The following is a 57671-nucleotide window of genomic DNA, read 5'->3' on the forward strand; positions in this document are numbered from 1 at the left end:
ATCGCTCCGACGAGTTCGAGGCCAAACTGCGCGGGAAGACCTACCAGGAGATTCTGGCCGAGGGCGGCGGTATCCTTCGGTCGGTCGAGGCCGTCAGGAAGGCCGACGAGGACACCCTGCTCGCGAACCTCATGTCCCACCTCGACGTGATGCTCGAACACGGCACCACGACGGTCGAGGTGAAGTCGGGTTACGGCCTCGACACCGAGACCGAACTCCGGATGCTCCGGGTCATCGGCCGCGCCGACGAACAGCACCCCGTCGACGTGATTCCGACGTTCATGGGAGCCCACGCCGTCCCGCAGGGGATGGACACCGACGAGTACGTCGATGAGGTCTGTGAGGAACAGATTCCCGCGGTCGCCGAGCAGGGCATCGCGACGTTCTGTGACGTGTTCTGCGAGGAGGGCGTGTTCTCGGTCGAGCAGTCCCGCCGGATTCTCAAGGTGGGCCGCGACCACGGCCTGACGCCGAAGGTCCACGCCGAGGAACTCGCCCACATCGGCGGCACGAAACTCGCCGCCGAGATCGGCGCGACCAGCGCCGACCACCTCCTCTATTCGACCGAGGAGGACGTGGACGCGCTGATCGACGCGAGCGTCGTTCCGGTCCTCCTGCCGGGGACCGCCTTCGGTCTCGGCGAGGAGTACGCCGACGCCCGGATGATGCTCGACCGGGACGCCCCGGTTGCCATCGCGACCGACTTCAACCCGAACTGTCACAGCCACAGCATGGGCTTCGCCCAGTCACTCGCCTGCGTCGGCATGCGCATGACGCCCGCGGAGGCCCTTCGGGCGAGTACGACGAACGCCGCCGCCGCCCTCGACCTGCCCGCCAGACATGGGACGCTCCGGCAGGGCGCACCCGCCGACATCGCGATTCTCGACGCGCCGTCATTCCGGCACGTCTCCTACCAGTACGGGACGAACGTGGTCGAGACCGTGTTCAAGGCTGGCGAGCGGGTCCACGGCTGATCCGGTCCCGGCGCTGGCACCGGAACGCCTTTCATTCTCGAACGAGGCCGACAGATTATGAACACGTCCGAAAAGCGACTGGTACTCCCCAGCGTCGCCATCGCTGGCCTGGTGCTGCTCGTCGGCTCTCTCGGCGTGCGGGTCGGCCAGAGTCTCGTCGTGGGCCGGGGCCTGTCCACGTTCACCGGCTTCGGCTCGAACACGGTACTGACACTCGCTCTCCTGTGCCTCGTCGGCGGGCTCCTCAGCAGGACGACCGCCTCCGGGGGCTTCGCCACCCCGGCGAAACGTCTGTTCCTCGTCGGAGGCTGTCTCGCCGTCCTGGCTGCCGTCATCGCCGTCACACTGGAATCGCTGCCGTCCGACGACCCGGCGGCACTGGTCCCGTTCTACGGGCCGACGGTGGTCACGTCGCTGGGTGTCTTCCTCGTCCTGCGTCTTTGCCTCGCGGCGCGTCCCGCCCTCGCCAGCGACACCCACGTCGACGAGCGCTCTCTCCCGTTTGATGCTGGCCCGCTCGTGACCGCCGCCGTCGTGGCCCTCGCGATGGTGGTGCTCCAGTTGCTCCTGGGCGTCTTCGGCTGGCCGTCGCTGGCGGTTGTGGGAGGTGACCTCTGGAAAGTCGTCTGGATTTCGTTCGCCTTCGTCGCCGCGCCGACCGGGGCCTTCCTCTTTGCACTCGGCGTGGTCTTCCGACGCGAGTTTTCGCTAGCGACCGCCATCGGCGCTGCCGGACTGCTCACTGTCGTCGTGTGTCTGCTCGGCGTCTCGCTGTTCGTGGTCGAACCCGGTGAGACACAGGTGGTGCTGGCCAACGTCGTCGGCCAGCTGCAGTGGGTGGTTCAGTTCGTCGCCGCGGTGCTACTGTTCAGGCCCGTGTTGGCGTTTCGCGCTGGAGCGGGGCAGACGGGCCGTACAAAACAGTCCCGTCACACGGTGGATTCCTGGTGACCGCCGGGGTCAGTACGTGATGACCTCGTAGCCGTCGTCGACCAGTTCCTTGACGCTCGGATGGCCGTCGAACTCGTCCACGCGCTCGACAGCTGCGTCCTCGACGGCATCGTCCTGCTCGAAGGCACCCGCACAGTAGTCACACACCTGCACGTGCTCCTCGAGCGAGTTGTACAGCGCGTGTGCGTCGTGGTCTTCGTCCGACAGCTCGGCGATCCACTGGGTCCCGGCACCGTCGAAGATGAGTTCGACCTCGTCGCCCGCGTCGGCGAACTCCTTGGCTGCCTGCATTCCGTTGACGACACGACCGAGGTCGGCGTGCGATTCTGTACCAGCGAGCACGATGATGGCTGCTTTGGACATCGTGGCTGCCCCTCGGCCCGCCGCCACCTTCAAGCCTGAGCCGTCGTGCGCTTCCGACGCGATTCCGGTGTGAACAACCGTGATGGTTGGCGGTGGGCTCTTGGGTGTCCGACACCTTCTCCCGAGCAGGATGAACGAGGACGACACCGCGGCGCGGCTGCGGGAACTCTACGAGCACCTTCGGGCGACCGAGGAACTCCCGGTCGAGCGGACCGCGAACCGCTGGATCGGTGAGGCAGAGGCGGTCGCTGGAGACCTCGCAGACTCCGACCTGCCCCCCGAGGTGGTCCGCGAGCGCGTGGGCCACGTCGAACACCTGCTGTCACAGGTGGACGGGACCGGCAGCGACGCGGCAGACGAGCACGTCCAGCAGGCGAAAGCACTCGTGTCGACCGTTCTCTCGGAGTGACTGTCGTCGTCCTGCTCGGTCACTCTCGGGTGTTGACCTCTTCGGAGAGACGCTCGTGTGGCCGGCGGAGCGCGCCACTCTCGACCTCGTAGATGTAGCCTCGAACCTCGACGTCGTCGGGGATGAACGGGTGGTTCTGCAATAGTGCGACCTGTTCCTCGCAGGCGTCGTCGATGTCGTCGGTCATACGGACCCAGTCCGCCAGGGAGGCGTCGCCGATGTTCAGAGACGGGAGCGAGGGGTCCAGCGAGACGCTGTCGAGGTCGCCACCGCAGGCGTGTTCGAGGCCCTCGACGACCGCGTCGTCGGGCGCGCTCATCATCCCGCAGTCGGTGTGCTTGACCACGAGTATCTCCTCGGTGTCGAAGAAGTTCGTCGTCAGCGCGGCGCTTCGAATCACGTCGTCGGTCACCTTCCCACCGGCGTTCCGGAAGACGTGTGCGTCGCCGAGTTCGATGCCGAGGACGTCTTCGAGTGGAATCCGCTCGTCCATGCAGGCGACGACCATCAGTTGCCTGTCGTTCGGAATCCCCTTCTGCCGTCGCCGGGCCCAGTCGTCGCGGTCGTCGATGCGCTGTTCGACCCACTCGTGTGCAAGTCCGGGCGTCGGTGGCGTGGTTTCGTCCGTCATCGTACACGACTTCGGCACGAAGGCAGGCACCTCTTTGCCATGAAGTGTCATGGGGGCTGGGGAGGTTTCTCGCTCCCGGGACCGCCCATCAGTTCCACTACCAAACTAGTTCCAGTACCGGGACAGGCCGCGCCATGCCGGCCGACCTGCCGAACTCGGTCCTCTACAAGGTATCGAAGTCTCGGACAGCCGTCTCCGGGCTGTCCGTCTCTGCAGCACGAACGGTCGCGACCGTGGTCACTCTCTTACCTGGTGTATCCAGTCCTCTTCGAGGTAGGAATCGAGACACGGCTCGCAGAGGACGATCTGGAGCGTCCGGTCGGCTTCGCAGACGAGGTCTCGTTCGTGGCCGACCATGCGGTTACAGTTGCTACACTCCTCTTTGGCTGCCTGTGTCCGTTCGTCCCGCCGTTTGAAACTGGGCATCGTGGTAGTAACGCCGGTCCTCCTGGTCGTCAGCCGCGCGAGATGAATCTAGACCAGTGGTTGTCGACCTTGTACCTTGATGTACGGTACCGTCTGGCATATACTGTCCCTTCGGTCGTGAAGCCAACCTCAGGTCAGAGAGGATTTCGAGTGTCCCTAGAGTGGCTCGTCACCCTCGATAATCCGCTCGGCGCGGGCCGCGAGGGCGGGCACGCGGTCCTCCATCAGGGGGTACATCGGGTCGTCGCTGTTGCCCTCCAGATAGCGCCGGAAGAACATCTCGCCCAGCCCGGCGAGCTTGTAGACGGCCAGCGCCCGGTAGAACCGGTCGTGTTCGAAGTCGAAGCCCGTCTGGGCCTCGTACCGGTCGACCAGTTCCCGCCGGGTCGGGTACTCCTCGTTCTCCATGAACGTCGCCGTCAGCTCCGGCACCGCGGGCTCGGGGTCCTTCGCGTCGCGCCAGTACGAGAGCATCCAGCCGAAGTCCGCGAGCGGGTCGCCCAGCGTGCTCATCTCCCAGTCGAACACTGCGACCAGCTCCGGCGGCGTGTCGGGGCCGAACATGACGTTGTCCAGTTTGTAGTCACCATGGACCAGCGTCTCCGGGTGGTCCTCGGGGACGTTCTCCTGCAGCCACTCGCCGACCCGCCGGAGCGTCGGGACGGTCCGCTCCTCGGCGGTTACCTGGAACGCCCAGTCGAGTTGCTTCTGCCAGCGGTCGACCTGTCGCTGGGTGTAGCCGGCGGCACGCCCGAACTCGTCGAGCCCGACCGATTCGAGGTCGACCGAATGGATGCTCGCGAGGGTGTCCACGAGCTCCTCGCCGATTCGCTGGCGGTGCTCGGGCGTGGCGAACGCCTCGGGCTCCGTGTCCCTGAGTACGTGTCCCTCGACGCGGTCCATGACGTAGAAGTCGGCCCCGAGAACCTCGTGGTCGTCGCAGGCGAGGACGGTCGTCGGGACTGGGACCGCCGTCTCCTGCAGCGCGTCCATCACCCGGTACTCCCGGAGCACGTCGTGGGCCGTGTCCGCGGTCTCGCCCGGCGGCGGCCGCCGGATGACGAGCTCCCGGTCGCCCCAGGTCACGAACAGCGTCTCGTTCGAGTGGCCCTCCTGGTGGTGTTCGACCGAGAAGGCCGATGCGTCGCCGAGTTCACGGCGCAGGTACGACTCCAGGGCGTCCTCGTCGACGAGTCGCTCGAAGTAGGACTCGTCGGTGTGTGGGTCGGTCACAGGTTTCCCTCCATTCCTACATACCTTTGCAACTTTCCGCCTGTTATAGATTTACACACCTCGAGTGTGTTGCCGGTGGTATGGAGTACACCGATTCCGAGACCGCACGAGACCTCGCGGCCCGGGCGCGAGCGTTCGTCGAAGAGTACGTCATCCCCGTCGAGCGCGAGCACCTCGGCGGCCCGGCGGTCGACGAGGAGACCATCGCGGCCCTGCGCGAGAAGGCCCGCGAGCACGACGTCTACGCCCCACAGATGCCCGAGGAGTACGGCGGGCTCGGGCTGGACTTCCGCGACGTCCTCCCGCTGTTCGAGGAGGCCGGCCGGAGCCTGCTCGGCCCGAGCGCGATGCGCGTCGCCGCCCCCGACGAGGGGAACATGCATACGCTCGAACTGGTCGGGACCGAGGAGCAGAAGGAGGAGTGGCTTCGCCCCCTCGTGGCCGGCGAGATCCGCTCGGCGTTCTCGATGACCGAACCCCACGATGGCGGCGGCTCGGACCCGAAGATGATCCGCACCACAGCAGAGAAAGACGGCGACGAGTGGGTCATCAACGGCCACAAGTGGTGGACGACACAGGGCTCGGAGGCGGACGTGCTCATCGTGATGGCCCGGACCGACCTCGACGCCCACCCGTACGAGGGAACCTCCCTGTTCCTCGTGCCGGCCGACACCGAGGGCGTGAACATCGTCCGTGACATCCCCCACGTCGGCGGGGGCGTCACCGGCGGCAGCCACGCAGAGATACTGTACGAGGACGTGCGAATCCCGGAGGAGAACCTACTCGGAACCGAGGACGCGGGCTTCAAACACGCCCAGCAGCGCCTCGGGCCGGCCCGCCTCACCCACTGCATGCGCTTCTCCGGGATGGCCCAACGCGCCCTCGACGTGACCACTGCGTACACCAGCGAGCGCGAGGCGTTCGGCTCACCGCTCGCGGAGAAGCAGGCGCTGCGGTACGACATCGCCGAGGCAGAGATTCAGCTCCACGCCGCCCGAACCATGATTCGCGACGCAGCCGACCGCATCTCCGCCGGCGACGAAGCCCGCATTCCGGTCGCGATGGCGAAGGTGTTCACCGCGAACACGGTCCAGGACATCATCGACCAGTGCGTCCAGTTCTGTGGCGGCAACGGCATCGGGAAGGACCTTCCCCTTGCAGACTTCTACGAGGACGTCCGCGCGTTCCGCATCATCGACGGGGCCGACGAGGTCCACAAGCGGGTCATCGCGCGCGAGGCGTTCTCGGACGTGGACGAGTCCGAACTCGACGTGCTGACGCGCTTCGGCGAACCGAACCGGTGAGTCGTCGGCTAGCCGCGTCGCCCCCAGCCCGTCCCCGGCTCAGAACGGGAGCGGGAAGCTGCCGGCGCTGAGCCACACCATCACGGCGATGAGACAGAGCTGGAAGAACCCCTGTACGCCGGACAGTTTGGCGTTTCGCATCCCGATGCGGTTCACGACGGCGTGGTCGGGGTTCGACGAGCGCATCTCGGTGTAGATGCGAACCTCCCCGGGGAGTAACAGGCCGAACCCCTGGACGGAGAGGATGGTGACGATGGCGAGGGCGAGTGCGATGGGAACGGGAATCGTTCCGAGGTTCTGGTAGGAGGTCGCGACCCAGGCGAGACTCCCGACGGTGACGACGGCCTGCCAGCCCTGCCAGCGCCAGTCCCGGAGCGCGTCGAAGTTCCAGCCGATGAGCGCGACAGCGGGAACGAGATTGACCGCGGTGAAGACGGCCAACCACGCGTTCGAGTGCGGGAACCACCCCTCCCGGATGGCCAGGGTGATTCCTCCGAAGATGGTGGTCATGGCGAGGACGGGCAACAGGAAACTCGTCTTCGGTGTGAGTCGCTTGAAGACGTTGGCCTTCTCCGTCTCGGAGAGCCCCCCGATGACCGGCCCGAGGACCAGCCCGAAGAACAGGTCGATGCCGGTCCACATCACGCCCGCCATCACGTGGACGTAGATGTGGTGCTGGAGCGGCCCCACCTCGACGGCGTAGGCCAGCGCCAGCAGCGGGACGACAACCACCCCGATTGCGAACGCCGGGTTGGCCTGCTCGGCCATTCCGGCCACAGTCCCCCGAATGCCCTCTCGGGTGTCCGATTCCGTTCCCCCTGCAGTCTCCTGCACTTCCCCAGTTGACATGTCTGTCAGTGGATTTGTGGTTCCCCCTCTTAGGCGTTTTCGCCACCTCGGCCGGAAACCCGTCGCTGACCGCGGTCCCGGACCGGGGACACGGCCCGCAACCGCCGGCAATTCGACCGGTAATCGCTGGATTCTTCCTCGCCTTCGCGCAAGGCTCAACGAGATGGTGCTCTTCGGTCTCCTGCCCGACTCGACGGTACTGAACGTCGTCGCCATCCTCGTGGCGACGGGCTTCATCTGGCTGGGTAGCGGGTGGCTCGAAGAGTCCGCCGAACACCTCTCTGCGTACTACGGGCTCCCGGCCGTCGTACAGGGCTCCATCGTCGTCGCCGTCGGGTCGAGCTTCCCCGAACTCGCCAGCGTGGTGTTCGCCTCCCTCGGTGGCGCGTTCAACATGGGCGTCGGTGCCATCGTCGGGTCGGCGATCTTCAACGTCCTCGTGATACCTGCCCTGTCGGGCATCGTGACCGACGACGAGCTCGAGACGAGTCGTACCATCGTCTACAAAGAGGCGCAGTTCTACATGCTGGCTGTCTCGGTACTGGTCGTCACGTTCGCCCTGGCGGTCATCTACGCACCGGTGCCAGGCGCGCCGGAACTCACGGGCAGTATCACGCGGCCACTCGCGGTGATTCCGCTCCTGCTGTACGGGCTCTACCTGTTCATCCAGTGGCAGGACGTCAGCGACCACGAGGCCGAGGTCGCCCCGCCGGGCATCCGGGTCGGTCGCGAGTGGGGACGGCTGGCCGTCGGTCTGTTGGTCATCCTCGTCGCGGTCGAACAGCTCGTCCACGGCGTCGAGTACCTCGGGGCCACGTTCGGTATTCCGGAGTTCCTCGCGGGCGTCACCATCCTCGCAGCGGCCACGAGCCTCCCCGACATGCTGGTGAGCGTCCGGTCGGCACGAGCAGGCAACGGGGTGACGAGCCTCGGAAACGTCCTCGGGTCGAACACGTTCGACCTCCTGGTGGCGCTTCCTATCGGCGTGCTCATCGTCGGCAGCGTCCCCATCGACTTCGCCGTGGCAATCCCGATGATGGGTGTGCTCACGCTCGCGACGGTCCTCCTGTTCGCCATCATGCGGACCGGGCTATCGCTCAGCACCCCGGAATCTTACGCGCTCCTGGTTGCGTACCTCGCGTTCGTGGTCTGGGTCGTCGCCGAGACCGCCGGGGTGACGGATCTCATCCGGGGTGCGTGACCGCCCCATTGCACAGCGGACCGGGTCGCGGTGCGCCCGGTCCGCGAGAGAGGAAACTGACGCCCGAGTTATATTATGTTGCCCGTCGAACCGGGCTGTATGGCCCTGTCAGACAGCTGTGGCGGTGACGACGGGACGAGGGCGGCATGAGCCACGCCGGGGACCGCTCTCCGACCGCCAGCCTCACGCTGCTCGACGCGACGATGGTCGGCATCGGCGCGATGATCGGCGCGGGCATCTTCGTGCTGACCGGCCTCGCAGCCAGGGGTGCTGGCCCCGCGGCCCTCGTCGTGTTCGCGCTCAACGGCGGGGTCACGACGTTCACCGCGCTCTCGTACGCCGAACTGGCGGCGGCCATCCCCCGGAACGGCGGCGGGTACGCCTACGTCAGGGAGGTGTTCTCCGCGCCGGTCTCGTTCGTCATGGGCTGGACGCGCTGGTTCACCTACATGATTGCCGGCGCTCTCTACGCGCTCGGGTTCTCCTCGAACTTCGTCGAGTTCTTCCACATCTACGGCATCACGCTCCCAGGACCACCAGTCGCGTACGCGCTGGCGGCCGTCGTCGCCTTCGTGACGCTCAATGCGGTCTCGACCGAGGCGAGCGGGAGTGCGGAGACGCTCATCACCCTTGTCAAAATCGTCATCCTGCTCGTGTTCGTCGCGTTCGGCCTCTCCTTTGTCGACCTGGGTAATTTCGAGCCGCTGTTCCCGAACGGCCCCATCTCGGTGCTGCCCGCGATGGGCCTGACGTTCATCGCGTTCCAGGGGTACGACCTCATCGCGACGGTCACCGAGGAGGTCGAGAATCCCCAGAAGAACATCCCGCGAGCCATCCTGCTCTCGGTCGTCGTCACCATCGTCGTCTACCTGCTCGTCGTGTTCGTCGCCATCGGCACGCTCGGCGCGGAGGGCCTCGGTGGGGCTGGCGAGACGGCCATCGCGCAGGCCGCGGAGAGCTTCATGCCGGCGCTCCCCATCATCGGGACCGGGGCGGCCATCATCGCCTTTGGTGCCGTGTTCTCGACCATCAGCGCGCTGAACGCGGTCGTCATCGGCTCCAGCCGCGTCGCGTTCGCGATGGGGCGCGAGAGCCAGCTCCCGAAGCGCCTCGGCCGGCTCCACGTCAAGTACGGGACGCCGTTCGTCGCCATCGTGGCCAGCGCCGCCGTGATGTTGCTCGCCGTCGTCGTGGTCCCCATCCGCATCGTCGGCAACCTCGCGAGTCTGTTCTCCCTGCTCGGGTTCGTCATCGTGAACCTCAGCGTCATCCGGCTCCGTCGTCAGCAGCCCGACCTCCGCCGTCCCTTCGAGATTCCGTACTACCCGATTCCGCCCATCCTCGGTATCGTCCTCAACCTGCTGCTCGGGCTGTTCATCGACCCCGTCACGTGGGTGCTGGCGCTCGCGTGGCTCGCCATCGGCGTCGGCGTGTACTGGCTGCTCTCACGCCGCGGTGCCGTCGAGGAGGTCGAGGACATCGAGGACGTCGTCGGAGAGCCCGAACCGGAGATCGCCGAACCGGAACAGGACATCACCCTCCCACCAGCGGACGAAACCCAGGACTGACCCATGTCACAGAGTACTCAAGAAGACCTTCGCGTCATCGTCGCCGGCGGCGGAACCGTCGGCCTCCGAACCGCCGAACTGCTCGCCGACCGCGGCCACAGCGTCGTCATCGTCGAACCGGATGCACGGAGAGCCGACCGTCTCAGCGACGAGTACATCGGCACCGTCATCGAGGGCGACGCGGCTCGACCCTCGATTCTCAGACAGGCCCAGCCCGACCGCTCGGACGTGGTCGCCGCACTCACCGACGACGAGGCGACCAACTTCGCCATCTGCATGGCCGCCCAGCGCATGGCCGACATCCGCGCCGTGATGCGCATCTCCGAGGGCGAGGACGACCTCTACAGCGAGTACGTCGACGGCGTCGTCTTCCCCGAGTCGCTCGGGGCTCGCGCCGCGGTCAACGAGATAATCGTCGAGGGCGTCCGGACCCTCGAGGACATCGGCGGGAACGTCGAGGTGGTGGAAGTGGAGATCGCCGACGACGCGCCCGCGGCCGGGAAGACCTTGGAGGAGGTCCGGCTGCCGCGTGGGAGCCTCATCGTCGTGGATGCAGAGGGGAACCAGCTTGGTGGCCCCGAGACGGTGCTGGAGCCCGGCAATCGCTACGTGGTCGCGGTGGAGTCGGACGTGATGGACGAAGTGATGAACCTGTTGCGGGGCTAGCTTCCTGCTTCGGAATTCGAGCTGCGAACTGACTCGGTGTTTCTCGTCGTTTGAGACCTCGCCTCGGCTGTAAGCATCTGATTTGAGTGAGAATAACCATCGCCCACAGGCATGTCAAATGGCCAAAACCTATTAGTGATGGTCTGCTGAACTTTAACTTGTTGAACGGATGTTAAATTCAACAAACCAACTTGAATTTGGACGGACTCGCCGGGCGGTGCTTCGGAGCCTCTCGGCTGCTGGTCTGACGACCGCAGTCTCGCCGGTTGCGGCGGGTTCGTCGGGTGGGGAACAGACGGTCTGGTCGTTCGAGGACGATCTCGACGGCTGGCAGACGAACGGGAGCAACTCGCTGGTCCGCGTGTCGAACGAAGAGTTCTCGGGCATCGTAACGGGTTCTCACGGTCTCGGTGTCACGACCGACGGCGACCCGTATCCAATGATCGAGAACAAGACGCGACTGAGCGAGGTTGACCTCGTCGAATCGTCCTACCTGAGCGTCGATGTCCTGCCGATAGTTTTCGGCAGTGACAGCGATGTCGTCTTCCAGTTCGTCCTCCACGCAACGCCGGAAGAGACGGGCGAGAACGGACGTTCCAGAAACGGTGACTCGACTGAGAAGGGTAAGAACGGTTCGCAAGGCAAGCGCTCCGACGGGTCGAGCGATTCCGCTGGCAGGCCGCGCTCGGTCTCGTCTCCTGAACTTCGAGTCGAGCAATACTCTGCCAGCACGCTCGGTTGGGACCTCGAGTCGTACCCAACGTGGGTGCGACGCAATGCGACTCGACTGGAGATTCGCTGGCACCCGGCAGACTACGAACCACGAGGGACTCCCCGCGGCAACGGTCCCGCGACGTCCGACTACGACGGGTTCACGGTCTTCGACAGGGTCCAGGTCACCGACGACGTTGCTACTGTGGAACAGTCACAGGCGGCGAATGACCTCACGCGACTTCGGGCCGACCGAGGACGGGTGACGGCGGTCGAGACGAGTGAGCGAACTGAGGATTACGAGGCCGGTGAATTCAATTTCGCTGATGGAACGACCGTCCCGTACGAGTTCGAGCGCCTCGACCGTAGCAAGTACCGTCTCACGGTCGATGGGACGGCCTACAGGCTCGGAGGTGGGTGGAAATGAGCAGTCGCTCACCTGAACGACAGGTCGACGAAGGGCCAACCATCCAGTCTCAGCAGGCGGCCCAACCCGAGAGCGTAGACGGCGAAGGATTCCTGGTTATCAAAGACTGTAACTCGTGGGGCGGGACCGCGAACGTGGACGCACTCGAAGCCGGCGGCTACTCGTATGGCGTCGCCACATCGGAGCAGTTCACCCAGATGAGCCTCGAAGGGTGTCACACTCTGATCATCCCATCCACACAGGACTACCTGTACTATCGGAACCTCGCCGATGCCCGCGAGAAGATAGCCTCGTTTGTCGAAACCGGCGGTACCCTTATCGGTCATGTGACCGACTCTGGGTATCCGTGTTCGACCATCTGGAAGGAGCGATTCCTTCCAGGGTCCATCGAGAAGACGACCGATTACGTCGATAACCTCAGCGTGACGGACGACGAGATATTCGAGGGGCTCGACGACGGTAGCATCGACAACTGGAACTACTCGGCACACGGGTTCTTTACGGAGATACCCGATGACGCCGAGGTGTTGGCCAAGACCGCATACCGTGGTGAGCCGACCTACGTTCGCTACTCCTACGGTGACGGGGTCGTGTTGGCGACGATGCAGACCGTTGAGTGGCCCTGGACGTACAATGCTCGTTTCAACGTCCCGGACGTAGACGCGGCAAAAGGTCTTCTGGAGAACGAACTCGCGTTCGCAGCCGGCCGGCGCGGCCAGACGTCCGAATCGGTGTCTATGGACGTCGACATATTGAGCTTCATTCCCGGTGAGAGCGAGAACTCGAGTCGTGGCGGGAACCCGTTCAATGGGGCGGTGTCACAGTTCCTGCCACCGGATTACACCATCGAGGTGCCACTGAACCCATACTATCTCGCGGCGGAGTTCGCCATCGACGTTCCTGAGTTCATCAGTCCGAAACTGACGGTAGATACCACTCCCCTGTTCGACAACTGGGGGACTGGCGACATGATACTCTCTGATAACTACCCAGAGGCACTCTCGGAGGCGACCAACCCTATCCCCAACAAGTACGAGGAACCGGGACCGAGCAGTGCGCCGCGGTACCGGACCCTCAACGGCGTTGAGATCGACTTCGAGACGGACGGTGACGGGGGTATCGAGGAGTCGACGGTAGAGGTGACATTCACAGGGGAGAACACGGAGAGCGTCCTCGAACAGGAGGACGTGAATACGCTAAAGGATGACGTGGCATCTGACAACGGGAACGCACTGGACGGTGGCTACCGCGACAGGCACTTCGCCGTGGAGACCACGACCGTCGACGGGACGGAAGCGGTCCGAGTCGGAACGATCTTCGGTGGCTTCACCAGGGTCGGCTCCCAGGCACTGGAGTTACTCGCTGACCGTGGCCAGTACGATTTCCTGAACGACGTACTGGAGTGGGACTTCACCGTCGATTACGGTCTCATTGAGATCAGTCCCGATCTCGTACTCTCGCACCTGAGCGGACTCGTAGACGGCATCACAACCGCCCTGGCCGCCGTGCCGAACATCTACACCCACCTAGAACTCACCGTCACTGCTGACGGCCGGCGGTTCGTCCGCGTCTGGGACCATAGCCCCTTCCCGGAGCACAGGCTGTACGTGGAAGGGACTGAAGCGTTCTCCTACGATTTCCCGGACGAGGAGGGGACGTTACGCGAATTGATGGGACCGGAGTTCGTCGCGTTCCTCGCCGGTGCGACGGTCGGTCGGGGTCCGTACTACGGGTCGAAGAACCAGTACCTCGCTTGCGTGAGCGAAGGGGATTGCCCGTTCGATGCCGAGGAGATAATCGGCGACGTCGTCGCCGCGAACCCGGCTGTCGCGAACACGCCCTACGCCGACGAGCTGGTCGAGATCGCACTCGAACTGCTCAACGGCAGCCGTGACCCGGTGTGGAGCTACGGCTACGACGACTCCGGCACTATCGACGAGTCGGAGGTGGAATCGGTACTGCCCGACGAATTGCTAGACCCCTTCGACGAGCGAGTGTCCCACCTCGGGCAGCGGCAGTTCACGGAGAACCTATAAAACCTCGCCGTTGGTATCCACCGTTGGAGACATTCAACGTTCTATGAACCCGACACGACGCTCTATCCTCGGTGCGGTTGCTGGCACTGGCCTGGCAGGCTGTCTCCGCCTCGGGCAGTCCTCGGAGGAATCAATCGGGAGTATCGCCTGCGGGGAGGAGACGCACCAGCCGTCCACCGGCGAGCGTCTCACGGGAATCGGGACGGACTGGCCCGCACCGCAGCACGATATCGCCAACACCGGCTTCAACCCGGCGGTCTCGACCACCGAGACGAGGTGTGGGCAGACCAGATGGATTCGTGAACTCGCCGACGAACAGGACGGCGTGGTCGGTGCACCCACGCTCCGCGACGAGACGGTCTTCGTGTCCCGCCGAGATTCGGTCGTCGCAGTCGATGCCCGGTCCGGGACCGAGTCGTGGTCGGTGCCGGTCCCCCACGAGATATGGACGACACCGGTCGTCGGGACCGACCGGGTCTTCGTCGGGACCAGAAACGGAGTCGTCGCGATCTCGATAGCCGACCGGCAGGTCGACTGGCAAGCGCCACTCCAACAGAGCGCCTTCGACGACATCGATGGACGAGGCTGGGTGTCTGGCGCGCCGACGGTCGGTGACGAGTACGTCTTTGCCGGAACGAAAGCTGGCCAGTTCGCCGCCCTCGATGCCGTCACCGGCGAGACCGTCTGGTCTACCACGACCGATCTGCTCCCGGATGGGAGCGCCTCGCCCGAGAACGCGAACCTCCCGGTGTTCGACGGGCCGGCAGCCGTCGCCGACGGGACCGTCGTCATCGGGAACTGGAACGGCCAGTTGTACGCCTTCGACGCCAGCTCCGGTGAGGAGTTGTGGACACGAACGGGCGACACAGACTACGAGCCTGCACCGACGGTCGTGGGCGAGACGGTGCTCGCGACGACGGAGACGACGATGGCCGCGGTGCGCCTCACCGATGGCACCGTCGAGTGGACCTACAGCGGCGACCCGGGTTCGGTCACGCTGTCGGCCACCGTCGTCGACGGCACAGCGCACGTCGCAGCCGGCGACTCGTACTCCTCGCTGTCGGTCATCTCGCTCGACCTGACCGACCGGTCGGTCGCCTGGCGGACCGACGGGCGACCACAGACGAGTGCGGGTACCGACGGTGCCACGCTGTACCTCGGTCTCTACGGGAACCTGGTTGCGATAGACCGGCAATCGGGTGAGGTTGCCTGGGAGATGCGCACGGAATCGGTCCTCAGTGGGCCACCCATCGTCACGGCGGGAGCGGTGATCGCGCTCGACGAACGCGGTTTCCTGTACGGTGTCGATACGACTGGTGGCTGAATCTTCGGGTTCATCCCACGGATGCTGCTGTTGGGTTCCCCGGTGAATCCCTGTGGGAGAGAACGCTGGCGTATCTGACTGGAGATGGTACGCTCGGGTGCTACAGTACTGCTCCAGTGCGACGTGATGGACGAAGTGATGAACTTGCTCAGGGGCTAGAAGGAGTCCTGTGTCACCCGAGGTCCTCGTCGATGTCCCCGAACCCGGAGAACGGCCGGTTTCGCTCGCTCCGGACGAGTTCCTCGTCGAGGATGGTCAACCCGATATCGCTGAGGTCGGTCGCGATGCGGGTCAGGTCGTCGCCGTCCTCGCCGACGACGGTCACGAGCACGTTGCGCTCGCCGGTGGCCAGTTCCCGCACGCCGATGACGCCCGGGACCGACATCGCCTCATCGCTCATCGTCTCGCGCTCTGGAATCGGGGCCGTGCAGGTGATCTGGACGTGGAGCTGGTAGCCCGCGTTGTCGTAATTGACGTCGGCGTGGTAGCCGTCGATGATACCCTGCTCTTCGAGGCGCTGGATGCGTTTTCGAACCGTGCTCGGCGAGGCCGAGATGGACTCGGCGATGTTGCGCGAGGAGACGTGTCTCGCGTCCCGTTGCAGGTTGCGGAGGATGCGGCGGTCAAGCTCGTCGAGGCCATCGAGCGTCATTGGTTACTCTCGGCAGGGCCGACGGAATCAGTGTTGTCATCCCACACGGACCAGTGCGCCTGGCCGAGGTGGGCGAGCCCCGGCTGGCAGCCGTGGCCGGTCACGGGCTGAGTTCCCCGACGAGCTGTGCGAGACAATCGTCTGCGAACGTCGGGATGCTGATGGCATTACCGGCTTTCACCTTGATAATGACCCCCTCGGTGTCCGAGAGGTACAGGTGGACGGCAGTCGCCCGTTCGTGCTCGACGACCATGGTCCGGGCCGGGCCGAGGTGCGTGTACACGGACTCGACGTACGGCCGGCGGAACAGGCCGATGGAGCGGTGGACGACGGTGTCGAACTCGTGCGTCGACAACTCCGTCTGCAGGTCCGGTCGGACGTACTGGACGGTGTAGTCGTAGCGCTCGGTGTCGAACGAGGCGACCCAGCGCAGGTCGTCGTCGAAGCGGTCGCGCAGGTACGCGACGAGGCGGTCGTAGTTCGGGCTTGCGTTTCCGTTGAGTCTGGTCGTCATGATGTGTTGGATGTGTCTGTCACGCCACGATGGCGACGAGCAGGGCGAGGGCGGTCGTGAGTGCGAGCGCGGTCAGCGCGGCGTGGATGGACGAGTCGGCGGCCGCGGGGTCACGTCCGATGTGGGCCGCGAGGCTCCGGCCGAGTGCAGCGCGTCCCCGCGAGGCCGCACCACCGATACCGATTGCGGCGGCGGCGGTCGCGTTCGCGAGGCCCGCAGCGAACGGGTGCAGCACCTGGTCGACATCGACCGGGTGGATGCGCCCGAGCGGGCGCTTCAGGACGGCGAAGGCGAGGATACCGACCGCGGTGGCGGCCAGGGCCTTAGTGAGTTCGGTGGTCGCGTACGGTGCGAACTTCCCGGGGTCGCCCGGGTGGGCCGCGAGGAACGCCTCGGGGACCACGCCGAACACCACCGAGGGAATCGCGGCGATTACCAGCGCGACCGACAGCGCCAGCGGCGCGCGCGACACCGCGATGGGCTCGGGCGACTGCCGGACGAACGCGTAGTAGCCGAACTTCGCGAACGAGAGCGCCGTCCCGACGCTCCCCAGCACGAGGACCCACCAGAGCAGTTCTCCCCCGGCGCTCTGGGCGGCCTTCGTCACGAGCCCCTTGCTGACGAACCCGGAGAACCCGGGCACGCCGGTGATGGCGAGTGCCGCGACGAGGAACGTCACGAACGTCACCGGCATCCGGCGACCCAGGCCACCGAGGTGTTTCAGCGAGGCCCGGCCGGTCCGCACGATGATGACGCCGGCCACCATGAACAGCAGGCCCTTGTACAGGACGTGTGCCGTCAGGTGGGCGAACGCGCCGGTGAGACCGGCGGCGGTGCCGATGCCCACGGCGACCACCATGTACCCCACCTGCGAGATGATGTGGTACGACAGCAGTCGGCGCATGTCGGTCTGGAGGATGGCCTGGGTGACCCCGTAGAGGACCATCAGCGCACCCAGCCAGACGACGATGGCGTCGCCGTCGGGCGCGACGCGAGCCAGCACGTACACCGCGACCTTCGTCGTGAACCCGGCGAGCACGACGCTCGCGGCGACGTGGGGGCGCGGGTAGGTGTCCGGCAGCCAGGCGTGCAGGCCGATGAACCCCAGGTTGACGCCCACGCCGACGATGGCGAGCGTGGTCGGGAGCCCGGCCGCGAGGCCGCCGCCGATTCCATCCGCGTAGAGGAACGTGCCGGCGTCGAGGTAGTGCAGCGCCACGGCTGCGACGAGCAGCGTTCCACCGAGGAGGTGGTACACCGCGTACCGGAACGCGGGGCGGACGGCGTCGCCGCCGTGGTGCCAGACGAGGACCGTCGCGGTCACCGCGAGCAGCTCCCAGGCGACCAGCAGGGTCAGCCAGTCGCCCGCCAGGACCGCGGCCACCCCTGCGCCCATGTAGCACAGCGAGTAGGCGGTCTGGCGCGGGTCCGCGCCGGTCGCGTAGCCGTAGAGCACGTTCAGTGCGGCGACGAAGCCGAACAGCGCGGCGACGGGCCGGGTGAACGAGTCAACCCGGAACAGCACCTGCTCGAAGCCGAACGGCGCGACTGCGAGGCTGGTTCCTGCCGGTGCGAGCAGCACCCACGGCACCGTGAGGGCGGTGAGCGCCACGGCGACGGCTGCACCGAGCCGCCGCGGGGCGAGCACCACGACCACGGTCGCCAGCAGGAACGCGACCCAGGGCGGCACCAGCGTCAGCAGGTCGCTCATCCGAACACCTCCGTGACGACGGCCTCGGCCAGCTCCCAGAACGGGAGGAGGGTCGGCGCGATGCCGAGCGCGACGGCGAAGGCGACGGTCACCAGGACGGGCACGAGCAGGGCCGGGATGGTCTCGGTGGTGAGCGTGCGACGCTCCCACGTCATCGACTGGGTGTACCCTCCGACGGCGGCGCTGGCACCGACGCCACCGTCGGTCGCGCCACCGTAACTGGCGTCGTCCATCTCGACGGAGCTGAAGCCGCCGTCAGTGACGTGCCCCGGCGCGAACGGGTGGCGGCTCGCGGCGCCCTTCCCGTCGCGCTCGCCGAAGAACGCGGCGTAGACGATGGGCCAGAAGTACAGCAGCTTGAGGACGCCAGCGACGAGGTAGGCAGCGACGAACCAGGGGGTGGTGCTGTCGCCCGCCCCGAGCACGAGGTAGAACTTGCTGACGAAGCCGGCGACGAACGGGAAGCCGACCAGACCGGCCGCAGCGATGGCGAACGCCGTCATCGTCGCCGGGAGTCGGCGGCCGACGCCCGCGATGTCCGAGACGTACTTCTCGCCGGTCTCGACGTAGACGACCCCTGCGGCGAAGAACAGGGTTATCTTCATGAACGCGTGGGCGACGACGTGCAGGAACGCCCCGAACACGGCGACCGGGGTCGCGATGGCGAGCCCGAGCGCGATGTACGAGAGCTGGCTGATGGTCGAGTACGCCAGCCCGCGCTTGAGGTTGTCCTGCCGGATGCCGACGACGCCGGCGACGATCATGGTCGCGGCGGCGGCGACCGCCAGCGGGAGCCCCATGCCGAGGTCCCAGGTGGTCTCCGGGCCGAACACGTAGAGCACGGTCCGGCCGAGGGCGAAGACGCCGCTCTTGACGACGGCGACCGCGTGCAGCAGGCCCGAGACGGGCGTCGGCGCGACCATCGCGGTCGGCAGCCAGCCGTGCAGGGGTACGATGGCGGTCTTGACGCCGAAGCCGACCACGAGCAGCGCGAACGCGACGCGGGCGAGCGTCGGGTCTGCGCTGGCGAGGCCAGCGATGCCGCCGGCATCGAAGGTGACCGTCCCGGTCAGGGCACCGACGATGACGATGCCGGCGAAGACGAGGACGCCGCCACCGAGGGTGTACGCCACGTAGGTCCGGCCTGCAGCGCGAGCCTCGGCGGACTCCTTGTGGACGACCAGCGGGTAGGTCGCCAGCGTCAGCAGTTCGTAGAACACGAACAGCGTGAACAGGTTCGCGGCGAAGGCGACGCCCATGGTGGCCGCGATGCTCGCGGCGAAGGCGGCGAAGTATCGCGTCTGGGCGTGTTCGCCGAGCTTGCGGACGTAGCCGATGCTGTAGACGCTCGTGACGAGCCACAGGACCGACGCCAGCAGGGCGAACAGCAGGCCGGCCGAGTCCGCCCGGAGCACGAACTCGATGCCCGCGACGGACCCGAGGGTCGAGACGTACGTCTCGCTCCCGGTGGCCCGCGTCATGGCCCAGACGACCCCCAGGGTTGCCACGGCGGCCAGCAGCGTGCTGGCCTCGCGGAGGTTCGGCCAGGCCCTCGTGGCGTAGATGCAGACGATGGCCAGCGTGGGCACGGCGACCGCCGCGAGGGGCAGCACCGACGACACGTCGGTCATAGCCATCCCTCCACGACGGGGGCGACCCAGTCCGCGAACACGGTCGAGCCGAGGCCCAGCACCAGCGTGCCAAGCGCCGCGACCACGACGACCGCGACGGCGCGAGCCTCGAGGTCGGGCAAGCCGCCGCCCAGTACCGGCAGGGACTGGACTTCGGGCTGGCCGCCGTCGGCGGCCACGGGTGCAGTTCCGGCGTCATCGTCGGCCAGGTACAGCCGCTCGACGACCCGCCCGGCATACGCCAGCGAGACCAGCGTGCTCACCACGACGACGGCGGCGACGAGCCACTGGGCGGTCTCGACAGCCGCGAGGGTGACGTACCACTTCCCGGCGAACCCGGCCATCGGCGGGAGGCCGACGAGTGAGGTGAACGCCAGGGCCACGGCTGCGGCCAGGACGGGCACCTCACGGGCCTTTCCGGCGAGGTCAGCGATTGTCGGGGCGTCCAGCTCGCGCTCGAACAGACCGGCTGCGACGAACAGCCCGCCCTTGGCGACGGCGTTCCCGACCAGGAGCACCAGCGCGCCGGTGACGGCGGCGGTGGTCGCCAGCGCGAACCCGACCACAACCAGGCCGAACTGGAGGATGGACGAGTACGACAGCAGCCGGCGGAGGTTCGTCTGCTTCAGCGTCAGGTACCCGCCCGCGGCGATGCTGACGACGCCAACGGCCAGCAGGCCGGTCTGGACCGCCGGGACCGCGGCGAGGAACGACGCGGTGTACACGCCGAAGACGATGCGAATCAGGGCGTAGCCCGCCACGGTCGAGCCGAGCGTCGCGAGCAGCGCGGCCACGTCGTGGGCGCTCCCGGTGTAGGCGTCGGGTTTCCATGCGTGGACCGGGAACAGCGCGAGCTTGACCGCCAGCCCGAGCGTCACGAAGACGAACGACGTGAGCACGAGCGGCGAGTCGTATCCGACACCCGCCAGCGCGGGCTGCAGGTCGGCCATCGCGAGCGTTCCAGTCGCGACGTAGGCGTAGCCCACGCCGAGCAGGTAGAACGTCGCGCCGACGGTCCCGACCAGCAGGTAGTTCAGCGCGGCCAGGGCGGCCGTGCCACCGCGCCGGCTGGCGACCAGCCCGTAGGCTGCGAGCCCCGAAATCTCGAGGAACACGTACAGGTTGAACACGTCGGCGGTGACGACGACGCCCGTCAGCCCGGCCACGAGGAGCAACCAGAGGCTGTCGGTCGGGCCCGTCGCATCCTCGCGCACCGTAACGTAGAACAGTGCGCCCGCGACCGCGACGAGCACCACGAAGACGCTCGACACCTGGTCGACGAGCAGGCCGATGCCGACCGCGGCGGGTAGGCCACCGAGGACGTAGGTCTGCGCGCCCGAGGCGGCGACCGAAGCGACGACGGCGACCGCGATGCCAACCTGCGCGAGCAGGATGGCGGCGGTGGCTCGCACAGCGAGCCGCGGGTACCGGGCCCCGAGCACGAACGGGACGAGCGCCCCGAGCAGGGGCACCGCCACGAGCAGCGGGAGCAGGTGGTTCATGCGCGCACCTCCTGGCTGTCGCGGGCGTCGCCACTGCGGAGAGTCTCGCGCAGGTCCCGGATCTCGCGCTCGTCGAACGTCCCGTACTCGTCGTACAGCCGGACCACGAGCGAGAGCGCGACCGCCGTGACGCTCACACCGACGACGATGGCCGTCAGGATGAGGACGTGCGGCAGCGGGTTGACGTACGGGCCCTCGCCGGAGAGGAGCGGGGCGCTCCCACCGGCGCGGAACGCGCTCGCGATGAAGAACAGGAACACACCCGTCTGGAACAGGTTGAGTCCCACGACCTTCTTCACGAGGTGGTCGTCGTCGACGAGGACGAACAGCCCGATGCCGACCAGCAGCGCGTACAGGACGTACGCGCCGCGGGTGACCAGCAAGGTCTCGAATTGGGTCATCGGCCGGCACCTCCGCGGACGCTGTCCGCGAGGTTCACGAACAGGACGACGACGACCGCGCCGACGGTCGCGCCGATGCCCAGCTCGATGGCCTCGGTGGCGTACACCGACGCCTTCGGGATGGGCAGCACGTCGAACTGCAGGAAGGCCCCGCCCGAAGCGATGCCCGCGAGCGCGACCACGCCGAAGGCGACCGGGCCTGCGGCTGCGAGCGCGAGGAGCCGACCCGGCGAGAGCCACGCCGCGGTCGCCTGCATGCCGAACGCGAACGCGAGCGTGACCACGACGGCGGCCGCGACGACGCCACCCTGGAACCCGCCGCCGACGGACTTCGTGCCGTGGAACAGCGTGAACAGGGCGAACGTCAGCACGAACGGCGCGAGGACGCGGACCGTCGTCGTGACGACGGGGCTGTCCGGCGTCGGCTCGCTGGCAGGGACGAGGGCTTCACCCTTGCGCGGCTCGCCCGTCATACCACCACCTCCCGGCCGAGCACAGCGAGGACGGCCACTGCCGCGGCGAAGACGACGGCGATCTCGCCGAAGGTGTCGAACCCGCGGTAGACGACGAGGACCGCCGTCACCACGTTGTCGATGCCGCGCTCGGCCGAGTCCGCGATGTAATACTCGGTGACCGGCCCGAAGCCGGGTGCCTCGGCGTCCCCGACCGCGGGGAGGGCGGGCACCGTGGCGAGCAGGCCGACCGTCACGAGCGCCGCGATGGCGACCGAGGCCGGGCGGACCCGGCGCGGGCGCGCTTCGGGACCAGTCGAGCGGGCCACCGAGCGGCCGCCGTCGGTCGAGACGCTGCCCTCGGCAGCAGCGCTACCAGCGGACCGGCGCGACCGGGCCACCACGAGGATGAACAGCGCCGTGGTCACGCCGGCACCGACCGCGGCCTCGGTGAGGGCCACGTCGGGGGCGCGGAACACGACCCAGACCATGGCGAGCCCGAGGCTGTACGCGCCGAAGGCGACCAGTACGGTCGTGAGCCGGCTCGCGAGCGCGGTCACTACGGCAGCGACCGCGACGAAGCCGAACAGGCCGGCGAGTACGAGGGTCTCGGGCGTCATCGCTCGGTCACCTCAGCGTCGGCCATCGGGTCCTCGGCCGCACGGGTCCACGGCGTCGCCCCGGCGAGGGCGGCCGCCCGGACGATGGCGTGGGCGGCCGTCGGGCCGGTGACGAGCAGGAACAGCGCGAGCAGGCCGAGTTTCACCAGCTCCGCGCCGGGACCGAAGACGACCGCGGCCGCGGCCAGTCCCGAGAGTGCGCCGAGCGTCTCGCTCTTCGAGGCCGCGTGTGCCCGGGCGAACACGTCCGGGAGGCGGACGAACCCGACCACCGCGACGAGCGAGAAGAACACGCTCACCGCGACGAGGCCGAGTGCCAGCGCGTCGAGCGGGGTCACAGCAACCCTCCGCGCTCGACCGAGTACCGCGAAAGGCCGAGCGAGAGCAGGAAGTTCAACAGCGCGTACACCAGCGCCACGTCGAGGAAGCCGGGCTCGTCGAGGGCTGCACCGAGCAGTGCGATGACGACAACCGTGGCCGTCCCGATGACGTTCACCGCGACGACGCGGTCTGCCGTGCTCGGGCCGACGACGACCCGCCACGTGAGGACGAATGCGAGCACGACCAGTGCGGCCGCGCCCAGTAGCAGGCCGGTGGCGACGAGGTCGGTCATCCGGCCTTCCCTCCGTCGGTCTGGGCGCGCTGTTCGGGGTGTGCCGACCCGTCTCCGGTGACGGCCGCGACGGACCGCGCCAGCGACCCTTCGAGTAGCTCTGCCCGCGAGGCCGCAGTCAGCGTGTGGACGACGAGCTCGTCACCGTCCACGTCGACCGTCACCGTCCCGGGCGTGAGGGTGATGCTGTTCGCCAGCAGCGCGCGAGCGAATGTCCCGTTGGGTGCCGGAATACGGACGACGGCCGGGTCGATCGGTAGCCGCGGGTGCAAGACGACGGCCGCGAGCGAGAGGTTCGCCTGCACGACCGCCCAGAGGAGGCTGGGGAAGAAAACTGCCGCCCGCACGAAGCTGCCCAGACTGCGGTGCGTCGGCGCGCGCTCGTACGCGATCTGACCGAGGACGAACGCGACGACAGCCGCGCTCACTACGCCGGTCGCGAGATCGAACCAGCTCGTGGGGTCTCCGAGCGCCAGGTAGAACGCGAACGAGACGGCCGCGACGCTCCCGTACCGCGCGAAGGCTGCTCGCGTCGGCTCTCCAGTGACCGTCCGGGGTAGTTCGGTCACGGCCGGTCCCTCCTCCGACTGTCGCAGGTGGCTACACGCGGCATGTTTTCACGTTCTGGTAATAGACCCGCTACTATTTGACCATATTGGTAAATTGTTGGAATACTTTATACGCATTCGGCGCAAACACTGGGTATGGCGTCCGACCCACGCTCCCAGCCCGGCAGCGGCGACCGCCACCCGAAAACGTCGGTGACGGGGGTTTCAGCCCCCGGCGAACAGCCGGACGGAGCGGCCGTTCCGGAACTGGCCGAGGGGACCCCACTCGGGAATCGCTTCTGGCTGTTGCTCGCCGGTATCCTGCTCGTGACCATGCCTGCGTTCACCCTGCTGGTCCTGTTCGCCATCCTCAGCGTGACGCGAAGCGCCCTGCTCGACGAGCTGACGTTGCTGGAGATCGCGGAGGTGTACCTGGTCGAGTTCGTGATGTTCGCGGTGTTCAGCTACCTGCTGTACCGGTTGCTCATGTACAGTGTCGAGCGACAGCGGTCTTCCTCCGGAACAATAAGCGATGACGACGAGGGGGAGAGCGAGTAGTCACACCATCCCGTTCCATGAACTAGAAAGCAGTCGAATTGATGTTGGTAATGTGATTGTATCCGTTCGTGTACGAGTTCAGACCCGACGACGTCGACCGGAAACGAGCTAACCATCAGGCTGTCAAGCAAGGTGCAGACGATGTCTCCGTGAAGCGAATCGGCAACCTCGGAGAACTCGCGTTCGAGCAGTTCTGCCGGGAGTATCTCCCGGTGGAGATGTGGGAGTGGAAGAACGAGGACGCGATGCGCTACTGCAATCCAGAAAGCTTCTCTGCGTACGATTTCGAGGTGTTCGGCTACGAGGTCGACGTGAAAACGTCGCGGGACGTGTCGGCGTTCACGCCGAAGTCGATCGTCGAGAACGACCCCGACGACGACATCGTCGTCATGGTCTGGCATCGGGACGTGGAGGACAGCCTCATCCTGCTCGGGTGGGAACGCCTCTCGACGCTTCACTCGAAAGTCCAAAGCCAGCAAGCCTACTCCGGCGAAGAACCCGAGAAGCTCACGCATCTGGCGGCCCGCCCGATGAACGAACTCATCGACCTCGGGCCGAACACGGCGCACATGAACCAGAAACCCGAGAACCCCTTCGGTCCTGGCGACCGGGTGCAGAAGGTCGACTCTGACGGGTCCTCGGTCGGGGTGGTCGTCGACGTGCTCCCGCCGGAGAAGAACGAGACCGCGTTCGGGCACCAGATGGACGGAGAAGCGGTCAACGTCGCCTTCCCGAGCGCGCTCGATGCCGGCCCTGGCGAGTGGCGCGGGATTCACCCCGCGTTGCTCGCCTCGTACTGCGACGACCAGTCCGTGAAATCGTACCGGTACAACCACACGAACCTCGAAGCAGCCGAGAATCCGCTGGTTCCCGGAGACAGAGTCATCAAGCCCTCACACGACGACCCGGACCCCGCCCTCGTCGTTGCTCGTGGTGAGGACGGGACTGTCGACGTCGTCTACGAAGGACAGTTCGACGGGAGCGAACCGGAACCCGCGGAACTGGCGGACTACTGCGACTCCGAGGGAATCAAATCGTACAACTACGCTGTCTCCGACCTCGAATTAGTCGTCGAGTACTGACCGCTACCCACGGTTCTGGAACCAAGTACGGCCCACGTCAGCCCGTAGTTCCACTCCTTTCCCTGACTATCTTGGCTGGCGTGAAAAGCACCGGAAGATGGAGGAGCTACTGTTCTCGGCTACCACTGATGCGAACCGATATCGAGTACGGAGCCGCAGTGTCCGCATTCTGTGACCCGAAGCGGGTCGGAGAGGGCCGAGGTTTCCACCACGTCGCCGACGTCGAGGATGTTCCCGCACCGCGTACACGCCGGTTGTGATGTTAGCCCTGAAGACATGATTGGTCAGGGTACTTCATGTCACGTACAAGCATAACACTAGGTACTACTACTGGTTGCTAGCACTGTCTTTCGTTCCGACCGGTGTCCTGTCTCTCCGAACCGAATTTCGAATACATCCCCGATACCTGGCCACCGCTTCGAGCCGGATTCCCGTCATGGGATGGCTCCTCTATACGTCAGTCTCGAACTCGCCCACGATTCCGCGTCACGTCCGCCAACCGGCCGGACACGTCCTCGTGGAAGTGCTCGTACCGGGTGCGCCAGTCCCAGTTTCCTTCGGCGGTCCCTGGCGTGTTGAACCGCGCCCAGTCATCTAGTCCAAGCACGTCCTGCATGGGTGCGATGGCGATGACCGAGTCGGACTTCCAGACCGCGTCGATGAGTGCCCACTGGATATCCTCGCGGCCGCTCTCGAGGTAGTGTTCCATGCAGCCACGGTCCTCGTCGGAGAGCGAATCGTACAGTCCGAGGGCGGTCCCGGTGTCGTGGGTCGTGGTGTACCCGACCGTGTTCTCGGGGTAGGTGTGGGGCAGGAACTCGTGGTCCTCCTCGCACCAGTTCGCGTAGTAGGAGACCTTCATGCCGGGGAAGTCGAAGCGCTCCAGCAGGGCCGTCAGCTCGGGGTCGGGGAACCCGAGGTCCTCGGCGACGAACGGGAGGTCACCGAGTTCTTGCTCGACCGTCTCGAACAGCTCGTGACCGGGAGCGTCCTCCCAGTGTCCGTCGGCGGGGCCGCCGTCGACCGGGATGGCGTAGTAGCTGTCGAAGCCCTTGACGTGGTCGATGCGGACGATGTCGACGAGGTCGAGCAGTCCGGAGAGGCGGTCGACCCACCACTCGTAGTCGTCTTCGGCGAGCGTCTCCCAGTCGTACAGGGGGTTGCCCCACTTCTGGCCGTCGTCGCCGCTCGGGGGGACGCCCGCGACCGCGACGGGGCGGTTCTGCTCGTCCAGCTGGAAGGAGTCCGGGTTGGCCCACACGTCGGCGCTGTCGAGGGCGACGTAGATGGGGAGGTCGCCGAGCAGGTCGACGCCGCGGTCGTTGGCGTACGATTTGAGGTCACCCCACTGGTCGTAGAACCAGTACTGCACGAGGGCGTGGTAGCTGATTTCGTCGGCGTGCTCCTCTCGCGCTTCGGCCAGGGCGTCCGCGTCGCGCATCCGGTACTCCTCGGGCCACTCGGTCCACAGACTCCCGTCGAAGCGCTCCTTCAGGGCGACGAACAGCGTGTAATCGTCCAGCCAGTGCTGGTTCTCGCGGAAGTCGGCGAGTGCCTCGCGGTCGGATTCGTCGGCGCGCGATTCGAAGTTCTCGAACGCCGTCCGGAGCAGGGGGCGCTTGTACTCGCGAACCGCATCGTAGTCGACCTGGTCCTGCCCGAGGTCGGGAATCGCCTCGAGGTCGCTTTCGTCGAGCCAGCCCGCCTCGACCAGTCGGTCGAGGTCGATGAGCAGGGGGTTCCCCGCGAACGCGGAGGGCGACTGGTACGGGGAGTTCCCGTGGGCACCCGAGACCGGGCCGAGGGGGCAGATCTGCCACAGCGACTGCTCGGCGTCGGCCAGAAAGTCCACGAAGGCCTCCGCCGGGTCGCCGAGCGTTCCGATGCCACCCTCGCCGGGCAGGGCGCTCACGTGGAGGAAGACACCACTCTGTCGGTCGAAGCGTTGGGTCATTGTTAGAAGTATTATTTCATCAACGAGTAAAAGGTTTGGCTACTACGTCGCTCCCCGGTACTTGCCCACGATGGTGAACAGGAAGAACCCCTGATTTCAGGCCAAGGTGCGGCTCTGTCGCTATCAGACTCGACGACACACGCGCAAGAAGAGCACTGGTTCGGGGGAGTGCTTCGAAAGCGGCTAGTCGGATTCGAAGCCCCGCGCTTCGTCGTTGAGTCCCCACGCGTGGGATTCCCCGGCATCGCTCTTGTCGAACGAGGGAAGCACGTCCCCGATGTCGATGGAGTCGCTCCCGAGGACCGCGAACCCGGCGAAGATGACGACGAACCCGAGCAGGGCACTCGCGGAGATGCTCTCCGAGAGGAGCGCCCAGCCACCGAGCGTCGCGACGATGGGGGTGACGTAGAACACCAGATTCGCGCGGACCGCGCCGACCTCGTCGATGAGACCGAAGTAGGCGATGTAGGCGATGGCACCCGCGAACACGCCGAGGTAGACCAGGATGAGGAGGGCGACAGGGACGACCGTGATATCGGCGACCTGCTCGCCGGTCGCCCAGCTGAAGCCGTGCGTCAGGGCCGCCGCGAAGGGGAGGCCCCAGGCGGTCCGGACCGTACTGGACAGGCTGCCCTCGCCCCAGCGGATGAGGACCGTCCCGAGCGCGCCGAGCGCCGCGCCAGCGAAGATGATGAGCTTGCCGTAGCCGATGCTCTCGACGCCAGTGGGGTCGAAACCGACGACGAGGCCGACACCCACGAGGCCGAGCAACAGCCCGGCAACCACGCGGGGCGACACTCGCTCGTCAGCCAGCAAGACCGCGGCGAACACCGGCGTGAGGACCGGGTTGAGGCTCGCGATGATTGCTCCGACGGCGGTCGTCGTGTACTGCTGGCCGACGAACAGGAGCGCGTTCGCGGCACCGATGGCGAACACCCCGGTCGCGATGATGCCGACGAGGTCACCCCTGGTGGTGGGCATGAGCTCGCGCCGGCTCCGGGTCGCGACGACGTAGCCCACCAGGATGATGGCCGCGATGTCGAACCGCAGCGCGACGAACAGCAGGGGCGGGAAGTATGACAGGCCGGCCTTCGCGGCGACGAAGGTGCCACCGAAGAGCAGCGCAGCCGCGAGGAAATACTGCAGCGTCTTCCGGTCGACGACCATCAGGGACTGCCCTCCTCGCCGGAGAACCGCGTGACACCCGCGGTGACGTGGAGCCGCACCGATACAGCAGACCGCTCGAAAGAGAGTACCGTATTCATCTTGTCCGATGCTAGTAGACACAGTGGCTTCAGTTCGTTTCTAAATCCTTACACGAGGTGCAATCGCGTCGTGACGTACGCGTGTTTCACAACCTGAAATCCTTTCACAGTGCGAAAGTGGTTTCAACAAGACGGTCGGAGGGTCGGTATGGAAACCGCACTCGAGGAGATCGAGTTCCTGGCACTCTCGGCCAACCGGGTGACGGTGCTCGAGTGTCTCTCCGAGCGTCCGCAGTCTCGCACCGACCTCGCGGACGCGACGGGTGCCTCGCAAGCCACGCTCGGGCGCATCCTCGAGGACTTCGAGGACCGGTCGTGGATTCGCCGTGACGGTGGGACGTACGCCGCGACCCCGACCGGGGAACTCGTCTCGGACGGCTTCACGAACCTTCTGACCATCGTCGAGACCGAGCAGTCGCTCCGCGAGTTGGTCCCGTATCTGCCGGCCGAGGCCATCGACTTCGACCTCGCACACTTCGCCGACGCGACCATCATCCAGCCGAGCCAGACACGGCCGAGTGCGCCGCTCCAGCGGACCCTGGACCTCACGACGGGGGCGAGCGAGATCAAGAGCTTCTCACACGCCTTCAACAACCAGAGTCTCGCGACCGTCGAAGAACAGGTCGCTGCGGGGGAGCTCACCTTCTACGGCGTCTTCTCACAGTCGGCCATCGACGCGCTCACCGCGGAGTCGGAGCTGTGTCGGCTGCTGAAATCGCTCGTCGATGCGGAGAACGCCCACATCAACGTCTACGACGGTGAGATTCCACTGGCGGTGACGGTCCCGGACGGGGTCGTCCATCTGCTGTTGCGCGACGACCGGGGAATCCTACAGGGGTCCATCGACACGGAGAACGAAGCGGTTCGGTCCTGGGCAATCGAGCGGTTCGAGGAGTACTGGGAGGTCTCGCGGCCGCTCACCGTAACTGACCTGTCGCACTAGCCGTGACGCGGCTCGATTCGACCACACGCTATCGTACCACGAGTGAGAACAGGTGATGCGCCTCTCGCGACAGTCGGCCGGTGTCCTCGGTGTCGGGGCCGTCTCCGCAACCGCGGTCTTCACTGCCGAACTCCCACTGTACACAGTCATCGTCCTCTTATGGATCGACCTGACCGTCTCACTCCTCCGCCGAACCTGGCAGCTGTTCTTCGCCAGACCGAGAGACCGTGTTTCTCCGACCGGTGCAGGGACTGCGCCCGAAGGTGGACACTCGACGCTCTCGAAGTACGAACAGGGCCTCTGTCGGTTTTTCACGCCCAAAATCGGGTCGCTCGTCGTCTCCGAGCGCCTCCGGCCGGTCACGCTGCACAACGTCAGGCCAGCGCTGAACGTCACCCTGCTCTGGTCGTTCCTCTTCCTCCCGGTGGCCGCACTCGGGGTCTCCCAGTACGTGGTTCCATCACCGGTCTTCGACGAATTCGTCAGTTGGCCAGTCCCCGCGCTGCTGGTCGCTGGTGCCCTCGCTGCGGTGGTGAAACAGTGGGGAATACTCGTTCGGCACGAGACCACTGGCTGGCCCACTGCTGACGCGGTCGCACCGGGATGGGGACTCGCCCTGTGGTCACTGTACTGGGTCCCTCTCGGGATACTGACCACGTTGCACAGCACCGGGCCCGCGGTGGACACGCTGTTGACGACTCTCGCGGTCGTCCTCGTTCTCACCGGAACGATTCGCGGCTTGCGAGCGACAGATGTCGACGGAGACGATGTCTCACATCGAGCGCGGCGACGCGGTGTTGAGACACAGACGGGCCCCACTTCGGTCGAGATGCCGAACACGAGACCGGTGGCCACGTTCCGTCCGAACCGTCGGGCGGTCTGGATGGCTGGTGCGCTGGACAGTCTGTTCCCGGTCGGGAACGCGTCAGGGAGTTTCCGCCGGCTACAGCTTCAGGCGGGCGTGGCTGTCGTTCTCCTCGTCGGTGCCCCGCTCATCGCGACCAGTGTCTATGATATCGATTCGGGTCTCGTGCTGGTGGCCGTGACTGCCCTCATGTTCGTCACCTACCTCTTCACGCTCGCGATCATCGGGGCCCTGCACTTCGAATTGGCGTTCGGGTCGGTCGAGTACCGGCTCTCCGACGAGGCTCTCGTTGCATACGACTCCAGGCTCGACGCCGTCCAGTGGTCGGTCTCGCGTGAGGCTATTCGAGACGGTACCGTCGAGGACGGCGTGTTCGACAGTCCACCAACATTCGACGCAGCGACGGTCACGCTCGACCGAACCGACGAGGTGGCTCTCGCGGAGCCGTACCGGTACTACCGGTGTTCGCTCCCGTATCTCGACGATCCGGTCGAAGCCGTCGACCGGCTCGGGTCGGAGGTCGAACCCTCGCCAGGTGGAGGACCTGTGGACAACCGACCCACACACCCCTGATGGCGAACCTATCTCACGGTGTCAGCACGCCGAGAAGCTGCACCACGCTGAACAGCGTCGCCACAGAGATGAGCGTGGTCACGAGGACGGTCGCAGATGCCAGGTCCCCATCGCCACCGAGTTCGCTCGAATAGATGTACGTCGAGACCGCCGTCGGCATCGCGAGCATCAGGACGCCGGCCCGGAGCGTCGTTGTCGAGGAGTCGAGGGTGAGGAACACCAGAACCGCGACGAGTGGCATGAGCAGCAACTTCAGGGCGGCGACGGTGCCGACCGTCGGCGGGTCGACCAGCCCGTCCTCGGTGGTGAGTGACGCACCGACGGCCGGCAACGCGATGGGGAGTGCGAGGCTCCCGAGCACCCCCAGGGAGTCTTGGGCCAATCCGGGGAGTTCGACCCCCATGGCACCGCCGAGGAGTCCGAGCGCGAGCGCGATGAGCACCGGATTGCGACCGACGCTCTGGAGTTCTTCGACAACGTCCGCGTCCGAACTGGTGATGCGGGTCAACAGGAGCACGGTGAGCGTGACCTGCACCAGCGAGCCGATACCGAGGATGACGCTCGCCTTCCCAACCGTGACACCGCCGAACGTCGCCGCCACGAACGGAACCCCGAGGAAGCCCAGGTTGCAGTGGTACGACTGGATGACGGCGACGCCCCGACGCGCCGGGTTCGAGTGCTCGCGATGGACGAGCCAGCCGATGCCGGCCACCGCCACGAGGACGACCGTGACGCCCACGAAGAGCCGCCAGACGAGTACCTCCGACAGCGAGCGGTTCACCGTCGAGGAGAAGACGAGCGCCGGGAGCGCGACGTAGAAGGCGACCGAGGTGAGTTGGTCGCGACGCTCTGGAGTGAGGATACCGACCTGACGTAGCCCGGCCCCGAGCGCCAGCAGGGCGAGCATGTAGGCGAGTTGCGTCGCGACGCTCATACGTTGGCTGGCCGGAGGACAGTGATTGGCGTTGCGGTCTCGGTTCTTCCTGCCGTCTGGCCGAGGGGCCCGTGCCGTGAGACGGTCAGGTTCGGTATCATCGGTCCATCGACCGTTGTAACCCGAATACCGAATATCGGAAAATACGGCCGTCAGAACGTCAGGACCTCGTAGCCGTCGCGGACGAGGGAGCTGATACTCCGGTGACCGTCGTACTCGTCGACCGTGAGGACACAGGCGGTCTCGACCTCGTCCGCGACACCGAAGGCGTTCGCACAGAAGTTACACGCCGATGCGTACTCTTTCACGGTCGTGTAGAGGCCGTGGAAGTCGTGGTCCTCGTTCTCCAGTTCGGGAATCCAGCGCGTGCCCGCACCGTCGAAGACCAGTTCGAGTTCGTCGCCCGCATCCGCGAACTCCTTGGCCGTCTCCAGCCCGTTGACGAGCCGGCCGAGGTCACTTCCCGTTTCGATACCCGCAAGGATGACGACTGCTGCTTTCACCATTGCAACCTGAGAGAGGCCAGCACTGGCGATAACGCCGCGCCGGCAGGGTGTGCCAGGCGTCTCACTGCGACAACGACATAGCCTTTGGTTCATCTATCGCCAGCGTGAGTTGAAGCTGGCAGAGACAGACTGGCTGTCTGGCGGGCTTCAGTCGTCGCCGTGGACCGTCCGCTCCTCTGCTTGCAGGCTGCGCCGGAGCATGACGGTGCCCACGTCTGCCAGACTCTCGCCCGGGCTCGCGGCGATAACCTCGACGTCGCCCTGGTGCGGCGCGCACACGAGTTCGACGCTGTAGGACGCGTCTTCGACCGTCAGGAGCGTCCGGTCCGCAGCGGTCTGGACCAGGACGTACTCGGCGTTCGTCTTGCCGGTCACCTGGACGGTTCGCTCACCCTCGTCGACCGTCACGTCCTCGACCGAAAGCGCTGGCGGGACGCGCGCGGCGCTGGAGTCGAGGTAACGCTCGGCGATGAACGCGGGCGTCTCGATGGGTTCGCCCGCGTCGATGCTGTCCGCGAGGCGGATGTACTGGGCCATACTCCAGGCCAGCGGCGTGGCAGCGCCGGTGCCTTCGCCGAACTCCCAGCCGTACTCGGTCTCGTACTCGCGGTCCCAGACCTGTTCGGGAATCATCCGGCCGGAGTTCGCGAAGCCGGCCATCGTCTCCAGCAGGTTCTGCGGGGCGAGGTCGCCCGACTTGGTGCCCTTTCGGAGCTCGTACTCGCCGCGCTCGCCGGTGAAGATGGGCCAGAGTCGGCCCTGGCCGAGGCGGTCGAGGCCCCACGGCGCGCCCTCGTCGGGTTCGCGCTCGCCGACCTCGCCGTAGCCGTCGCCGTTGTAGCGGTACCAGGCGGGGCCGTGCGGGGTGTCGACGCGGATGGTCTCGTCGACGACCTCGACGGAGTTCTCGACGACCGGGTCGTCCCACGGCAGGATGCCCAGCCGGACGAGGTCGAGGAAGCCGGCGTCGATGATGGCGCGTTCGTCCAGCGTCGGCCCGTGGTTGGCGAGTTCGCGGCGGGTGCCGCTGTCGGGCTCGCCGTTGCGGGTGACGCGGACGTAGTACGGCGTGTTGTCGATGCGGTTCGTGCCGGTCGTGGTGGCACACCAGCGCTCGACGCCGCGGCGGTAGGCGTCGGCGTGGGCGAGGAAGTTGATGGCGTCGGCGGTCTCGCCTTCCTGGTTCGCGAGCCAGGCGGCACACGCGAGGCCGGAGATCTCGGCCGCGATGGTGCTCGGCGAGAAGCCAGCCTCTTCCTCCCAGCGCTCCTGGCCGCTGTCGGGGCCGGAGTGCACGAGGTACTCGGCGGAGGCAGCCACGTGCTCGTAATCGTAGTCTGCGTCCTCGAAGGTGATGCCGTGGCGCTCCCAGAGCTGGTAGGCCATCACGGACGGGAAGGCGATGTTGTCGAGCTGCTCGCCGCCCCAGCGGGTGCGACCGTCGAGGTAGGTGTTCTGGGGCAGGAAGCCGTTCTCGCGCTGCTGGTAGTTGTAGATGTACGAGAGCGAGTCGGCGGCTTCCTCGACCTTACCGACGGTCTCCAGCGCGGTGAACACCTGGTAGAGGTCGCGGGCCCACGAGAAGTTGTAGCCGAAGTCGGTCGGCTCGTCGTTGGGGACGGCGTCGCCCCACGGGACGGACGGGCTGGCGATGCCAGCGCCGCGGAACGTCTTGTCCTCGACCGCTTTGAGGACCATGACGGCGGCGCGGTACTGGTTCGCGAGCTTCGAGGAGCCCTGCACCGAGTTCGGGAGCGAGACGTCCTCGATGAACGCCTGCCAGGACGTGACGTAGCCCTCGCGCACGGAGACGAACCCGCCTTCCAGTGCGTCGCCGGCGGCCGTCAGGGCCGCGTCGGCGTCGCCCTCGGTGGCGAAGCCGAGTGCGAGCGTGTCGGCGACCGAACTCACGCCCGACCCGAGTCGCCCGAGCAGGATGACGTTGCCCTGGGCCGAGTCGCCGGCACGGTCGATGGCCGACGCGTCGCCGCGGAAGAGATCAGCGACGTGGGCGGCGTCAGGGGTGCCGACGGTCGCCTTGTCGAACGACCGGCTCGATGCGAGCCCGATGGCGATGTCGTACTCCTCGCCGTCGGGGTCGACGATGGCGTTGTCGAGGTACTCCGGCGTGTCGTCGACCGCGGTGACCGCGTGCTCGCCGTCGTCGTCGTCACCGACGACCGATGCCCGGTCGTGTGCGCCACTGTTGGAACACGCGCTGTCGGCGACCGCGTACACGTCGTACTGGTTGTCGTCGCGGGCGGAGAACGACACGTCGCCGACGATGGCGTCGCCTTCGGGGTCGGTGACGTACTCGACGGTCAGCTCCCACTCGTGGGCGTCGTCGTCCTCGGTGATGGTCTGGCGGTAGACGAGTGCGTCGGTGCCGACCATCTCCGTCTGTCGAGTGAGGGTCTCGGCGTCGTCGTCGGTCCGGTGTTCGTTGTGGGTCCGGGCCGCGTACCCACCCTCGGAATCGACGACGAGGAAGTCGAGCGTCTTGACGTTCATCAGGTCGACGCGCGGGAACCGCGGCTCGGTCAGCGCGCCCTCGGTCAGCGTGAACCAGACGTGGGATTTCGGGTCGTCGTGGTCCGGAACGGTGCCGACACCGTACTTCTCGCCGGACGTCCAGGTGGGCTGTTCGTCCGGGCCCGACGGGGCGGCAGCCGTCTCCGGGCCGAGCGCCCCGAGCTGGTCGAGTTCCGCGATGGCCGCGAGCCGAAGCCCGTGAGCCCACGCCAGCGGCGAGGCGCTGTCCTGGGTCCCGTCGGCGAAGGACTGCTCGGCGAGGTAGCCGTGCTCGCTGACGAGTGCACCGCCGGGCAGCAGCGGTTCGAGGAGTCCCTTCGCGCGGTCGACCAGTTCACCGACCGCACCGCGTTCGGGGTCGGGGTCGTATTCGTCGACCAGGGCGGCGAGTTCCGCGGTGCCGACGACGCCCCAGGCGGTCGCGACCGACCACACCTTGGGTTCGCCGTTGGAACCACCGCGCCAGTTGTCGCGCTCGTACCGGGCGAGCCCGTGGCCGTCACCGACGGGCTGTTCCAGGGCGTCGAGCGTCGACTCGACGTGCGAGAGGAGTCGCGTCACCTGTTCGGTGGAGAGCTCCGCGTCGCTGCCGAGGTCGAGCTTCGCGTAGGCCCGGTAGGCCGAGGCGATGGCGAGCGTCGCCACGTCGAAGCGGTCGTGGACCGGCTCGCCGTCCCCGGAGAGGCGGCGGGCGAACACGTCTTCGTCCTCGTGCCAGAACTCGTCGAGCCGGTCGACAAGTTCGAGTGCACCCTCCCTGGCGCGTGCTGCGAGGTCGTCCGCGACCGGCGCGAGGGCGACCGTCGCGTAGGCGTCGAGCGCGGTCGCCACGCCGTGGACGAACCGCCCCATCTCGTTCTCCCAGACGCTCTGGTACCGCCCGAGTTCCTCACCGCGGAACGTCTCGTCGAGCCCGTCGATGCCGCTGGCGATGGCCTCCTCGACCATGCCGCGGTCGGCGGCACTCGGCTCGTCGGCGCGCAGGTAGCGCGCGAGGAACGTGACTGCTCGTGCGGACTGGTCTGGCTGGTACGCCTCCGCGTCTGATTCGAGGTTTCCGTTGGCCCAGCCGGGAGCGAGCGCGCCGTCTTTCGGCCAGACGCGCTGTGGCCACGTCCCGTCCGGAAGCTGGCTCTGACAGAGGAACCGGACCGCCGCGTCGTGGTCCGGGCTGGCGTCGCCGAGGTCGAACGTGGTGTCGACCCCGAGGAGCGCGTCGCCGACGACGGAGTGGTCGCGGAACCAGGTGTAGCCGTACCCACCGGACGATTCGGCGAACGGGTCGTACTCCGGGGCCTTCATCAGTGCGCCACTCGGCGACCGCAGGAGACCGAGCGTCCGGAGGTCCGCGCCGATGGCGTCCCGGTAGGGCATCCCCGAGAGCCCGTCACGGCGGGATTCGGCGACCGCCCGCAGCGATTTGTCGGTCGGGTGGTGGTCCGCGACCGCCCGGAGGTGTGCGAGGGCGTCCTCGCGGTCGGTCTCGGTCCGATCCGAGAGCAACGTGACGAGCGTCGTGTGTGCGAGTTCACCTTCGGAGTCGAAGGGGGCGGCGACCCGGACGGTGTCACCGAGCGGGTCCCAGCCACCGAGTGCGAACTTGCCGAGGTCGCTCTCGCCGGTCCCACGGTCGAGGCCGGTCGAGGCGGTGACGTAGTCGTGCTCGCGGTCGTGGTACACTTCCACCGCGTCGTCGTGGGCGAGCTTGCCCCCGGGCTGGACGCTCCCGTCCGGGACGAACGACAGCGACGCGACCAGGTGGGCGTCCTCGGGAATCGCACCCCGCAGTTCGACGTGGGTCATGTGGGCACCCTCGAGTGTGAGGTCGTACTGTCGGGCGGTCCAGTCTCCTGCCTCGTGTTCCGTCACGACGAGCGTCGTGTCGCGGTAGTACTCCTGGCGAACGGTCTGTATCTCGTCGAGCCAGGTTACGCTATCCGCCGTCCAGACACCGAACCGTGAGTCGTCGAGACCGTAGAGGCCGGAGAGAGGATAGGAGTGATCACGAATCGACCCATCTCGCTCGACGAAGACGAGTCGCCCGTCCGCCCCGGAGAACAACCCGTTCGTCGTGGGGCGCTCACCGTCGATGCGTCGCCCCTGTTGTGTGCGCATGGTTGGTACACATATTTCTTCAAGGTTGAAAAAATAGTTGGTACCCACCAATTTCAACCGTCTCAACCGCTATACCGCCTCCACAGACCCTGACACTGGCTGTCACTGCGGGAATCGAAAAAACAATACTACTCGTGTGATAGTAAATTATATGCACCATCCTGGGCCACCGCGATTCACCGAGGTCGGCGCAACGGTCGAACTGGCTCCGCGTGACCCGGACCCAGCCGGATTCTACTCGTGGCGTGTCGCAGACGCGCCCGCAGAGTCCGACGTAACGGTCGGCGACGACGCCGTCGAGTACGTCACACCCGACGCCGAAGGCACCTACACGTTCGAACTCGACGCACCCGACGGCACGCATCAGCTCACCGTCCGCGTGTACCACGAGAGCGATGTCGAGCGCACTCACGTCGTCGAACGCGAGGACGAACCCGCCCACGCGAGCGGTTCCGGCGCGTTCGGCTCGGGCGCGCACGCGACGACCGATCCTGAGGGCCGTGAGGGACGCCCGCGGGTCCGACTCGACGGCGAGGTTTCGGGTGACGAACTCGTCTTCTCCGCGACGCCGCAGGCCAACCCACAGAGCGAGGCCGATGGCGACTCGCTCGACGTCGAGTTCTTCGTCGACGACCGTGACCGCGACGACCTCTCGGGCGACCTCTCCGTCTCTGGTCAGGAAGCGAGCGTCCCGGCGTCGGCCGTGGGCGACCGCCTGCGGGTTCACGCCGTCGCCATCGGCGCGACCCACAGCGTCGCAGACACGGTCGACGTGACACGCGACGAGTCCGGCGACCTCGCGATTTCGCGCCCCAACGACGTGCCCGAGTGGGGCAAGGAGATGACCCTGTACGAGATGTACGTCCGCGCGTTCGGCGGGGACGGCCCGCAGGGTGACGCCGACGCCCCGCCGGAGGCGGCGGAGGGCCCGACCTACGACTCCAGCTCCAGCCAGTACGAGGACGCGCCGGACGTCGCCTTCCGCAAGGGCGACGGCCGGGTGTTCCAGCGCCTCGCAGAGCGCGTCCCGGAGATCGCCGAGCTCGGGCTGAATACCATCTGGCTCACGCCCATCCTGCAGCACGACGGCTGGGCACACGGCTACAACATCACGGACTTCACGAGTATCGCCGATGACCTCGGCACCCGTGAGGACTTCGAGGCCTTCGTCGACACCTGCCACGACCACGACATCAACGTCCTGTTCGACCTCGTCCTCAACCACTCCGGGCGCGAGCATCCCTACTTCCAGCAGGCACAGGAGCCCGACGACCCGTACCACGACTGGTACGAGTGGGACGAGAACGGCAACCCGGGCACCTACTTCGACTGGGAGTACATCGCCAACTTCGACTACACCAACCTCGCGGTCCGCCGGCACCTCCTCGACGTGGTCGACCAGTGGGCCGAGGTCGTCGACGGGTTCCGCTGTGACATGGCCTGGGCGGTCCCGCGCCCGTTCTGGCAGGAGATCCGCGACCGCGTGAAAGAACAGGACAGCGAGTTCCTGCTGCTCGACGAGACGATTCCTTACCTGCCGGAACTGCACGAACTCGCGTTCGACGTGCACTTCGACACGACGCTGTACCACAACCTCCGCCAGGTCGGCCAGCGCCAGGCGTGGGGCGTCAACGTCGTGGAGGCCATCGAGGGCCGCGCGGAGACCGGCTTCCCGGACCACGCGAACTTCATGCTGTACATCGAGAACCACGACGAGACGCGCTACGTCGAGGAGTGCGGCCGGGCCGCGACCTTCGCCGCCGCCGGCGCGCTCTGCACCTTGCCGGGCATCCCGATGCTGTACGCCGGCCAGGAGATCGGCGAGACGTGGCGGCGCGAGGAAGTCCACTGGGACGACGTGGACGAGGAACTGTACAACCACTACAAGACGCTCCTTGCGACCCGTGAGGAGACACCGGCACTCGGCGCAAAGGGCGAGTTCGAGCGCGTCGGCTACGAGAGCGAGTCCAACGGCGTCGTCGCGTACGCCCGCGAGGCCGAGGAGCGCTACGTCGTCGTGCTGAACTTCGGCGACCTGCCCACGACGGTCGAACTCGACGAGGCAGTCGTTCCGGGCGACATCGTGTACGACGAGGCCGGTGGCCACTCGACGACTGAGGTCGAGGTCCAATCGGTCGGGGTGTTCCCCGCGGCGGAGGCCAGCGATGAGTGAGCGCCCGCGACTCCTCGAGGCAGCGACCGAGGACCTCTGTGCGTGGACAAACGAGATACTGTCCGAGTACGACGACGAGTTCCGGGCCTCCCAGCGCATCGCGGAGCGACTCGGCGCGCATCTCGTGGAAGGCCGCGCCGAGGTCGGCTTCTGGACACCCGAACTCGTGGACCAGGAGATTCCGGCCGACGCGGTCCACCTCGAAGTGCTGACCGCGACCGAACCGGTCGACCTGACCGCCGAGGAAGCCGACGCCTCGTTCCAGCGGACGCTGGTCGAGACCCGCCGTGAGGGCGAGTTCACCTGGGCGGTCGTCGAGGGCATGCGCGCCGGCACCCGCGACGAACTCGGCTCCCTGTACCGGCTCTCCTACGAGACGGACGAGGGCCGCGAGACCATCGTCGACCCCGTCGCCTACTCGGTTCCGTTCGGCTCCTACGGCCCGGCCGAGTTCTACGACATGGACCAACTCGACGCGGAACGCGCTGACCGCGAGTACTTCGAGGACCTCGCGGAGAAGGAGTACGCGACGACCGAAGACGAGTGGAACGACGACGTGCCGCGGTTCGAGCCCTCGACCAGCATGCTAGAGATTCATCCCGGCACCGCGACCGAGACCGGGAGTCTCGGTGGGCTGGCCCGCAAGTACGCCGAAATCGGCGAGAAGCAGCGCCAGGGTGAGGAGCTGACCCCGGCCGAGCGCAACTTCGTCGGCTACGACGCGGTCCAGGTCATGCCCATCGAGCCCATCACGGAACACGGCGAGCGCGACCCACACTTCGAGCTGGGCGTCGATGCTAGCGATGATACCGAGGGCGAGGTCGAGGCGACCCTGCGCCGCCCCGACATGATAAACTGGGGCTACGACATCGTCATCAGCGCCTTCTCGGCGACCAACCCGGCCATCCTCGAATCCCGGCGACCGGACGAACTCGTGGACTTCATCGCCACGCTCCACAACCTGCCTGAGCCGATGACGGTCACCTTCGACCTCGCACTCGGCCACGCGGACAACGGCGGGCTCGACCTTCTGAACGACTACTTCTTCGCCGGCCCCGGCATGTACGGCCAGCATCTCGACTACACCCAGCCCGTCGTCCGGGCCCTGTTACTCGAAATGCAGCGCCGGAAGATGGAGTTCGGCGCGGACGGCATCCGCGTCGACGGGGCGCAGGACTTCACCGTCTGGGACCCCGAGGCCGAGGAGGAGTACCACGACGACGAGTTCCTGGCAGAGATGGACCGGCTGACCTACGAGGTCGCCGGGCAGGAGTACCGTCCCTGGATGATCTTCGAGGACGGCCGGCCGTGGCCGCGCCCGGACTGGGAACTCGCCTCCACGTACAGAACGCTCATCGAGCAGCACCCGCACTCGTTCCAGTGGAGTCCGGTCACCTTCGCCCACAACACGCCCGCGCTGCTCACCTTCTGGGCGACGAAGTGGTGGCGCGTGTTCGAGGTCGCTGACTTCGGCTCGCAGTGGATCACCGGCGTCGCCAACCACGACACGGTCCGCCGCGGGACCCAGCGCCGGGTCGACGATTCGTGGGACTCCGACGCCGAGAACCCCTATCTCGGTGACTCCCTGCCCGAAGTCATCGACCGCGCCTACGACAATCCCGCCTCGGGAATGCTGTTCCACGCCTTTTTACCTGGGGTCCCGATGGACTTCCTCAACGCCAACATGCGCGGCCCGTGGGGCTTCATCCGTGACACCGACGAGGAGTGGGACGTGAAGGTCGTCGCCGAGGAGGCGAACTTCCTCGACTGGCAGGTTCCTGACGGTGTGTACGAGGACTCGGAGTACTTCCCGCGCCTGAAGGCGCTCGGCTTCGAGACCAAGGCGGAACTCAAGGACTTCGTCGATTCACTCGAACGCTTCGTCGACGCGACCGACTACGACCTCGAACTCATCGGCACGCTGTTCGACGAGATGGGCGTCCCCCTCGAAGACACCAGTCCCGAGGGCCTGCACGAGTTCGCCGACTCGTGGATGAAGGACGTCCAGGAGTACGCGAACCTCTCGAACTGGCACGCGAAGCAGGGCGACGAGCGCACCGCCTTCGACCGCGAGGTCCGCGAGTTCCGCCAGGACCGCCCTTGGCTCCGCACCGACATCGACGTCCACGGCGACGAGACGTTCGACTACATCCACCCGACCGAGGGCACGGTGTGCTACTTCGGCTACCGTCGCGCCCCCGACGAGAGCGAGGAACTGCTCTTCGTCGCCAACATGGAGGGGACGCCGGTGACGGTCACACCGACCGACATCGCCGACGAGTGTCCCGAGGACGGCTGGGAGCTGGCGCTGGCCGCCCCGGGCGTCGACGAGGAATCGGTCGCTGCTGCTGGCGAGACGACGCTGGCCGACAGCGAAGCGGTGCTGTTCCGGCGGGAGCCCTGAGACAGGCGGTTTCGCGCGCTATTCTTCTCCCTGTTCCTCGTCTTTCGGCCCGTGCAAGCCAACCACCGGAACTGGCGACCGCCTGACCACCCGCTGCGTGACGCTTCCCAGCAGTTCGGCCGTCAGCCCGGAGCGCCCGCGGGTGCCCATGACGATGCAGTCGGCACCGGTCTTCTGGGCGTGCTTGAGGATGGCCGAGTGGGGGACGCCCCACACGAGCGAGCGCTCCACCTTCGAAACGCCGAGGTCGGTCACCCGGTCCACGGCGGCGTCGAGCGTGTTCTCGCCCGCGTCTTCGAGCGCGTCGTTCAGCGTGGCCGTTCCCACACCGTCCCAGCCGGGGGCCGGCTCGATGACGTGGAGGATGTCGAGGGTCGCACCGGTGGCCACGGCGAGGCTCGCCGCGTGGTCGACCGCGGCCAGTGAGGGTTTGCTCCCGTCGGTCGGCGCGAGGATGCGGTCGAAGGTCGGGCGGTCGCGTTCGGTCTCCGCACGGACGGTGAACACCGGAAGCTCGGACTGTCGGAGGACCGACTCCGTGGTGCTCCCGAGGGTCAGCCGGTCGAGGCCGGTTCGACCCTCGGTACCCATGACGATGGCCTCGATGTCCGAATCGGCAGCGTAGTCGAGCAATGCGTCAGTGACGCCGTCGTCGGTCTCGAGGATGGCGGTCTCCACGTCCAGTCCCTCGGCCAGTGCGGCTTCCCTGGCTTCGGTGAGGAACTCCTCGGCGGCTTCGGTCAGGACCGTGTCGTCGGGGAGTGCGACGCCGAGCGGGGGCGACCACTCCGAGAGTACCCACACCAGGTGGATCTCGGCACCGAAGCGTCTGGCGAGCCCGGTGGCGTACTCGGTGGCGTTCTGCGCGACATCGCTGCCGTCGGTCGGGACGAGGAGCCTATCGAACATGTGTCTACAGGTGAACAGAGGGGACAGAGGAGGGTCAATCGGACGGTCGGTTCTCAGTGAGTGGGGACGTCGACCCGGCTACGACGAAGACAGCCGGGCGAATGGGACCCCTGTGAAACACACTAATTCTCAGATTACGGAGAAGACTTATCCGGGAAGAAATACTCGGTTACCTATATGACAGGACAAAGAATAAAATCGGCCGGCGTAACAGAAAACTGGCGATACAGCCTCCCGGGCGGCGTGGTTGCCGCGGCGCTCGTAGCACTGGGGTACACCGAGACCGCGCCTGACGTCTCCCTCGGAGCCGTGCTCGTCGTCGGAATCGTCGTCGGGTTCCTCTCGAAACGACACTACGGGTCCAGCAAGGGGACCGGCGTCCTGACGGGTCTCATCGGAGCGGTGCCTTCCCTCTTGCTACTCGGCCAACTTCTGACCGCGACGTCGGGCCTCGCTGGCCCTGGCTGGTTCACCATTGCTGGCACGGTGATGACCGTGTTCATCGGTATCGCCGTCGCGGTCATGGGATTCGGACTCTCCGCACTCCTCGGTGAACTGGGGGCCCGTATCGGCGGTGCGCTCACGAGTTCGGGCGCGCCCCCCCAGACGACGGCGAGTCAGTAACGCCTGCTGCTGCGCCACCGCCGCCCTCTCTCGCGCTCGGACACTTTTCGGCCCACTGGTTGTCGAGGAGTCCGCCGGACCTCGGCACCGAAGCGGGGTGAATCGGTCGGGCCGTTCTCAGGAACTGTGGACGGGACGGTCCCCCGAGGATCGACCTGTCAGTCGGTCTCCGACCAGACGTGTCGGAACTTCCCGCCCGGGTCGCGAGCAGGTTGCTCGGCTGCCTGCTCGATATCCACTCCCGTGAGGCCATGGCTACGAAGGAACGACGCCAGTGCCTCCTCGACCTGCGCCCGCACTGCGGGTTCGTCGGCATCCTCGGCCACCGCGAGCCGGACACGCAGGGACTGTGGGCCGGTCTGGCAGAGCTGGGTCCGATAGACGCCGTCGACCTCTTCCACGATGCTCGATATCGCGAGCGGGAAGATTGGAACCTGCGCTCCCGCCTGGGTCTCGAAGCGCAACACGTCGCCCTGTCGACCCTCGACCGTGAGGACGGGGAACGGACTGCCGCAGGGACACGGCTCGTCGTGCATGGTGACGCTATCGCCCAGGTCGTACCTGACCAGCGGCTGGATGCGGTTCGCGAGGTTCGTCAGAAGGACGGTCGCCGACGGGTCACCGGGCGGCACGGGTTGGTAGTCCTCGTCGACCGGTTCGAGGACGACCCAGTCCGTGTTCGCGTGAAGGTTCCCGTGGGCGCACTCGCCCGCGATGCCGGTGAACTCGGTCGCGCCGTACAGCTCCCGGACCGGGCAGTCGAACACATGGCGAAGCTCGCGTTTTCCCGCCGCCGTAATCGGTTCGCCACTGGGCAGGACCAACGCTGGCGAGACCTTCAGCCGCCCAGCCCGTTGTTCCCTCCCGAGTTCTTCGAGCACCGTCGAGTAGCCGAAGAGGATGGCGGGCTGGTACTCGTTCAGTTCTGTCACCACCTCGCTGAGGGGTCGCTTCGGCGAGAACAGCCGAAGGCGGCGCTGGAAGAACCTGTGTTCCCGGCGCAGTAACGCGGTCCCAGACGCGGCTGCGTAGTGGGCGCGGCCGATGGCGAACTCCGCGATTCGCAGGTCCTGTCTCGCGAGCCGTGTCGCCGACCGGAGGTCGAGCAACAGCGGATGCGTCCACCGGTCGCTCACCGCATCGGCGACCGTCATCGCCCGGCCGTCCTGCAGGAAGATTCCAGGTTGACCGGTCGTCCCCGTGGTCGTCCACACGGGGTAGCACCCTAGCAAACGGTGCCCGACCTTCGTGGGGTCGGCGACGAAGGCGTCCACCTCGGCCCGCGTCACGGCCAGGTCTGTGACTACGTCGTCGAAGTGCTCCATCAACTGCGGTTTCGTCACTGGCGGCAGCGTGCTGAAGGTGTCAGCGGATGGCGTCAGGTCCCCGTATAACTGCTTGTAGAACCGCGAGTTCCGTGTCACGAACGCGAGGTAATCCTCGAGCCGCCGGCGCTGACGGTGCTCGATGCGACGTCGGCTCGCGTGTGTCGCTCCCATCGCGTCCAGCCGGATACATACCGTCTCCCCCGGGTGCATGTGGGACATCTCATATGAAGTAGGCACTCAGTGGAGAAAGCCGGTCCCCGGATACCTCCACCCTGTGGGGTGGTCGCTCCGCTCCCAGCCCGTCGACAGCGGCGACTCGCCGGGAGCTTTTTGGCTCACCCACGGGGGAGTGTTGGTATGGCAGCCAGCGAGCGATACGAGACCATCGTCGTCGGCGTCGGCGGCATGGGCAGCGCGACAGTCGACCACCTGGCGCGCCGGGGCGTCGACGTCCTCGGGCTCGAACGCTACGACATCCCGCATTCGAAGGGGTCCTCGCACGGGGTGACCCGCATCATCCGCCGGCCACAGTTCGAGGACCCGGCGTACGTCCCGCTGGTCGAGCGCTCGTTCGACCTGTGGGAGGATCTGGAGGAAACACACGGACGCGAACTCCTCGTCAGGAACGGCTCCATCGACGTGGGCCCCGCGGGCAGCGACATCGTCCGAGACTCGCGCGACTCCTGCAAGCAGTACGGCATCGAGTACGAGGAACTCACAGGTGACGAACTGGGCGAGCGGTTCCCGGGATACGACCTGCCCGAGGATTTCCGGGGAATCTACCAGCCCGACGGCGGCTTCGTCGTCCCCGAGCAGTGCATCATCGCCCACGTGAACCGCGCCCACGACCACGGTGCGGAGATCCACGCCCGCGAGCAGGTGCTCGGGTGGGAACCGACCGAGGACGGGGGCGTCACCGTCGAGACCGACGCGGCGAGCTACGAGGCCGACAAGCTCGTCATCACGGCCGGCGCGTGGGCGGCGAACCTGGTCCCGCAACTGGAGGGGCTCGCGGTCCCGGAACGACAGGTGCTGGCGTGGCTCCAGCCCGAGGTTCCTGCATCCTTCCAGCCCGAGAACTTCCCGGTGTTCGTCACCGAGACCGACCTGGGCCACCACTACGGGTTCCCGGTGTACGACGTACCCGGGTTCAAGTTCGGCTGGTTCAACCACCTCGAAGAGACGGTCGACCCGGACGAGATGAACCGTGAACCGACCCAACAGGACGAGCGCGTGCTCCGCGACTTCGCAGAACAGTACTTCCCGGACGGCGCGGGTCCGACGATGCGGCTCTCGACGTGCATCTTCACGAACACCCCCGACGAGCACTTCGTTCTCGACACGCTCCCGGAGCACCCACAGGTGACCGTCGGTGCGGGCTTCTCGGGCCACGGGTTCAAGTTCGCCAGCGTCGTCGGCGAGATTCTGGCCGACCTGAGCGAGGAGGGCGAGACAGAGCACGACATCGACCTGTTCGACATCGAGCGGTTCGACGGGTAGCTACGTGTCCGCTTTCTGCAACTCGACGAGGACGATGCTCCCTTCGGGCTCGTTGTCCTCGACCCAGATGTCGCCCCCGTAGGCGGTCACGAGTTTCTTCGCGATGTAGAGACCGAGGCCGGTCCCTTCGCTATCCAGGCTGACCGTCCCGCGCTCGAAGATACTCTCTTTCAGGTCGTCGGGGATGCCTGGGCCGTTGTCCGCGATACTGATGCGCACCGACCCATCTCTGTGCGCCGTCCGCACCGTGAGCTCCGGGTTCGGCCGGTCGCAGTGCTGGACCGCATTGTTCAGGAGGTTCCCGAACACCGACGAGAGCATCGGATTCGCACGCACCATGACGTCGGTATCCTCGCCGACCTGTTCGATGACGGTGTTCTCGTACGACTGTTTGACGCGTTCTATCTCCGGTTCCAGTGCGCTGGAGAGATGGATGGGCTCCAGTTCCAGCTTGCTGTCCTCCTGGGTGATTATCTCGACCACGTCCCGAACCGAGTCCGTCAGCCTGAGGGTGTGGTCGCTCGCTGTGGCCACCCGGTCGAGGTGCTCGCCGAACTCGCGACGGAGCAGGTCCAGCCAGAGGTTGACGATGGTCATGTCGTTCCGGATGTCGTGGTGGATGAGCCGGTTCAACAGGGCGAGTTCCTCGCGCTGCTCCCGGAGGGCCTGCTCCGTCTCCTTGCCCGCCGTGATATCTATCGCGACACCGGTAATGACAGCTGGCTCGCCGTCCTCGGTCCACTCCGTCGGCCGGCCCACGTCGTGGAACCAGCGGTAGTCGCCGTCGGCGGTCTGGATGCGATACTCGATCTCGTACCGGTCGGTCTCCTTCCGATAGAGCGCTCGCATCGCTTCCATCGCGTCCTCGTAGTCGTCCGGGTGCAAGAGGTCGGTGAAGTCGGTGTAGTGGTCGAACTGACCGGGTTCGAAGCCGAGCATCCGCGCCTTGTTCGGGTGGAAGCTGACGTTGCCGGAGTCGACCTCCATCTCCCACCAGCCGAGCTCGCCGACGAACATGGCCTCGTCCATCAGCGTGCTGTACTCCTCGTACTCTCGCTCGACTGCATCGCGACGAGTGTCGTCGTGGACCGTCAGCAGGACCGTGTCGTCCGCCCCCGGCATCGGCTTCGCGTCGACGACGACGGGCCGCTCCGTGTCGTCCCCCGTGACGAGGGTGGTATCGAAGGTGACCGACGCGTCGCTCTCGGTGGTTCGCCGGAGGAATCGTGCCACGGTCTCGGCGTCGTTGTCGCTGCCGTCCCCGAGCAGTGTGGCGATGTCGGTGCCGACCACGTCGTCCGTCTCGACCGCCGCGAGCCGGCAGAAGGCCTCGTTCACTGCGACGACCTCGTCCCGGGCCGTATCGTAGCCGACCAGACCGACGCCGACCGAGTCGAACAGGGCCCCGTTCGCCACGACTTCGTCTTCGAATGCTGTCATCGGCGCACTATCTCTCGTGACGTAGTACGTATCCCGGCAGGTTAGAGTACCACCACGATATATCCAGTGCGCTCTTTATCCCTGCCTGATTTCCCCGGGAACTGATGTCTCGATTCGGAGGGTGTTCCAGGCCGTGAGCAGCCGGGCCCACAGGACTACCGCGGCTGGCGTCACCACGAGCGCCGAGACGTACGAGTAGACCACGCTGAGCGCGACCACGAGCCCGAACTGGCCCAGAATCGGTGTGATGGCCAGGCCGAGGACGCCGATGCCGGAGACGGTCGTGAGCATACTCCCCGTCAGTGCCCCGCCGGTACCGCGGGTCGTGTTCTCCAGGGCGGCGAACACGTCACCTGTTTCGGCCAACTCCTCGGCCACCCGGTGGATGACGTGGGCCGAGTAGTCGATACCCAGCCCGAGTGCGACCGAGAAGACGGTCGCGGTCAGCGCGTTGAACGGAATCCCGAGCAAGCGCATCGAGCCGGCGATGAGGGCGATGCTCACGGCGATGGGGAGCAGGTTGACGATGCCGAGGGAGCCGACGCCGAGCGTGACGCGGTAGATGAACACGAGGAACACCGCGGTGAGGACGAGCGCGATGACGAGGCTGTCGACCGCCGTCTCGAAGATGAGGTCGGAGACGGCCTGGAAGACGACGATGGTCCCGGTCGCGGTCCCGGTGAGGCGGTGGCGGCGCGAGAGCGTGACGGCGTCCGCGGCGACCTCGCGTTGCTCCGCGTCGGATTCGACCCGGTAGACGATACGCGCGCTCCGGAAGTCCTCGGTGATGTACGTCAGCGTGCTGTCGCGGACCGGCGAGTCGAGGAGCGCCTCGTATATCTCTTCGAGGCTGTCGTCGGGAATCCCGTTGCCGTCGATGTCGTTCCGTGCCACCAGCCTGGCGAACTCGGGGTCGCGCTCGGCGTACATCTGGATGACCGTCACGATGCTATCGGCCCTGGCATCGCGCCGGTCCGTGATGACGGTACTCGGTGGATTGCGCCCGGCGCGGTGGATGGATTCGAGCGCGAAGTCCTCGGTGAGTGGCCCCTCGACGAGCACGGTGACCACGTCGTCCTCTGCGGATTCGAAGTTCTCCTCCAGGAAGTCGATGGTCTCGGGTGTGGTGTACTCGCCCGGTCGGAACGGTTCGGGCAGGCTCGTGATGTACTCGGGCTGGTCGGTCCGTGGGAGGAAATCGTCCTCGGAGAACGAGGTGTCGATGCCGGCCCCATAGCTGGCGGACGCACCGGCGACGAGCAGCACGACGACCAGGAACACACCGGGAGCGCGCCGGGCGACGACCACGCCGACGGGGAGCACCGCCCCGAGGACGGACCCCTCTTGCCCGAGTGGTCGTTGCCAGAGCGCGGGGATGCCGAGGCGGTCGCGTTGCGTGTCGGTCCAGACCTTCGCGGCGGGCAGGAACACCCCGAACACGAGGAAGGTGAACGTGATGCCGACGGCCGCCGTGATGCCGAAGTCGGCGATGGGTTTCAGGCTGCTGGTGGCGTTGGCCGCGAAGCCGATGACTGTCGTCCCCGTGACGATGAAGAACGCGACCAGCAACTGGCGACCTGCGATGTCCATGGAATCGGTCGGCGACAGCCCCCGGACCCGCTCCTCGCGGTAACGGTTGACGACGTGGATACCGAAGTCGATGCCGACCGCGAGCAACAGCGGCGGGACCGCGACCAGCAACTGGGTGAACGCGATGCCGGCGAGCCCGAGGAACCCGAACGTCCAGACCAGCGTCATCGCGAGCGAGAGCACCCCGAGCGCGAGGTCTGCGGGGTCGCGGTAGGCGTAGACGAGGAACACGAGGATGAGCAACGACGCGGCGGGCACGATGATGAGGAGGGAGTCGGCGATGACCGTGGTGGTCTCGGCGGCCAGCACGCCGCTGCCGAACACCACGATGTCCGCAGTAACGACGCCCTGCATGCGGACCTGCAGCGGCGTGAGCGGGTCGTCCGACCCGCTGCCTGCCGAGGGAGGGTCCGTCGGGAGCGCGTGCTCGATGAGAGCGATGGTCGCCAGCGCGGTGCCAGCCCGGGCGTTGAAATCGTCACTCACGAGCGCCCGGAAGGCCGGGTTCGTCGCGGCCCGGTCGACCGCCCGGTCCAGCTCCTCGGGCGAGGCACGTTCGACCGCTTCGACCTGCGCGTCGAGCGTCGTCGCGGTGGGGTCGAGTTCTCGTGCGACGAGGCTCGCGGCGCTGCTGGTCGACTCGACCCGGAAGCCGGGGTCGTCCTCGATGCGTTCGAGCGTCGTGAGCATGCGCAACAGCGAGGGCTTCGCGAGCACGTTCTGGCTAGACTGTATGAGCTGGGTGGTCCCTTCGGCGGGGTCGAACGGCGGCTCGAACAGCCCCTGGACCTTCTCCAGCGCGGTCGTCGACGGGAGGTCCTCGGTGAAGCCCTCCGTCCCGGCGTCGGTCGACACTGCAGGGAGACCGGTCGCGAATCCGGCGGTGACGACGAGGAAGGCGACGATGACGGCACCGGGTCGGTCGACGACCAGGGCGGCGATTCGCCGGACGAGGTTCTCGCGCGTCACGCTGCACCCTCTCCCCAGGTGGCGCTGCCCACCAGGCCGCCAGTGTCAGTCATCGTCACCTCCGGGAATCTGGCCCCCGGTCGGCATGTCGGCGGGTGGCTCGTCGGACTCTCCACCGTCACCCAGTGCCGGCGTCTCCTCGCGACGCTTTCGCGCCGCGTTTGCCCGCTTGCGAAGGCCACGCCAGACGTACAGGAATCCCCCGAGGAAGACCAGGACGGCGAGCACGTACCACACCCACGTCGGGATGGTGAACCCGCGCGTCTGCGGCTCGACGACGGTCACGCCCACTTGGAACGTATCGGAGAGCTTCGTCTCGCCGTCGGGTTTCTCGAACAGCAGGTCGACCGTCACCGGGTAGCGCTTCAGCTGGGCGCTCCCGCTGGCACTCACGGAGAACAGCAACTCGACGCGCTCGCCCGGCGCGATGGACTCGATGAACGCCGAGTCGTCCTCGGCGCTCAGCGGGTCGGTCGCGAACAGCCGGGCATTGACGTTCCTGACGACCTCGTCACGGTTGTTCGTCACCACGACGACGACCTTCCCGGTCCGGCCGACCGTGACGGTCGCGTTGCCCGACACGACGGCGAACTCGTCCCGGCGCTCCTCGACCAGCACCGTCGCCGGCAGGTCGTCGCTCTGGCGACGGTCGTCCTCGACGTCGCGGTACTCGACGGTGAAGTCGACCTGTCGTGGCCCCGGATCGGCTGTGTCACGCACTTCGACCGGGAACACGAACGAGGCGTTCTGGCCGGCGGCGAGCGAGCCGACGGCGTAGGTCGTCTCGGTCGGGACGATGGTGTCGGACTGGACCGCGAGGCGGACGATGGCGTCGCTGGCGTTTCGCGGCCCGAGGTTCGTGACAAGCCCCCTGATGACGCCGTCCTCGTAGTCGACCCGGAGCGTGCTGGTCAGGTCAGAGACGGCGAATCGCTGTTCGGGGTCGGGCCGGACCGGAATCGAGAACGTGGTCGAGTCGACGACTTCACCGTCCCGGTCGGTATAGGTGACGCTCCCGCGGAAGGCGTAGGTGTCCGGAATCGCCTGCTCGCCGGCGTCGACCCGGAATGTCACGCGCTCGCGCTGGCCCGGTTCGAGGTCGCCGACGAACCGGCCGTCTCGGTTCGACCCGGTGAACGTCAGGTCGCCGCTCTCGCTGGTGACCACGACGGTCGCGTCCCTGGCAACGTCGAAGCCGACGTTCTCCACGACGAAGGAGACCACGCCAGAGGAGCCGACCTGCAGGTCCGAGCCCGTCGAGACGACCTGGAAGCGTGCGTCGACCGTTATCTCGACGACCATCGGGAAGGTGACGACCTCTTCGCGGTAGGCCAGCACCCGGCCCTCGTCGTCGACGGTATCGACCGCCTCGTACCTGACGACGAGGTTCAGCTCGTAGAACCCGGGGCGAGCGTCCTCGTCGACCGAGACCCTGACGGGCGCTTCCACGACGGTTCCCTGGTCGACCCAGCCGAGCGGGACCACGTCGGTCCGGACCTCGATGGGGACGCCGGACGATTCGAGCAACTGGATCTCAACGTTCCGCGCGCTGGTGACGAGTCGTTCGGTTTCGAGCCCGTTCCCGTTGCTCGACGGGAACAGGGTGATGCCGCCGCCGTCGTCAACCTCTACGACCTCCGGTCCGGCCCCGTCGTTGACCACCTGGAACCGGAGGGTTGCCTCCTCGTCGGGTCTGAGATAGTTCTCCGGCAGGTAGGGCGTGACGTGCGGGAACCCGAACGAGAGGCTACGCTCGTCCTCCTCCTCGAAGAGGTCCTCGATGGCCCGCTGGAGTTCGCGCAGGGCGTCCTCGATGACCTCTGGGTCGAACTCGGTCAGGTTCGAGTGGTTCGTCTCGTTGTGCCAGTCCTCCAGCGTCCTGTTCGTCAGCCCGTACACCGTCTCGTTCGCCCAGTACCGGACGTCCTCGTGGGTCCAGTTGCTGGCGTTGTGCAGGTGTTCGAGCGAGTCCAGCACCCGTGTCGCGTTCCACCACGACTCATTGGCGACGCCGGTCTCGTTCGCCCAGCGGTCCAGCTCGTCCAGTACCTGTGTGCGGTTCCAGGTTGCATTGTCGGGGAGCGTCTCGTCGACGTCAGCGAGTGTTCCCACGGGCTCGATGGTGGCGCTGGAAGCCGCCGGCTGGCCCGCACTCGCGGCGACGACGGGGCTCAGCGTCGTCGAGACGAGTACGAGGAGGACCAGGACCACTGCTTCGAGGGTCGTCGCTCGCGACATCTATTCGTTCACTGAGGGGTACGCGCGCGAATCGCATATACTTATTTAGTAGTTGACAGGAAATCACCGCGGGGTGCCCTGCTAACCTGTCCGTCAGCGCGATTCGACACCGGGAGGAGACGGATGGAGACATTCGCCAGGTGAGATGGGTTTACCTGTACCCACCGAGAATCGACGTGCATGACCGACCCACGTATCCTCGTCGCCGGCGAGACGCTCGTGGATTTCCTCCCCGAGCGCGTCGGCCCGCTGACCGAGGTCGAGTCGTTCGACAGACGGCCGGGCGGTGCCCCGGCCAACGTCGCGGTGGCACTCGCCCGACTCGGACACACCCCGTGGTTCTGGACCCGTGTCGGCGACGACCCCTTCGGCGAGTTCCTGACGAAGACGCTCGAGGACGAGGGGCTTCCCCCGAGATTCGTCGAACGTGACCCCGAGGCCCAGACGACGCTCGCGTTCGTCACCCACGACGCCGACGCCGACCGGTCGTTCTCGTTCTACCGCGACCGAACCGCCGACACCCGGCTGGAGCCAGGCCGGATTCCGGACGAGACGCTCGAAGCGGCCGAAACGGTCGTCTGCGGGGGCGTCACGCTCGCGTCCGGTCGCTCTCGCGAGGCCACGCTCGACCTGCTCGCGCGGGCCCAGGACCACGACTGTACTGTCTGGTTCGACCCCAACTACCGCCCGGAACTCTGGCCCGACGACGACTTCGCGGCGGTCGTCGGCGACGCGCTCTCGGACGTGGACGTGCTCAAGGCCACCGACGAGGAACTGGAACTGCTCGAACTCCGGGGCGAGACGGCGGCGGAACTCGCCGACGCGGCCACCGAGGTCGGCCCGCATACCGTCTTGATGACCCGTGGCGCAGACGGCTCCGTCGCGTTCTCGACCGCCGACGCCCCGTGGGGCGAGACGACGGCCGAGCACCACGGCTATCCGGTCGAGCCCGTCGATGCGACCGGCGCGGGCGACGCCTTCCTCGCCGGCGCAGTCGCTGCAGTGGACGATGGAGAGCGAGATATCGAGGAGGTTCTGGCGCATGCGAACGCTGTGGCGGCAGTCGCGACCACCGCTGCGGGTGCGATGACCGCGCTGCCGTCCGGAACGGATGTGGGTGCGTTCCGGGAGTCAGCGTCGTAGCGGTTTGGCACGCGTCAGGAGTCCCTCGTGGCCGACGGGTTCGTACGTCTCGGTCGGCCAGTCATCGGGGCGGGTCAGTACTTCGAACCCGTCCTCGGTGACGAGTACCGTGTCTTCGCTTTTCGCGCCTTGTACCGTCGGGTTCCAGGCGTAGGCCTGCGGTAGTTCGACGGGTGCGTCGTTGTCGGGCGTGGCGATCCACTCCCGCCCGGCGAAGCCAGCCGCGCCACCCTGGTGGTGGTTGCGCCACTCACCGGGGTAGCCCACCGACTCGTAGGCAGCTTCGATGGCCGCGAACACGTCGCCGGCGGTCCCGCCCTCGCGTCCGACCTCGCGGGTCGCGGCGAGCGCGGTGGCCTCGACGGTGGCTGCGGCGTCGTGGCGCTCGGCCAGCCACTCGGGTTCGTTGAACACGACGGTCCGGGTGCAACTCGTACAGAGGCCCCCGCGCGTCGCGGTCACCGAGACGAGCGCGTAGTCGCCCAGCTGTTCGTCCTTCGGCGTGTAGTGGCGGAACAGCTGGGCGCGCTCGCCCCCGCCGACGAGGGCGACGGGCGAATCGATGCCCTGACGCATGAGTTTCTGGCGCAGTTCGGCGGCGACCGCGAGTTCGGTGTCCGTCGGTTCTGCGGTCCGACAGACGGCTTCGATCGCGCTCGCCACGTCCGCGCCGAGGTCACGGTACGCCTCGATGTCGGCGTCCGTGAGTGGTTGTCTGAGGGCGCTCGCGTCGACCGACTCGAAGCCGGGGACGTCGAAGTCAGCCGCGGCGGGTGTCTGGCTGTGGTCGGCGACCGCTTCGGCCAGCGAACAGTCGTGCCAGACGAACGGATGGACCGGGTCGTTCACCTCCTCGGCCCGGAGGCGTTCGGCCTCGATGTCGTTCGTCACGACGCGGACGCTGTCGCCGTCGTAGCCCACGGCCGCGACGCCGATGTCGCCGGCGCGGTCGACGACGTTGTCGCCGCCGGTCAGCCAGGCGAACGAGTTCGGGCGAGCGAACCAGACGGCTTCGAGGTCGCGCTCTGCGAGGAGCGCGTCGAGCCTGTCGAGTTTCGTTGCTCTACTCATACTGCTAGCTCAAACGTCTACCCACTCACTACTTTCGTCACTGCGCTCAATGGCGTCGAGGATGCGCTGGACGCCGAGGGCGTCCTGGACGCTGGGGTGGAAGTCGGTGCCACTCGCGACACTCGAAAGGAATTCGAAATTCTCGTGGACGAACGTGTGCTCCCAGCCGATGACGTGGCCCGGCGGCCACCAGTGGTCGACGTAGGGGTCGTCCGGGTCGGTGACGAGCACCGTCTCGTAGCCCCGCGAGCCCTCGCGGTGGACCTCGAGTTCGTTCAGGCGTTCGAGCGAGAACTTGACACTGCCTTTCGACCCGTGAACCGCGATGGTGTGGTCGTTCTTGTGGCCCGTGGCGAACCGCGAGGCCTCGAAGGTGCCCATCGCGCCGTTCTCGAACTCGACCTGGGCGCTGTAGGCGTCGTCCACGGTCACAGGCTTCGTCTCGTCGCTGCCCTCGACCGGGCGCTCCTCGACGAACGTCTGGAGGTGGCCGCTGACGCGGTCCATCGGGCCGGTCTGTTCGCCGACGAGAAAGTTCGCGAGATCGACCGTGTGCGCGCCAAGGTCGCCCAGCGCGCCACTCCCGGCTAACTCCTCGTCGTTGCGCCACGACCAGGGGGCCTCGGGGTCGACGAGCCAGTCCTGCATGTACCGGCCGCGGACCTGGTGAATCTCGCCGAGTTGGCCCGACTGGATGAGGTTGCGGGCGTACCTGATGGCCGGGACGAACCGGTAGTTGAACGCGCAGCCGGCGACGGCGTCGGACTCGCGGGCCGCTTGGGCCACCTTCTCCGCGCCCTCGGTCGTCGGCGCGAGCGGTTTCTCACAGAGGACGTGCGTCCCGGCTTTGAGCGCCGCGACGGTCGGCTCGACGTGGAGGAAGTTCGGCCCGAGGTTGTAGAACACGTCGACCTCGTCGACTACCTCCTCCCAGTCGGTCGCGTAGCGGGCGAAGCCGAGCTGGTCGGTCGCCTCCTCGAGGGCGTCCTCGTCGGTCCCGACGAGCACGTCGCGTTCGATCTCCGGCGCGTCCGGGAAGAACATGGGCAGTCGCGCCAGCGCGTTCGCGTGGGCCTTGCCCATGAAGCGGTACCCCAGGAAGCCGACGGAGAGCGGGTCTTCACTCATGTTTCACTCCGCCCAGTAGGCGTCGCCGGGGGTGGTCTCGAAGACGGCGCGCTGGAGTACGTCGACCCCTTTCTCCAGCCCCTCGCGGGAACTCGTGAGCGCGTCCTCGTGTTCGATGCTCAGGGCACCCTCGTAGTCGACCATCCGAAGGGTCGAGACGATGTCCTTCCAGTGCTCCTCGCCGTGGCCGTAGCCGATGGAGCGGAATATCCACGAGCGGTCCTGGCCATCGGCGTAGGAGGTGTTGTCGAGCACGCCCTTGCGCTTGCTGTGGTGCTCGTAGATGCGGGTGTCCTTCGCGTGGACGTGGTGAATCGCGTCCTCCTTACCCAGGAACCGGATGGCCTCGGTCACGTCGATGCCCTGCCAGTACAGGTGCGAGGGGTCGAAGTTCGCACCGATGCGCTCGTTCGTCGCCTCGCGCAGCCGGAGCATCGTGTCGGGCTGGTACACCAGCATGTTCGGGTGCATCTCGATGGCCACGTCGACGCCTTCGGCTTCGGCGTGGGCCGCGATGTCCGACCAGTAGTCGATGGCGAGCTCCCACTGGTAGTCCAGTGCGTCCGCGTGCTCGGGCGGCCACGGGGCGGTGATCCAGTTCGGGACCTCGCCCGACGGGCTCCCCGCGGGCAGCCCCGAGAAACACGTCACCGTGTTCACGTCGAGCTGGCCCGCGAGCGTGATGGCCTCGCGGAGTTCGCGGTCCGCGAGGTCCGCCTGCTCCGCGTCAGGGTGCAGCGGGTTGTTGTGCGTCGCCAGCGCGCTGATTCGAAGGTCGTGCTCCTCGACGAGCGCGAGCAGTTCCTGCTGGGCCGCCTCGTCGTCGAGGAGTGCCTCGCGGTCGAGGTGGTCCTCGCCGGGGTAGCCCCCACAGCCGATCTCGACCGCGTCGACGCCGATTCCGGCGAGGTAGTCGAGTGCGTCTTCGAGCGGTTCCTGTCCGAGTGGGACGGTGAGTACGCCGATGTCCATGGTGGTGATTTACGATAGTCGTAGTTAATTATTTGCTCAGTTCGGTGGCTGGAGCGGCGGTTCCGTGTCGTGGTCGTCGCGCAGGGAGACGGCCTCGCCGCGCTCGGAGGACTCGTAGATCGCGCCCATGATCCGCTGGACGGTGAGCGCCTGCTCGACCGTGTTGCGCTCGGGCGCTTCGCCCGCGGCGACGGCCTCGACGAAGGCGCGTTGCTCCTTGCGGTGCGCTGGTTCTTCCCTGGTCGTTATCTCGGTGTCCGAGAAGTGCGGCCCACCGATGTCCTCGACCTCGTGGATGGTCAGGGTCTCGTCCGCGCGGTCGACGGTCGCGCCGGCCTCGGTGCCCTGCATCACGTACGTCTGCGTTGGCGGCCGGTTGGTCGCCCAGGAGGTCTCCAGGGCCAGCGTCTGGCCGTTCGCGAAGCGGACGAGCGCCTGTGCGGAGTCGTCCACGTCGAAGTCGCCGTCGCCGTCCTTGCCCCACATGTGCAGGTACGTGTAGTCCTCGCGGCCGCCGAATATCGAGCGCGTCTCGCCCGACACCTCCACGACCTCGGGGAAGTCCAGCATGTGCATCGCCAGGTCGATGGCGTGTGCGCCGATGTCGATGAGCGAGCCGCCGCCCGCGACCGAGGAGTCGGTGAACCACGAGCCGCGCCCGGGGACGCCCCGCCGGCGGATGTAGTTCGCCTCGACGTGGTACACGTCGCCGAACCGGCCCTGGTCCTGTTGCTCCTTGAGTACCTCGACGGTCGGTGCGAACCGGTTGTGGAAGCCGACCATACAGAAGCTGTCGGCGTCTCGCGCCACCGCGGCGATGCGCTCGGCGCTCTCGACCGAGTGCGCGAGCGGTTTCTCGACGAGCACGTCGAGTCCGGCTTCCAGCGCGCTCGTCACGTACTCCTCGTGGAACCGGTTCGGCGTGGTCACGATGACGGCGTCGACCGTCTCGTAGAGCTCTGCCGCGTCCTCGTACGTGGGGACGCCGTAGTCCGCCTCGAACGCGTCCCGCGCGTCCGCCACGATGTCCATCCCGCCGGCCAGGTCAGCAGCGATGTCGTCGTCGTTCGTCAGTGCCTCCAGGTGGTCGGCGTGGTGCCGTGCGATACCACCGAGGCCTACGATACCAATCCGTATT

49 protein-coding genes (1 of these 49 running past the window's edge) are annotated in these 57671 nt (G+C 66.8%); 19 read left to right on the plus strand and 30 right to left on the minus strand.

Annotated features, from left to right (window positions below; translation table 11 throughout):
- On the plus strand, nucleotides 1-974 hold a 974-nt coding region (gene hutI, locus N6C22_RS18010), incomplete at its 5' end, for an imidazolonepropionase (RefSeq protein WP_261652579.1).
- A 57-nt stretch (nucleotides 975-1031) separates the two neighbouring features.
- The gene (locus N6C22_RS18015) at nucleotides 1032-1925 is read left to right on the plus strand and encodes a hypothetical protein (protein WP_261652580.1); all 894 of its coding nucleotides are present in this window, start codon (nucleotides 1032-1034) and stop codon (nucleotides 1923-1925) included.
- Between the two features lie 9 nt (nucleotides 1926-1934).
- Here the strand turns inward: N6C22_RS18015 and N6C22_RS18020 are convergent, their stop codons facing one another.
- Entirely contained in the window at nucleotides 1935-2288 is a 354-nt protein-coding gene (locus N6C22_RS18020) for a DsrE family protein (RefSeq protein WP_261652581.1), read from the minus strand.
- Between the two features lie 130 nt (nucleotides 2289-2418).
- On the opposite strand from N6C22_RS18020, the gene N6C22_RS18025 reads away from it, so the two are divergent.
- Nucleotides 2419-2697, plus strand: coding sequence for a hypothetical protein (locus N6C22_RS18025; protein WP_261652582.1), 279 nt, complete (start codon nucleotides 2419-2421; stop codon nucleotides 2695-2697).
- A gap of 19 nt (nucleotides 2698-2716) precedes the next feature.
- Here N6C22_RS18025 and N6C22_RS18030 read toward each other — a convergent pair whose 3' ends face one another.
- From N6C22_RS18030 to N6C22_RS18040, 3 genes are all read right to left on the minus strand, one after another.
- Complete coding sequence (locus tag N6C22_RS18030; RefSeq protein ID WP_261652583.1) at nucleotides 2717-3328, minus strand: carbonic anhydrase; 612 nt, start codon at nucleotides 3326-3328, stop codon at nucleotides 2717-2719.
- A gap of 237 nt (nucleotides 3329-3565) precedes the next feature.
- Nucleotides 3566-3754 carry a hypothetical protein gene (locus tag N6C22_RS18035; RefSeq protein WP_261652584.1) on the minus strand — a complete coding sequence of 63 codons (189 nt, stop codon included), beginning with the start codon at nucleotides 3752-3754 and terminating at the stop codon, nucleotides 3566-3568.
- 156 nt (nucleotides 3755-3910) lie between these two features.
- Nucleotides 3911-4987, minus strand: coding sequence for a phosphotransferase family protein (locus N6C22_RS18040; protein WP_261652585.1), 1077 nt, complete (start codon nucleotides 4985-4987; stop codon nucleotides 3911-3913).
- A gap of 80 nt (nucleotides 4988-5067) precedes the next feature.
- Between N6C22_RS18040 and N6C22_RS18045 the strand changes: the two genes are divergently transcribed.
- The gene (locus tag N6C22_RS18045) at nucleotides 5068-6291 is read left to right on the plus strand and encodes an acyl-CoA dehydrogenase family protein (RefSeq protein ID WP_261652586.1); all 1224 of its coding nucleotides are present in this window, start codon (nucleotides 5068-5070) and stop codon (nucleotides 6289-6291) included.
- 39 nt (nucleotides 6292-6330) lie between these two features.
- On the opposite strand, the gene N6C22_RS18050 is transcribed toward N6C22_RS18045, so the two are convergent.
- Nucleotides 6331-7059 carry a hypothetical protein gene (locus N6C22_RS18050; protein ID WP_369684456.1) on the minus strand — a complete coding sequence of 243 codons (729 nt, stop codon included), beginning with the start codon at nucleotides 7057-7059 and terminating at the stop codon, nucleotides 6331-6333.
- 244 nt (nucleotides 7060-7303) lie between these two features.
- On the opposite strand from N6C22_RS18050, the gene N6C22_RS18055 reads away from it, so the two are divergent.
- The 6 genes from N6C22_RS18055 (at nucleotide 7304) to N6C22_RS18080 (ending at nucleotide 15073) form a co-directional block, all read left to right on the plus strand.
- The gene (locus tag N6C22_RS18055; protein ID WP_261652588.1) at nucleotides 7304-8341 is read left to right on the plus strand and encodes a sodium:calcium antiporter; all 1038 of its coding nucleotides are present in this window, start codon (nucleotides 7304-7306) and stop codon (nucleotides 8339-8341) included.
- 146 nt (nucleotides 8342-8487) lie between these two features.
- Nucleotides 8488-9909, plus strand: coding sequence for an APC family permease (locus tag N6C22_RS18060; RefSeq protein WP_261652589.1), 1422 nt, complete (start codon nucleotides 8488-8490; stop codon nucleotides 9907-9909).
- Between the two features lie 3 nt (nucleotides 9910-9912).
- Nucleotides 9913-10575, plus strand: a complete 663-nt coding sequence (locus N6C22_RS18065; protein WP_261652590.1) for a TrkA family potassium uptake protein — start codon at nucleotides 9913-9915, stop codon at nucleotides 10573-10575.
- A gap of 217 nt (nucleotides 10576-10792) precedes the next feature.
- Nucleotides 10793-11713, plus strand: coding sequence for a hypothetical protein (locus N6C22_RS18070; RefSeq protein WP_261652591.1), 921 nt, complete (start codon nucleotides 10793-10795; stop codon nucleotides 11711-11713).
- Nucleotides 11710-13749, plus strand: a complete 2040-nt coding sequence (locus tag N6C22_RS18075; protein WP_261652592.1) for a hypothetical protein — start codon at nucleotides 11710-11712, stop codon at nucleotides 13747-13749. The genes N6C22_RS18070 and N6C22_RS18075 overlap by 4 nt, the downstream gene beginning before the upstream one ends.
- Before the next feature lie 43 nt (nucleotides 13750-13792).
- Nucleotides 13793-15073, plus strand: coding sequence for a PQQ-binding-like beta-propeller repeat protein (locus N6C22_RS18080; protein WP_261652593.1), 1281 nt, complete (start codon nucleotides 13793-13795; stop codon nucleotides 15071-15073).
- Between the two features lie 172 nt (nucleotides 15074-15245).
- On the opposite strand, the gene N6C22_RS18085 is transcribed toward N6C22_RS18080, so the two are convergent.
- The 11 genes from N6C22_RS18085 to N6C22_RS18135 all read right to left on the minus strand — a co-directional run bounded on the left by N6C22_RS18085 (nucleotide 15246) and on the right by N6C22_RS18135 (nucleotide 23738).
- A complete protein-coding gene (locus N6C22_RS18085; RefSeq protein ID WP_261652594.1) occupies nucleotides 15246-15725 on the minus strand; it encodes an Lrp/AsnC family transcriptional regulator in 480 nt (159 codons plus the stop codon).
- Between the two features lie 100 nt (nucleotides 15726-15825).
- Complete coding sequence (locus N6C22_RS18090) at nucleotides 15826-16239, minus strand: hypothetical protein (protein ID WP_261652595.1); 414 nt, start codon at nucleotides 16237-16239, stop codon at nucleotides 15826-15828.
- A gap of 19 nt (nucleotides 16240-16258) precedes the next feature.
- The gene (locus N6C22_RS18095; protein WP_261652596.1) at nucleotides 16259-17950 is read right to left on the minus strand and encodes a proton-conducting transporter membrane subunit; all 1692 of its coding nucleotides are present in this window, start codon (nucleotides 17948-17950) and stop codon (nucleotides 16259-16261) included.
- The gene (locus tag N6C22_RS18100; protein WP_261652597.1) at nucleotides 17947-19581 is read right to left on the minus strand and encodes a proton-conducting transporter membrane subunit; all 1635 of its coding nucleotides are present in this window, start codon (nucleotides 19579-19581) and stop codon (nucleotides 17947-17949) included. The genes N6C22_RS18095 and N6C22_RS18100 overlap by 4 nt, the downstream gene beginning before the upstream one ends.
- The gene (locus tag N6C22_RS18105; protein ID WP_261652598.1) at nucleotides 19578-21083 is read right to left on the minus strand and encodes a proton-conducting transporter membrane subunit; all 1506 of its coding nucleotides are present in this window, start codon (nucleotides 21081-21083) and stop codon (nucleotides 19578-19580) included. The genes N6C22_RS18100 and N6C22_RS18105 overlap by 4 nt, the downstream gene beginning before the upstream one ends.
- The gene (locus tag N6C22_RS18110) at nucleotides 21080-21484 is read right to left on the minus strand and encodes a cation:proton antiporter subunit C (RefSeq protein ID WP_261652599.1); all 405 of its coding nucleotides are present in this window, start codon (nucleotides 21482-21484) and stop codon (nucleotides 21080-21082) included. The genes N6C22_RS18105 and N6C22_RS18110 overlap by 4 nt, the downstream gene beginning before the upstream one ends.
- Nucleotides 21481-21957, minus strand: a complete 477-nt coding sequence (locus N6C22_RS18115) for an MnhB domain-containing protein (RefSeq protein WP_261652600.1) — start codon at nucleotides 21955-21957, stop codon at nucleotides 21481-21483. The genes N6C22_RS18110 and N6C22_RS18115 overlap by 4 nt, the downstream gene beginning before the upstream one ends.
- Nucleotides 21954-22556 carry a DUF4040 domain-containing protein gene (locus tag N6C22_RS18120; protein WP_261652601.1) on the minus strand — a complete coding sequence of 201 codons (603 nt, stop codon included), beginning with the start codon at nucleotides 22554-22556 and terminating at the stop codon, nucleotides 21954-21956. Before N6C22_RS18120 ends, N6C22_RS18115 begins: the two co-directional genes overlap by 4 nt.
- Nucleotides 22553-22894 carry a monovalent cation/H(+) antiporter subunit G gene (gene mnhG / locus N6C22_RS18125; RefSeq protein ID WP_261652602.1) on the minus strand — a complete coding sequence of 114 codons (342 nt, stop codon included), beginning with the start codon at nucleotides 22892-22894 and terminating at the stop codon, nucleotides 22553-22555. Before mnhG ends, N6C22_RS18120 begins: the two co-directional genes overlap by 4 nt.
- Nucleotides 22891-23169 carry a monovalent cation/H+ antiporter complex subunit F gene (locus N6C22_RS18130; RefSeq protein WP_261652603.1) on the minus strand — a complete coding sequence of 93 codons (279 nt, stop codon included), beginning with the start codon at nucleotides 23167-23169 and terminating at the stop codon, nucleotides 22891-22893. Before N6C22_RS18130 ends, mnhG begins: the two co-directional genes overlap by 4 nt.
- The gene (locus N6C22_RS18135) at nucleotides 23166-23738 is read right to left on the minus strand and encodes a Na+/H+ antiporter subunit E (protein WP_261652604.1); all 573 of its coding nucleotides are present in this window, start codon (nucleotides 23736-23738) and stop codon (nucleotides 23166-23168) included. Before N6C22_RS18135 ends, N6C22_RS18130 begins: the two co-directional genes overlap by 4 nt.
- A 135-nt stretch (nucleotides 23739-23873) precedes the next feature.
- Between N6C22_RS18135 and N6C22_RS18140 the strand changes: the two genes are divergently transcribed.
- Entirely contained in the window at nucleotides 23874-24275 is a 402-nt protein-coding gene (locus tag N6C22_RS18140; protein ID WP_261652605.1) for a hypothetical protein, read from the plus strand.
- 68 nt (nucleotides 24276-24343) lie between these two features.
- Nucleotides 24344-25357, plus strand: coding sequence for a hypothetical protein (locus N6C22_RS18145; RefSeq protein WP_261652606.1), 1014 nt, complete (start codon nucleotides 24344-24346; stop codon nucleotides 25355-25357).
- Between the two features lie 457 nt (nucleotides 25358-25814).
- On the opposite strand, the gene malQ is transcribed toward N6C22_RS18145, so the two are convergent.
- Nucleotides 25815-27311, minus strand: coding sequence for a 4-alpha-glucanotransferase (gene malQ / locus N6C22_RS18150; RefSeq protein ID WP_261652607.1), 1497 nt, complete (start codon nucleotides 27309-27311; stop codon nucleotides 25815-25817).
- Between the two features lie 183 nt (nucleotides 27312-27494).
- Entirely contained in the window at nucleotides 27495-28478 is a 984-nt protein-coding gene (locus tag N6C22_RS18155) for a DMT family transporter (RefSeq protein ID WP_261652608.1), read from the minus strand.
- 246 nt (nucleotides 28479-28724) lie between these two features.
- Between N6C22_RS18155 and N6C22_RS18160 the strand changes: the two genes are divergently transcribed.
- Together N6C22_RS18160 and N6C22_RS18165 are read left to right on the plus strand one after the other, a co-directional pair.
- Complete coding sequence (locus N6C22_RS18160; protein ID WP_261652609.1) at nucleotides 28725-29519, plus strand: winged helix-turn-helix domain-containing protein; 795 nt, start codon at nucleotides 28725-28727, stop codon at nucleotides 29517-29519.
- 55 nt (nucleotides 29520-29574) lie between these two features.
- The gene (locus N6C22_RS18165) at nucleotides 29575-30957 is read left to right on the plus strand and encodes a hypothetical protein (RefSeq protein ID WP_261652610.1); all 1383 of its coding nucleotides are present in this window, start codon (nucleotides 29575-29577) and stop codon (nucleotides 30955-30957) included.
- A 13-nt stretch (nucleotides 30958-30970) separates the two neighbouring features.
- Here N6C22_RS18165 and N6C22_RS18170 read toward each other — a convergent pair whose 3' ends face one another.
- The 3 genes from N6C22_RS18170 to N6C22_RS18180 all read right to left on the minus strand — a co-directional run bounded on the left by N6C22_RS18170 (nucleotide 30971) and on the right by N6C22_RS18180 (nucleotide 37044).
- On the minus strand, nucleotides 30971-31891 hold the full coding sequence (locus N6C22_RS18170) for an AEC family transporter (protein ID WP_261652611.1): 921 nt from the start codon (nucleotides 31889-31891) through the stop codon (nucleotides 30971-30973).
- 152 nt (nucleotides 31892-32043) lie between these two features.
- Nucleotides 32044-32397 carry a hypothetical protein gene (locus N6C22_RS18175; RefSeq protein WP_261652612.1) on the minus strand — a complete coding sequence of 118 codons (354 nt, stop codon included), beginning with the start codon at nucleotides 32395-32397 and terminating at the stop codon, nucleotides 32044-32046.
- Between the two features lie 147 nt (nucleotides 32398-32544).
- Nucleotides 32545-37044, minus strand: coding sequence for a glycoside hydrolase family 15 protein (locus N6C22_RS18180; protein ID WP_261652613.1), 4500 nt, complete (start codon nucleotides 37042-37044; stop codon nucleotides 32545-32547).
- A gap of 151 nt (nucleotides 37045-37195) precedes the next feature.
- Here N6C22_RS18180 and N6C22_RS18185 point away from each other — a divergent pair, with 151 nt between their 5' ends.
- On the plus strand, nucleotides 37196-39217 hold the full coding sequence (locus tag N6C22_RS18185; protein ID WP_261652614.1) for an alpha-amylase family glycosyl hydrolase: 2022 nt from the start codon (nucleotides 37196-37198) through the stop codon (nucleotides 39215-39217).
- Nucleotides 39210-41621, plus strand: coding sequence for a glucosylglycerol hydrolase (gene gghA, locus N6C22_RS18190; protein ID WP_261652615.1), 2412 nt, complete (start codon nucleotides 39210-39212; stop codon nucleotides 41619-41621). The genes N6C22_RS18185 and gghA overlap by 8 nt, the downstream gene beginning before the upstream one ends.
- Nucleotides 41622-41639: 18 nt before the next feature.
- Here gghA and N6C22_RS18195 read toward each other — a convergent pair whose 3' ends face one another.
- A complete protein-coding gene (locus N6C22_RS18195; RefSeq protein ID WP_261652616.1) occupies nucleotides 41640-42530 on the minus strand; it encodes a universal stress protein in 891 nt (296 codons plus the stop codon).
- Between the two features lie 177 nt (nucleotides 42531-42707).
- Here N6C22_RS18195 and N6C22_RS18200 point away from each other — a divergent pair, with 177 nt between their 5' ends.
- Entirely contained in the window at nucleotides 42708-43154 is a 447-nt protein-coding gene (locus tag N6C22_RS18200; RefSeq protein WP_261652617.1) for a DUF5518 domain-containing protein, read from the plus strand.
- A gap of 158 nt (nucleotides 43155-43312) precedes the next feature.
- Here the strand turns inward: N6C22_RS18200 and N6C22_RS18205 are convergent, their stop codons facing one another.
- Nucleotides 43313-44701, minus strand: a complete 1389-nt coding sequence (locus N6C22_RS18205) for a phenylacetate--CoA ligase family protein (RefSeq protein ID WP_261652618.1) — start codon at nucleotides 44699-44701, stop codon at nucleotides 43313-43315.
- A 138-nt stretch (nucleotides 44702-44839) separates the two neighbouring features.
- Between N6C22_RS18205 and solA the strand changes: the two genes are divergently transcribed.
- Nucleotides 44840-45982: an N-methyl-L-tryptophan oxidase gene (solA, locus tag N6C22_RS18210; RefSeq protein WP_261652619.1), complete on the plus strand. Its 1143-nt coding sequence runs from the start codon at nucleotides 44840-44842 to the stop codon at nucleotides 45980-45982.
- Here solA and N6C22_RS18215 read toward each other — a convergent pair whose 3' ends face one another.
- From N6C22_RS18215 to N6C22_RS18225, 3 genes are all read right to left on the minus strand, one after another.
- Nucleotides 45983-47422, minus strand: coding sequence for an ATP-binding protein (locus N6C22_RS18215; protein WP_261652620.1), 1440 nt, complete (start codon nucleotides 47420-47422; stop codon nucleotides 45983-45985).
- Between the two features lie 75 nt (nucleotides 47423-47497).
- The gene (locus tag N6C22_RS18220; protein ID WP_261652621.1) at nucleotides 47498-49981 is read right to left on the minus strand and encodes an MMPL family transporter; all 2484 of its coding nucleotides are present in this window, start codon (nucleotides 49979-49981) and stop codon (nucleotides 47498-47500) included.
- A 45-nt stretch (nucleotides 49982-50026) separates the two neighbouring features.
- The gene (locus tag N6C22_RS18225; protein WP_261652622.1) at nucleotides 50027-52219 is read right to left on the minus strand and encodes a COG1361 S-layer family protein; all 2193 of its coding nucleotides are present in this window, start codon (nucleotides 52217-52219) and stop codon (nucleotides 50027-50029) included.
- 180 nt (nucleotides 52220-52399) lie between these two features.
- On the opposite strand from N6C22_RS18225, the gene N6C22_RS18230 reads away from it, so the two are divergent.
- Nucleotides 52400-53362, plus strand: a complete 963-nt coding sequence (locus tag N6C22_RS18230; protein WP_261652623.1) for a carbohydrate kinase family protein — start codon at nucleotides 52400-52402, stop codon at nucleotides 53360-53362.
- On the opposite strand, the gene N6C22_RS18235 is transcribed toward N6C22_RS18230, so the two are convergent.
- The 4 genes in view from N6C22_RS18235 to N6C22_RS18250 are tightly spaced (at most 36 nt apart) and all read right to left on the minus strand, a layout consistent with a single transcriptional unit that may run on beyond the window.
- Nucleotides 53351-54433 (minus strand): Xaa-Pro peptidase family protein, encoded by a 1083-nt coding sequence (locus N6C22_RS18235; protein ID WP_261652624.1) that lies wholly within the window; start codon nucleotides 54431-54433, stop codon nucleotides 53351-53353. The two genes, N6C22_RS18230 and N6C22_RS18235, sit on opposite strands and share 12 nt — an antisense overlap.
- 9 nt (nucleotides 54434-54442) lie before the next feature.
- Complete coding sequence (locus N6C22_RS18240; RefSeq protein ID WP_261652625.1) at nucleotides 54443-55561, minus strand: Gfo/Idh/MocA family protein; 1119 nt, start codon at nucleotides 55559-55561, stop codon at nucleotides 54443-54445.
- Nucleotides 55562-55564: 3 nt separating this feature from the next.
- Complete coding sequence (locus tag N6C22_RS18245) at nucleotides 55565-56533, minus strand: sugar phosphate isomerase/epimerase (protein WP_261652626.1); 969 nt, start codon at nucleotides 56531-56533, stop codon at nucleotides 55565-55567.
- A gap of 36 nt (nucleotides 56534-56569) precedes the next feature.
- On the minus strand, nucleotides 56570-57671 hold the 3' portion of the coding sequence (locus N6C22_RS18250) for a Gfo/Idh/MocA family protein (protein WP_261652627.1). The gene runs 17 nt beyond the window's last position; 1102 of the gene's 1119 nt are visible here — the last part of the coding sequence; its start codon lies beyond the right edge, outside the window; its stop codon occupies nucleotides 56570-56572.

The organism is Haloarchaeobius sp. HME9146 (genome assembly GCF_025399835.1).
Lineage (GTDB): Archaea > Halobacteriota > Halobacteria > Halobacteriales > Natrialbaceae > Haloarchaeobius.

Bases quoted from the DNA above. Each gene is read 5' to 3' on its own strand.
- N6C22_RS18115 (WP_261652600.1), bottom strand. From the start codon at position 21,957: ATGACGGGCGAGCCGCGCAAGGGTGAAGCCCTCGTCCCTGCCAGCGAG.
- N6C22_RS18140 (WP_261652605.1), top strand. From the start codon at position 23,874: ATGGCGTCCGACCCACGCTCCCAGCCCGGCAGCGGCGACCGCCACCCG.
- N6C22_RS18240 (WP_261652625.1), bottom strand. From the start codon at position 55,561: ATGAGTGAAGACCCGCTCTCCGTCGGCTTCCTGGGGTACCGCTTCATG.
- N6C22_RS18045 (WP_261652586.1), top strand. From the start codon at position 5,068: ATGGAGTACACCGATTCCGAGACCGCACGAGACCTCGCGGCCCGGGCG.
- N6C22_RS18180 (WP_261652613.1), bottom strand. From the start codon at position 37,044: ATGCGCACACAACAGGGGCGACGCATCGACGGTGAGCGCCCCACGACG.
- N6C22_RS18085 (WP_261652594.1), bottom strand. From the start codon at position 15,725: ATGACGCTCGATGGCCTCGACGAGCTTGACCGCCGCATCCTCCGCAAC.
- N6C22_RS18230 (WP_261652623.1), top strand. From the start codon at position 52,400: ATGACCGACCCACGTATCCTCGTCGCCGGCGAGACGCTCGTGGATTTC.
- N6C22_RS18030 (WP_261652583.1), bottom strand. From the start codon at position 3,328: ATGACGGACGAAACCACGCCACCGACGCCCGGACTTGCACACGAGTGG.
- malQ (WP_261652607.1), bottom strand. From the start codon at position 27,311: ATGACCCAACGCTTCGACCGACAGAGTGGTGTCTTCCTCCACGTGAGC.
- N6C22_RS18110 (WP_261652599.1), bottom strand. From the start codon at position 21,484: ATGACCCAATTCGAGACCTTGCTGGTCACCCGCGGCGCGTACGTCCTG.
- N6C22_RS18095 (WP_261652596.1), bottom strand. From the start codon at position 17,950: ATGAGCGACCTGCTGACGCTGGTGCCGCCCTGGGTCGCGTTCCTGCTG.
- N6C22_RS18065 (WP_261652590.1), top strand. From the start codon at position 9,913: ATGTCACAGAGTACTCAAGAAGACCTTCGCGTCATCGTCGCCGGCGGC.
- N6C22_RS18175 (WP_261652612.1), bottom strand. From the start codon at position 32,397: ATGGTGAAAGCAGCAGTCGTCATCCTTGCGGGTATCGAAACGGGAAGT.
- N6C22_RS18200 (WP_261652617.1), top strand. From the start codon at position 42,708: ATGACAGGACAAAGAATAAAATCGGCCGGCGTAACAGAAAACTGGCGA.
- gghA (WP_261652615.1), top strand. From the start codon at position 39,210: ATGAGTGAGCGCCCGCGACTCCTCGAGGCAGCGACCGAGGACCTCTGT.
- N6C22_RS18035 (WP_261652584.1), bottom strand. From the start codon at position 3,754: ATGCCCAGTTTCAAACGGCGGGACGAACGGACACAGGCAGCCAAAGAG.
- N6C22_RS18225 (WP_261652622.1), bottom strand. From the start codon at position 52,219: ATGTCGCGAGCGACGACCCTCGAAGCAGTGGTCCTGGTCCTCCTCGTA.
- N6C22_RS18245 (WP_261652626.1), bottom strand. From the start codon at position 56,533: ATGGACATCGGCGTACTCACCGTCCCACTCGGACAGGAACCGCTCGAA.
- N6C22_RS18055 (WP_261652588.1), top strand. From the start codon at position 7,304: ATGGTGCTCTTCGGTCTCCTGCCCGACTCGACGGTACTGAACGTCGTC.
- N6C22_RS18075 (WP_261652592.1), top strand. From the start codon at position 11,710: ATGAGCAGTCGCTCACCTGAACGACAGGTCGACGAAGGGCCAACCATC.
- N6C22_RS18120 (WP_261652601.1), bottom strand. From the start codon at position 22,556: ATGACGCCCGAGACCCTCGTACTCGCCGGCCTGTTCGGCTTCGTCGCG.
- N6C22_RS18020 (WP_261652581.1), bottom strand. From the start codon at position 2,288: ATGTCCAAAGCAGCCATCATCGTGCTCGCTGGTACAGAATCGCACGCC.
- N6C22_RS18235 (WP_261652624.1), bottom strand. From the start codon at position 54,433: ATGAGTAGAGCAACGAAACTCGACAGGCTCGACGCGCTCCTCGCAGAG.
- N6C22_RS18025 (WP_261652582.1), top strand. From the start codon at position 2,419: ATGAACGAGGACGACACCGCGGCGCGGCTGCGGGAACTCTACGAGCAC.
- N6C22_RS18195 (WP_261652616.1), bottom strand. From the start codon at position 42,530: ATGTTCGATAGGCTCCTCGTCCCGACCGACGGCAGCGATGTCGCGCAG.
- N6C22_RS18185 (WP_261652614.1), top strand. From the start codon at position 37,196: ATGCACCATCCTGGGCCACCGCGATTCACCGAGGTCGGCGCAACGGTC.
- N6C22_RS18130 (WP_261652603.1), bottom strand. From the start codon at position 23,169: ATGACCGACCTCGTCGCCACCGGCCTGCTACTGGGCGCGGCCGCACTG.
- N6C22_RS18205 (WP_261652618.1), bottom strand. From the start codon at position 44,701: ATGTCCCACATGCACCCGGGGGAGACGGTATGTATCCGGCTGGACGCG.
- N6C22_RS18170 (WP_261652611.1), bottom strand. From the start codon at position 31,891: ATGAGCGTCGCGACGCAACTCGCCTACATGCTCGCCCTGCTGGCGCTC.
- N6C22_RS18215 (WP_261652620.1), bottom strand. From the start codon at position 47,422: ATGACAGCATTCGAAGACGAAGTCGTGGCGAACGGGGCCCTGTTCGAC.
- N6C22_RS18155 (WP_261652608.1), bottom strand. From the start codon at position 28,478: ATGGTCGTCGACCGGAAGACGCTGCAGTATTTCCTCGCGGCTGCGCTG.
- N6C22_RS18015 (WP_261652580.1), top strand. From the start codon at position 1,032: ATGAACACGTCCGAAAAGCGACTGGTACTCCCCAGCGTCGCCATCGCT.
- N6C22_RS18105 (WP_261652598.1), bottom strand. From the start codon at position 21,083: ATGAACCACCTGCTCCCGCTGCTCGTGGCGGTGCCCCTGCTCGGGGCG.
- N6C22_RS18160 (WP_261652609.1), top strand. From the start codon at position 28,725: ATGGAAACCGCACTCGAGGAGATCGAGTTCCTGGCACTCTCGGCCAAC.
- N6C22_RS18050 (WP_369684456.1), bottom strand. From the start codon at position 7,059: ATGGCCGAGCAGGCCAACCCGGCGTTCGCAATCGGGGTGGTTGTCGTC.
- N6C22_RS18165 (WP_261652610.1), top strand. From the start codon at position 29,575: ATGCGCCTCTCGCGACAGTCGGCCGGTGTCCTCGGTGTCGGGGCCGTC.
- N6C22_RS18060 (WP_261652589.1), top strand. From the start codon at position 8,488: ATGAGCCACGCCGGGGACCGCTCTCCGACCGCCAGCCTCACGCTGCTC.
- solA (WP_261652619.1), top strand. From the start codon at position 44,840: ATGGCAGCCAGCGAGCGATACGAGACCATCGTCGTCGGCGTCGGCGGC.
- N6C22_RS18100 (WP_261652597.1), bottom strand. From the start codon at position 19,581: ATGACCGACGTGTCGTCGGTGCTGCCCCTCGCGGCGGTCGCCGTGCCC.
- N6C22_RS18090 (WP_261652595.1), bottom strand. From the start codon at position 16,239: ATGACGACCAGACTCAACGGAAACGCAAGCCCGAACTACGACCGCCTC.
- N6C22_RS18080 (WP_261652593.1), top strand. From the start codon at position 13,793: ATGAACCCGACACGACGCTCTATCCTCGGTGCGGTTGCTGGCACTGGC.